Raw genomic sequence first — 55828 nt, 5'->3', positions numbered from 1 at the left:
CCCACGAGCCAGTTGATCTCACGCGGCTTGCGGAACGCACCGGTGAAGAAGATGCGCATCATGTGCGTGACGATCGCCGCCATGAACAGCAGCGCGGCCCAGTGGTGCATCTGCCGCATGAGCAGGCCACCCTTGACCTCGAAGGACATGTAGACCGTCGAGGCGTACGCGACGGACATCTCCATGCCCTGGTGGGACACCGGCAGCGCGTCCTCCGGGTAGGTGGTGTGCGCCATCGACGGCTCGAAGAACATCGTCAGGAAGATCCCCGTGAGGACCAGGACGACGAAGCTCCACAGCGCGATCTCCCCGAGCAGGAACGACCAGTGCTCCGGGAAGATCTTCCGCGAGATGAAGCGGACGGCCTTGGCGGCCCCGACCCGCGAGTCGAGGAGGTCGGCCGTGCCACGCATCGGCTTGGAGGGCTTGTACTCGCCCGACGGCTGCGCCGTCGGGGTGCTGGCGGAGATGCTCACTTCAGGCGCTCCCAGTAGCTCGGGCCGATCGGCTCGTCGAAGTCGTGCCGGGCGACGAGGTAGCCCTCGTCGTCGACGGCGATGGGCAGCTGCGGCAGGGGCCGCTTGGCGGGCCCGAAGACCACCTTGGCCTGGTCGGTGATGTCGAAGGTCGACTGGTGGCAGGGGCACAGAAGGTGGTGCGTCTGCTGCTCGTACAGGGCGACGGGGCATCCGACGTGGGTGCAGATCTTCGAGTACGCGACGATGCCGTCGTAGGACCAGTCCTGGCGGTCCGCCGGCTCCTTGAGGAGTGTCGGGTCCAGCCGCACGAGCAGCACGACCGACTTGGCCTTCTCCTCGTAGAAGTGCTCAGCCTCGTTCATGCCGTGGGGGATGACGTGGAAGACCGAGCCGTTGGTGACGTCGGCCGCCTTGATCGGGGTGTCGCTCGGATCCCGGGCGAGCCGGCGTCCCAGGGTGCCGTCGGGGAGCCTGCCGGAGAACTCCTCCGGGGTCTCGCCCCACAGGGTGTGACGGAACTTGCTCACGTTCCAGTCGCCGCCGAGGTTGCCCACGAGCGGGACGAGGAACGGCAGCGGCGCGAGAGCGGCGGCACCGGCCACCGCCCCCTTGAGGAGGGGACGCCGGGGGATGCCCGAGTCCTCGACGCCGGCCTTCATCATGTCCGCGGCGACCGCACGGGTCTCCGCGTCGGAGCGCTGCGGGTGACGCTCCTCGATGTACTCCACGTCGGACATCAGCGTCTTGGCCCAGTAGATGGCGCCGACGCCGATGCCGAGCATGCCGAGGCCCAGACCGAGCCCGAGGATCAGCGTGCTCAGGCGGACGCTGCCGAGCGTCGAGTCGAGCGGGATCAGGAAGTACGCGACGACGGCGGCGACGGACGCGAGCGCGGAGATGGTGAAGATCAGCGCGACCTGGCGCTCCGCGCGCTTCGCGGCCGCGGGGTCCAGGTCCGCGAGCCGGCCCCGGTGCCCCTCGAGGCCGGGGTTCTCGAAGCTCTCCGGGTACTGCGCCGCGGGAGGTGCTACGTGCTGCTCAGTGCTCACGAGGACTTCGCTCCGATCCAGACGGCGGCCGCAATGAGCCCGCCGATGCCGATGATCCACACCCACAGGCCCTCGGCAACCGGGCCGAGCGAACCGAGCGTGATGCCGCCGACGGAGGTCTCACGCTGCTCCATCAGGAAGGCGATGATGTCCTGCTTGCCCTGCGGGTCGATGTTCGCCTCGTTGAAGACAGGCATGGACTGCGGGCCCGTGAGCATCGCCTCGTAGATCTCGGTGGGTGTCGAGTCGTAGAGCGAGGGGGCGTACTTGCCCTCCGTCAGGGCGCCGCCGGCGCCGACGGCGTTGTGGCACATGGCGCAGTTGGTGCGGAACAGCGCGAGGCCGTTGGCGGCGTCGCCGCCGGCGGGGTCGACCTGCTCGGCCGAGGGGACGGCCGGGCCCGGGCCGAGCGAGGCGACGTAGGCCGCCACCTGGCTGATCTGCTCGGCGTCGAACTGGGCGGGCTTGGCCTCGGCCTGGGGCGAGTTGTTCGCCATGGGCATGCGGCCGGTGGCCATCTGGAAGTCCACGGAGGCCGCACCGACCCCGATCAGCGACGGCGCGACGTCGGTGCCCTCGGCGTCGAGGCCGTGGCAGGTGGAGCAGTTGGCCTCGAACAGCGCCTTGCCGGTCTCCACGTCCTGAGCGTTGCCGCCGGTGGTGGCGGTCGCGGGCTTGGGAGCCAGCACTGCGTAGAGCGCGCCGGTCAGGATCAGGGCTAGCAGCAGGAGGACGGCCGGTGCGTACCGGCTCCTCCTGCTGTTGGCGAGTGCCTTCACGATGAGACGTCCTCGTTCGGGTCGGAGGGAAATGAGCTGGCGGGGGAGAGATGTGGGGACTACTGCACGAGCGCGTAGTCGAGCACGTAGATCACGAAGAACAGGCCGATCCACACGACGTCGACGAAGTGCCAGTAGTAGGAGGTGACGACGGCCCGGCCGGCCTCGAGGTGACCGAACCGGCGGGCTGCGAACGAGCTGGCGAGGACGTAGAGGAACGCGACGAGCCCGCCGATCACGTGCAGCGCGTGGAAGCCGGTCGTGATGTAGAAGACCGAGCCGTAGGTGCTGTTCGAGATCGTCAGGCCGTGGTGGATGAGCTCGGTGTACTCCGTCACCTGGCCGGCGACGAAGACGGAGCCCATCACGAAGGTGAGCGTGTACCACTCCTGCATGCCCCACCGAGCCACGTTCAGGAGCGAGCCGGTCCGGCGCGCCTGGAACCGTTCCGCCGCGAACACGCCCATCTGGCAGGTGACGGAGCTCAGCACCAGGATCGTGGTGTTGCCCAGCGCGAACGGGAAGTTCAGCACGCTGGTGTGCTCGGCCCACGCCTCGGGCCCGGCCACCGACCGGTGCGTGAAGTACATGGCGAAGAGACCGGCGAAGAACATCAGCTCGCTGGACAGCCAGACCATCACGCCGACGGAGAGCGTATTCGGTCTGGTGACCGCCACGGGGGGCCGAGCTCGGGGCAGCAGTAGTTGACGACACGCTGTCATTATGGCTCAGGTCCGGGCAGTTCTGGCCACTCGCGACGTCGCGAGTCTCACCCTCGGAGCCCGTTCCTGCGCAGTTCCGCGGAAAGGTCCAGCTCGGCAGTTGGTGCTCCCGTCCCGGGCGCAAAGGCGATGCGCCCGGTTTGCCCCGGTTGGCGCTTCCGCCCGAGCGTCGTCACGGGTTTCGGGACCGAGAAGTCCGCTGGTCGACGGCCCGGGGCGGACGGCCCGAAGCCGACGTCGAGATCACCGGGCCGAGGTCCCCCCGAGGGTCCCCGGGCGGGCGTCGCGGGGCGCCCCTGCCGCCCCGCGACGTCCTTGGCCGTGCTGCCGTCAGCTCTTCCAACGGTGCCGGTCCGCGGATGGTTCCCGCCGTCCCGGCCGGACGGCTGCCCGGCCGGACGACCCGGGTGATCGAGACCTCCCGGCAGCCTGTCGGTCCGACGTCGCCCTGATCTCCCCGCGGGAGCTCAAGCTGCGCGCCCGAGGTCCTCGCCCTCGCCAACCCGGCTCGGACGCTCCCCTCAGCGAGCGCGAGCCGACGCCTCGCCACCGGCTTCGCCGGCTGGCCCGCCGCCATCCGAGACGTCCTGGTCCGCTCGCGCGGGGACGGAGGGAAGATCAACCTGGCCCTCGCCGACGACTACATCGCCTCCATGGTGCGCGACCTGCGCCACGAGGAGGTGCGGACGTTCCTGCTGCGCACGGCCGTCCCGGAGTCCTTCGACGCCGAGCTCGCGGACCTGGTCGCGGACGTCGCGTGCCTGCGCGAGCCGCCGACCGCGAGGCGCGCTCCACGGCCACGAGCCCGGCGCACCGGTCGCAGGTGACCAGGTGCGCCATCGCCGCCTCGGCCCGCTCGGGAGGCAGCTGACCGTCGACGAGAGCGCTGAGGTCGTCGCGCAGGTGGCTCATCCGGCCCCCTGGACGGCGTGGACGGGGGCGGGCGCGGCGGGACGGCGGTGGGCGAGCTGGTCGCGCAGCAGCGCCCGCGCGCGGTGGATGCGCGACCGCACGGTCCCCCATCTTGATCCCGAGCGTCGCGGCGATCTCCTCGTAGGACAGTCCCTCGATGTCGCAGAGCACCACGGCAGCACGGTACTTCGGCGGGAGGGCGTCCAGCGCGGCCTGGACGTCCAGATCGAGGTGCGCGTGCTCGAAGCCACGCTCCGGCTCGCCGGAGTCGTGCGCGGCGGGCAGCCGTTCGCTCGCCTCGCCGATGGGGTCCATCCGCACGCGCGAACGGCGTCGCGCCTGGTCCAGGAAGAGGTTGGTGGTGATGCGGTGGAGCCAGCCCTCGAAGTTGCCGGGCTGGTAGCTGTGGAGCGAACGGAACACCCGCACGAAGGTCTCCTGGGTGAGGTCCTCGGCGTCCGCCCTGTTGCCGGTGAGGCGGTAGGCGAGCCGGTACACCCGCGGCGAGTGCTCGACCACGATCTGCTCCCACGACGGCGGCGCCCACACGGGCTCCGCCGCCTCCTGCGCCGCGGCGGCGGGCACGCGGTCGTCGGCGTCTGTGGTGCGGGGGCCCTGAGCCATCTGCGTCCTCGTTCCGTCCTCGGTGGCAGACATGCTAGGGAGCCAACCTGGGCGCTGCCTGGGAGCGTGGACCGCACCGGTAGCATCTGCTCCGGAAGGAGCGGCATCCGCCGCCGACCAGCCTGGAGGCTCATCATCACCGCCGACAAGGCCCTGTCCTGGGCCTACACCGAAGAGTTCGTCGCCGAGGACGACGCCGTCACCGACGCCCGCCTGCGCGCCGAGGAGCTCGGCGTCCAGCCGGTCAGCCCGGGCACGGGCGCGGCCCTGCGCTTCCTCGCCGCGGCGTGCCGGGCACGTGCGGTCGCGGAGGTGGGCACGGGCACCGGGGTATCGGGCCTCTGGCTGCTGGGCGGGATGACCTCCGACGGTGTGCTCACCACCATCGACGTCGAGCCCGAGCACCAGCGCGCCGCCCGGGAGAGCTTCGCCTACGCCGGCCTGCGGCCCGCGCGCACGCGGCTCATCGGGGGACGCGCGCTGGACGTCCTGCCGCGTCTCGCCGACGGCGTGTACGACATGGCGGTCGTCGACGGCGACCCGGCCGAGGCGGCCGACGACGTCGACCTGGCCGTCCGCCTGCTGCGCCTGGCGGGGTGCTCGCCGTCAACGCCGCACTCTGGCACGACCGGGTCGCCGACCCCGCGCGCGCGACGAGACGACGGTGGCCGTCCGCGAGCTCGGCAAGCAGGTCCGCGACGACGAGCGCCTGGTCAGCGCCCTGCTGCCGACCGGGGACGGTCTGCTCGTGGCCGTGCGGCGCTGAGGTCCGGGCGCGCCAGGCCGGTCGGGATCGACCTCGCCCGCGCCCGCTCCGCCGTCGGCGATCTCCTCGGGGCGCTCGGCCGCGACACCGCCAGCGAGCACCTCGCCGAGACGCCGCGCCGCGTGGCCGACGCACTGGCCGAGCTGCTCACGCCCCGCCCGTTCGAGATGACCACCTTCCCGAACGACGAGGGCTACGACGAGCTCGTTCTCGTCCGCGACGTCCCGTTCCACTCGCTGTGCGAGCACCACCTCCTGCCGTTCCACGGTGTCGCGCACCTGGCCTACCTGCCCGGAGAGCGGATCGTCGGGCTGTCCAAGCTCGCCCGGGTCCTCGAGCACTTCTCCCGCGACCTGCAGGTCCAGGAACGCCTGACCCAGCAGGTGGCGGACCTCCTCCAGGACCGGCTGGAGCCGCGCGGCGTGGGCGTCGTGCTCGAGGCCGAGCACCTGTGCATGTCCCTGCGCGGCGTCGCCGTCACCGGCTCGCGCACCGTCACGTCAGCGCTGCGCGGGACGCTGCGGGAGGACCCGCGCTCGCGGGCCGAGTTCCTGGCGCTCGTCGGCGCCGGTCCCGTCACCCGGTCGTACCCCAGCTGAGACCGGCCTCCGGCCGGTGAGTCGAGAGGAAGAACGTCATGTCGCACCCAGGCATCGTCATCGTGGGCGCCGGGCTCGCCGCGCCCGCGCGGCGCAGACCCTCCGCGAGGAGGGCTACGACGGCCCCGTCCACCTCGTCGGCGAGGAGGCGGACCGGCCCTACGAACGCCCTCCGCTGTCGAAGGAGTACCTCGCCGGAACCGCCGAGCGGGAGGCCGCCTACGTCCACCCCGAGGCTGGTACGCCGAGCACGACGTCGACCTCGTCCTCGGCCACCGCGCCACCGCGCTGGACCTGGCCGGTCGCACGGTCGGCCTCGACGACGGCACGCGCCTGCCCTTCCGGAAGGCCCTGCTCACCACCGGCGCACGCTCGCGCCGTCTGACCGGGCCCGGCTCCGGCGAGGGGCTCGCGGGCGTGCACTACCTGCGCACACGTGCCGAGTCGGACGCCTGCGCGCCGAGATCGCCGACGGCGGGCGCCGCGTCGTCGTCGTCGGGGCGGGCTGGATCGGGCTCGAGGTGGCCGCCGCCGCCCGCACCTACGGCAACGACGTCACCGTCCTCGGCCAGGAGGAGGTGCCGCTGAGCCGGGCGCTCGGGAACGAGCTGGGCGCCCACTTCGCCGACCTCCACCGCGGCCACGGCGTGGACCTTCGCATGCAGACCGCGGTCGCCGGCATCGGCGGCACCGCCGGACGTGTCACCTCCGTCGGTCTCGCCACCGGGGAGCGGGTCCCGGCCGACGTCGTCGTCGTGGGGATCGGCGCCGTGCCCGACGACGGGCTCGCCCGGGAAGCGGGCCTGCAGGTCGACGGCGGGATAGTCACCGACGAGCGGCTCCGCACGTCACACCCGGACGTCCACGCCGTCGGCGACGTCGCGAGGGCGTTCCACCCGGTGCTCGGCAGGCACCTGCGCGTGGAGCACTGGGCGAACGCGCTCAACGCCGCTCCTATCGCCGCTCGCGCGATGCTCGGCCACGACGTGGTCGACGACCTCGTGCCGTACTTCTACACCGACCAGTACGACCTCGGCATGGAGTACTCCGGGTACTTCGACCTCGCCGGCGACGCCCAGGTGGTCTACCGCGGCGACCCGGCCGGCGGCCAGTTCATCGCGTTCTGGGTGCGGCAGGGCCGGGTCGTCGCCGGCATGAACGTCAACGTCTGGGACGTCAGCCCGGCGATCAAGTCGCTCGTGCGCTCCGAGGCGCCGGTGGATCTCGGGGCGCTCGCCGACGCGTCGGTTCCCCTGGAACAGGTTGCGTCCCGGGTGCGGCCCGACGCGGCCGTCAGGTCCTGACCGTCCTCCGCCGGCGGCGGGTCCACCGCCAGGAGAGCGAGAGAAGAGAGTCGCCATGACCTCCACCCAGCAGCTCGGCTCCGGGACGACGGCGCCGCCGCGCCCGCACCACCCCCGCGACCTTCACCTCGACCACGTGAACGTCATGGCTGTCGTCAACCGCACCCCGGACTCCTTCTACGACCACGGCCGCACGTTCGCCCTCGACGCCGCCGTCGGTGCCGCGCTGCGCGCCGTGGCGGACGGCGCCGACTGGGTGGACGTCGGAGGGGTGCCGTTCTCGCCGGACACCCCGCCGGTGTCCGTGGTGGAGGAGCTCGACCGGGTGCTGCCGGTCGTCGCGGCGGTGCGGGCCGCCTCCGACGTCGTCATCTCGGTCGACACGACACGACCGGAGGTGGCGGCCGCCTGCGTCGCCGCCGGGGCTGACGTCGTCAACGACACCAACGGGCTGCGTGACGGGGCGATGCTGGAGGTCGTCGTGGCGACGGGGACGAACGTCGTCGTCGCGCACTCCCTCGCCGCGCCGCACGTGCACCGTCCCCGTCCGGTGTACGGCGACGTCGTCACCGAGGTCGCCAGGTTCCTGCGCGGCCGGGTCGAGCGGGCGCTGGCGGCCGGCGTCGGCGAGGCCCGCATCGTCGTCGACCCCGGCCACGATCTGAACAAGAACACGGACCACTCGCTCGCGCTGGTCCGGCGCCTCGCGGAGATCACCGCGCTCGGCTGGCCCACCCTCGTGGCGCTCTCCCGCAAGGACTTCGTGGGCGAGACCCTCGGTCGCGCCCGCGAGGACCGGCTCGCCTCCGAGGGCGCCCGCCGTGCCGAGCGCGAGAGCGAGACCGGCCCAGGCGGCCGGGAAGAGCCCCGCCTCCTCCGTCACCTCCACCTGGCCGGTGGGCACGCCGCCGGGGGGCGGAGTGCAGGCCGTCGATCGTCTGGGTGGCGAGGGCGAGGTTGCCGTCCTCGAGGCTGCCCCAGGCGTAGACGAACGTGGCGACGCCGTCGGCCACCTCCACGTCGGCCGGGCCGATGACCGGTTCCGTCGTGCCCGTCGCGGCGACGGCGGCCGGCACCACGCCGGCGGGCAGGTTGAGCGTCTGCTCGTCCGGGTTGGACAGGTTGGTGATGACGGGCTCGTCACCGGCCAGGACGTCGACCGCGGGTGCTGCGGCGATGTGCCGGACGGTCAGGCGGCCCTCACCCGGCGCGGTGGAAGAGGTGTCGTTGGTGAACAGGGTGGCCGTCGGGCTGCCCTCGGCGTCGAGGTGCGCGGCGGCGGTGTAGCTGGTGCCGGCCTCGAGCGGCAGGTCGACCGGGCCGATCGCCGGCTGGCTGTCGTCCGCGGCGTCGGAGGCGGTGATCGCCACCGTATAGGTGCCCGGCTCGAGGTCGAGGGGGCCGGCCAGCTCACCGGGGGCGAAGTCGTCCAGGGTGAGCTCGCCGTCGACGTAGACGTCGACGGTGAGGTCCGGCACCCCGTGGAGCACGGACAGCGAGGCGGTGTGGTTGTCCGCCACGGCCGGTGAGGCCGCCAGAGCGAGCACGGCGAGCCCGAAGCCTCCGCCGAGTGCAGCAGTCTTGCGCATGATGGTCCTCCATGGTCGGGCCCCCGGTCGGGAGCGTTGCTGACATGGAGGTATTCCGGCGGGGGTGCTCGCACGGATGCAGACGCGCCGAAGATATTCGTGCGTGAGGTGCGCGCCCTCTCGGAGCCACCGCGCGAACACGGCACCGAGCGCGCACCGACGTCACCCGCACGGCACCCGAAGCACCGAGCGCGGCTCGACACCGCGAGCGCGCCTGGCGCACCACCCGCGCTCGCGGTGTCGAGCCGCGCTGGCGGACCGCGTGTGCCTGCCGGATCACGTGGCGCCCCACCGAGCACCGTCTGGCCGGTGCCTCAGCAGCGGCTCAGCGGTTCGGCAGCGGCTCAGCGGTTCGGCAGCGGCTCAGCGCGGGGCTGCGCTCCGCCCGCGCGCCAGCCGCAGCCACACCGTCGCCGCGGCGACCACCACCGCCGCCGTGACCGCGGCGACCGCCGTCGGCACCGAGTGCGGCTCACCCGTGGCACGGGCGACGGCGATCCATGCCAGGCCCCACACGATGGTGACCGCCGGCGCGAGCCTTCCGCGACCGAGCACCGCGAGCGCCACGCCGATCGCGGCGACCACCGCGAGGACGACGGCGGACCACACCTCCGGCGCAAGGCCAAGGCCGTCGAAGCCGGCGGCCACCAGGGCCGCGGCGACGTTCGCGCACGTCGCCACGCTCACCCAGCCGAGGTAGAGGCCGAGGGTGCCGTCGACGACGAGCGCCTCGAGCGGGCCGTCGCCCCGCACCCGCACGAGGTGCACGAAGATCCTTGCCAGCACCGCGAGCAGCACGCCGATGACAAGCACGCTCGGCCACAGCCAGCCCGCCTGGACCACCAGGATCCAGGCGGCGTTGAGCAGCATCGAGGCCGCCACCCACCACCCGGTCCGGCGCTGCCGCGCACTGACGGCCTGACCCGGCAGCCACTGGAAGAGCGTGTACGCCGCCAGCCCGGCGTAGATGACGGTCCAGACGCTGAAGGCCCCCGAGCCCGGGGCGAGATGGGTGGCGTCGGCGGAGAGCGCGCCTCCGGCCGCGTCGGCGATCGGGGTGCCGCCGAACGCGCCGACGCCGATCGCCGAGCCGACCAGGCACAGCAGATAGCTCAGGGTGACGCCGACCTGACGCTCGCGGTCCGCCGCCGCCGGACGTGCCGGGGCGTCGGGCTGCGCCGTCGTCCGTCTCTGGCTCACGCGCGCTCCGCCGGTGTCCGTGCCCCGCCGGCTCCCGCAGCCGGCCCGTCCATGCCTCCCGCCGGTGTCCGTCCCCGGGCGGCTCCCGCAACCGGCTCCTTCCTGCCCTCCGCCGCCCGGGCCATGTTGCGCTGCATCCCGCCGAAGACGACCCCGTGGAAGGGGTAGACGGCCCACCAGTACGCCTGCCCGAGCAGACCGTGGGGGTGGTAGATCGCGCGCTGGCGGAAGAGGGTACGGCCGGCGTCGTCCACGTCGGCGATCAGCTCGAGCCAGGCCAGGCCGGGCAGGCGCATCTCCGCGCGAAGGCGCAGCAGACGGCCTTCCTCGATCTTCTCCACACGCCACCAGTCGAGCGCGTCGCCCACCTGCAGCTCGTGCGGGTGCCGGCGCCCGCGGCGCAGCCCCGGGCCACCGAAGACCTTGTCCATGACGCCGCGCGCCACCCAGCCGAGCCTCCACGAGTACCAGCCGTGCGCGCCGCCGATCCCCTCGATCACCGACCACAGGCGGGCCCGGTCGGCGTCGACCACCGTCTCGCGCTCGTCGACGTACAGGCTGCCGCCGGCCCAGTCGGGGTCCTCGGGCAGCGGGTCGCTCGGCGCGTGCGCGGGCGAGGCGGAGGACCACGTGGTGGCGACCTCGAACTCCCGGACCCGCTGCAGGGCGATCTCGACGGCGCGGTCGAAGCCGAGCAGCCCCTCGGGCGGGTCGGGCACGTAGGTGCGGATGTCGTCCTCCTTGGCGACGACCTCGTGGATCAGCGACTCCACGAGCGGCTTCGCCAGCCCGCCGGGGACCGGGGTGACGAGCCCGACCCAGAGGCTGGCGAGCTTGGGGGTCAGAACGGGGACGGTCCGGATCACCCGCGGCGGCAGCCCGGAGACCGCGGCGTAGCGCTGCATCATCTGCCGGTACGTCAGCACGTCCGGCCCGCCGACGTCGAAGGTGCGGCTCACGTCGCGCGGGATGTCGGCGGCCCCGACGAGGTAGCGCAGCACGTCCCGCACCGCGATCGGCTGGATGCGGTTGTCCAGCCACCTCGGCGCCACCATCGCGGGCAGCCGCTCCGTGAGGTAGCGCATCATCTCGAAGGACGCGCTGCCGGAGCCGATGATCACGGCGGCCTGGAGCACCACGGTCGGGACGCCGGAGGTCAGCAGGATCTCCCCCACCTCGCGGCGGGAGTCGAGGTGCGGGGAGAGCTCGTCGGACTCCGGGTGCATCCCGCCGAGGTAGACGATGCGCCCCACCCCGGCCTCGCGGGCGGCGACGGCGAACGTGCGGGCCGTCCGGCGGTCGCGCTGCTCGAAGGTCGGGCCGGTGCCGAGGGAGTGGATGAGGTAGTAGGCGACGTCGACGCCCTCCATCGCGGCCGCGAGCTGCTCGGGGTCCTGGGCGTCGGCCTGGACGACCTGGACCTCGTCGAACCAGTCACGGCCCGCCAGACGGTCGGGGTGGCGGGCCATCGCCCGCACGCGGAACCCCGCTCGGAGCAGCTCCGGCACGAGCCGGCCGCCGATGTACCCGGTGGCGCCGGTGACGAGGGCGAGACGGCCGGAGCCCGCGGACGGGGGCGGGACGACGGCGTCGGCTCCGGTGGGTTCCGTCATGTGCAGAAGTCTGTGATGGGTCCGGACGCCCGGCCACCCGGGAACCGCCGCCCGCGGCTCGGATGGTCCCGGTCCGCGCCCTCGCATACGTTTCCCCGTAGGGCCCGTGCATCCGCACCCCCGTCCGCCCCCTTCGACCGCCGGCAGGTCAGCATGACGACTCCGCCCTACCCCGACCGGGTGCGCACGAGACCTCGCCCGCTGCCCGCCGAACCCTTCGTCGGGCGTCCGCTGCGCGCCGAACCCGTCGGCGAGCGCCCGCTGCGCGAGCGGGCCCGCGAGGTGCTCGAGGTGCCCCACCCGCGCCCCCGACGCGCCGACCCCGGAGCCCGAGGAGGTGCGGGCGGCGCCCCCCGGGCAGCGCTCTCGCCGCCGTCGGGCTGCTCGAGGTCAAGGGAAGGGCGCCGAGGACGGGCTACGACCGGGACCTCTTCGCGTACCGCGAGGTGGACCTGGACCGAAACGGCTGCGACGTGCGCAACGACGTCCTGCGCCGCGACCTCTCCGACCTGGTGATCAAGCCCGGGACCAGCGGGTGCGTCGTCGAGACGGGGGTGCTGGCCGACCCGTACTCCGGCACCGTCATCTCCTTCGTCCGCGGGGCCGACACCTCGGGCGACGTGCAGATCGACCACGTGGTCGCCCTGTCGGACGCCTGGCAGAAGGGCGCGCAGGCCTGGGACGGGGCGCGGATGCGGCAGTTCGGGAACGACCCGCTGAACCTCCTCGCGGTGGACGGGCCGCTGAACGCCCAGAAGGGAGACGGCGACACCGCCACCTGGCTGCCGCCCAACAGGGCGGTCCGGTGCGCGTACGTCGCCCGGCAGGTGGCGGTGAAGGCCGGCTACCAGCTGTGGGTGACCGAGGCCGAGCGTGAGGCGATGGTCCGGGTGCTGTCCACGTGCCCGGACGAGCCGCTGCCGGTGGGGGAGACGGCACCGTTGGCGCCGGAGCTCGAGGCGGCACCTGTACCTGTTCCTGTCCAGGCGCCCGCGCCGGCTGCCGGCGCCGGTGAGGAACCGCGGTTCGGGACCTGCAAGGAGGCGCTGGCGGCGGGGTACGGGCCGTACGTCAGTGGCCGGGACCCGGAGTACGGCTGGTACCGCGACGGCGACTCGGACGGCGTCGTCTGCGAGAGCTGAGCGGCAGGGAACAGCGCGCTGAAGGGTGGGAAGCTACGGGCGGGAACGCTGAAGGGAGCCGAGAACCCGCGGTGCCGGTCGGCGGGGAGAGAGCAAGGAAAGGGCCCCCGGAGGCAGCCGATGCGTCTGGGGGAAAGCCGCACCGTCGCCCCCGGGGGTACCTAGTAGAACACCTCGGGTGCCCGTTTGGTTCCCGTTCGAGCGAAGTTCTGCAGACCTGCCCGTGGAGGGCGGCTCAGGCGGCCCGGCGGCGCCTCCGGTACTCGTGGACGTAGCCCCAGCACACCCCGACGACGCCCATCCCCAGCCCGACGAAGCACACGTCGACCCAGTTCTCCGGTACCCGGCCGAGCATCTCGAGTACCCCGACGACCACAGTGGCGACGATCCACAGCACCGTGCCGGACACCGTCAGAGTGACGGCGTTGACCTTCGCGGGCGGAGGGTCCGCGCGACGCTGGAAAAGGTGAAGGTCGGGCATGGTCGAGATGCTATCGGCGGACACCTACCCGGCGTCGTGGCGTGGCGCCGTCGCGTGGTGGCACGAGCGCCCGCCCCGGCTCTGGCCGCGGGCCCGGCTGCGTGGGCGGCAAAGTGGGCGGCAACCGGGTCAGCCCCACGTCGAGCGGTCCGCGTCGTTCCGCAGGCGCAGCGGCGCCGGCTCGGTGAGGTGCCAGGCGTGCCGCGCCCACCCGAGGACGGCCGCCCAGGAGACGAGCACGGGCACGTCGCCCGTGTTCAGGCCGTGCCCGCGTCCGACGACGAGGACGGCGTGCCCCGCCCACGGCTCATGGCCCGCGAGGATTCCCAGAGCCGCGGCCGTGGCCGCGGCGACGACCATGACCACCCAGGCACGCAGCGGCATGGCCGCGAGCGTACGTGTCCGTGGGACCCTCCGTGGTGGAACGATCGGTGGGCCGACGTAGGTTCCGGATTGTGGCGGACGCGAAGGAGACGGGACGGTGGAGCGATGACCCACGAGTTCGACAAGGCCTACTGGGAGCACCACTGGGAGAAGGGGCACGGTGAATACGCCGACGCCGACGCCGACCGCCCCGGCAAGGGCCCCGGTACGGCGAACCCCTACCTCGCCCGCGAGCTGGGTGACCTCTCGCCCGGCACGGCCCTGGACGCGGGCTGCGGCGAGGGTGCCGAGTCGATGTGGCTGGCCGGCCGGGGCTGGAAGGTCACCGGTGCAGACATCTCCGCCGCAGCCCTCGCCCGGGCCGCCGAACGCGCGAAGGACGCGGGTCTGTCGGACCACGTGCGCTGGGTGGAGGCGGACCTGACCGTCTGGACGCCGAGCGACCAGTTCGACCTCGTGACGACCAGCTACGCACACCCGGCGATGCCGCAGCTGACGTTCTACGACCGCATCGCCGGATGGGTCGCGGCTGGCGGCACGCTGCTGCTCGTCGGGCACCTGCACGACGCAGCGCGGACGCACGAGACTGCTCCCGCACACGAGGCGGCCTCCCCGCACACGGCGCACCATCCCGTCGAGGCGACCGTCACCCTGGCGGACGTCACGGCCGGCCTCGACCCCGCAGCGTGGCAGATCGAGACCGCGGAGGAGGTCACCCGCGTGCCCGCCGGCCACGGCGGTCACGCCGTCCCGCTGCGCGACGTCGTCGTCCGCGCCACCCGTCGGGCCTGACGGAGCCGCGGCGCGCGCGCGGTCAGCGCTCGCGCCGGCTACGGCGCCGGGGGTGACAGCACCCGCAGCACACCGGCGGCCCAGAGCGTCCCGAGCAGCCAGCCCGCCAGCACGTCGCTGGGGTAGTGCACCCCCAGGTACACGCGCGTCGCCCCGACCCCGAGGATCAGGACGACGGCGAGCGCGAGCGCCACCGACCGTGCGGCTCCGCGGCCGGTCAGCACCACGGCGAGGACCACCAGCACCGCCGCCGACTGGGCCGCGTGACCCGACGGGAAGCTCGGCGAGCCGACGTCGAGCACCGGGTCGAGCGAGGGGCGGTGCCGGCCGACCAGCAGCTTCGTGAGGTTCACCAGGGCGGTGACACCCACGGACGCGGCGAGCGCGGCGACCGCCCGCGGCGGACGACGGCGGATCACGGACCACGCGGCCGCCACCGCCAGCAGGGGACCGAGGGTGTGGACGGAGCCGAGCTCGGTGAGCGTGGTCATCACCGTCGTCAGCGCACCGGAACGCTCGCCCGCGGCCCCCAGCACGGCGTCGCGGTCGGTCACCGAGACCTGGGACCCGATGAGCCGCCCGACGGCCGTGGCACAGGCCACCAGCAGGACCGACCAGCCGAGGAGCAGCAGCCCGTGGTGCCAGAACGGCCGGCCGCCGTGGTCGCTGCAGCCGGCGACGGCGCGGCGGCAACATCACGAACCCGGCCGTCTCCTTCACCCGCCCAGCCTGCCCGGGCCCGAGGGCGTCGAGCGCGGCGGCGGCGGTGAGCACCTTGAGGGAGGCGCCGGCGTCCGGGGGGTGCCGCCGTCGTGGTCGACGAGCACCTCGCCGGTGATGCCGTCGGCGACGACGAGACCGAAGGTGCCGGTGCGCCGGTGGTCCTGCTCGAGCGCCGTCGTCAGCTCGGACAGGGCCGCGGCGCCCGGGACGGGCGCCGTCTCGTCCGGGCCGGGCACGGTCGGGGCGACGAGGTCGCCGCCGGGCATCTCGACGTCGGGGAACGGCCGGGCCTCGGCGGGCACCGGGTCGGTGGTCAGGACGCCGGGCACCAGATCCGCGGCGTCGGCGGTGCCGTAGCCGGCCAGGGCGACCGCGAGCACGGCCACCGTCGCGGTCGTGCGGCGCCTCAGTCCCACTGCTCCCCCCGGGTCCTCGTCGGTGGCCCCGTGCGCGACCACACCACTCCGTGCGCCACACTAGTGGCCAGGAGCGGCCGGGCAGCTGAGCGCCGGCCGCATGGACCCGAGCATCGGCGCCGCAGCGGCGCAGGGAGGGAAGCCGTGGAGTTCGACGTCACGATCGAGATCCCGAAGGGGAACCGCAACAAGTACGAGGTGGACCACGAGACCGGCCGGATCCGGCTGGACCGCATGCTCTTCACCTCCACGCGGTACCCCGACGACTACGGCTTCATCGAGGAGACCCTCGGCGAGGACGGCGACCCGTTGGACGCGCTGGTGCTGCTCGAGGAGCCCACGTTCCCCGGCTGCCTGATCCGCTGCCGCGCGCTCGGCATGTTCCGCATGCGCGACGAGGCGGGCGGCGACGACAAGGTGCTGTGCGTGCCGGTCGGCGACCAGCGCGCGTCCTGGCGCACCGAGATCGACGACGTCTCCGAGTTCCACCGCCTGGAGATCCAGCACTTCTTCGAGGTCTACAAGGACCTCGAGCCGGGCAAGTCCGTCGAGGGTGCGCACTGGGTCGGCCGTGAGGAGGCCGAGGAGGAGATCCGCCGCTCCTACCAGCGCGCCAAGGACGCCGGGTACTACGACAACCACGGCGCCGCGCACCGCCCGGACGAGGCGATCTCGGCCGGCGGCGACCGCGGCCACGCCGACCCCACCGGCCCCGGGGACGCCGGCACCGACGTCTGAGCGGCCTGCCGCTCAGCTGCAGAACGCCCCGCCGGCAACGGCGGGGCGTTCTCGTCGGTCGACGCGGCTGGGGCGGATGTCCCGACGTCGTGCCGCCACCCGGGTCCCTGCGCGACGTCCGACGAAGCTCCCGAGGCCGTGCCGCACCCCGGCCCCTGCACGACGTCCGACGCCGGGCGTCAGGCCCGGGGAGACCGTCGGCCGTCGGCGGGAAGGTCAGATCCGACCCCCGTACGGCATGATGTTGACGTGCCACATCGGCACCTCTTCCACCGTCTTGCCGGGCGTCGGTGCGTGCAGACGCATGCCGCTGCCGGTGTAGATGGCCACGTGGTAGATCCCCGAGCGCTGGCCGTTGTTGCTCCAGAACACCAGGTCGCCCGGCTGCAGCTGGCTCAGCGGCACCCGCGTGGTGGCGTCCCACTGTGCGCGGGTGTTGCGCGGCAGGTAGACGCCGGCCTGCTGGAACGCACGCATCGTCAGGCCGGAGCAGTCGTAGCTGTTCGGTCCGGTGGCGCCCCACACGTACGGCTTGCCGAGCTGGGTGCGCGCCCAGGCGATCGCCGTCTGCGCCGCAGAGGTGTTCGGCGCGGGGGCCGGGGCGGGTGCCGGCGCGGGCTTCGGCGCCGACGAGGCCGACCTGCGCGCCCGCGCCCGGGCGTTCGCCACCGCCTTCGGCGCCGCGTTCGCCGAGTCCGAGGGCATGGCCGGCGCGACGTCTACTACGCCGGGAAGGCGTTCCTCTCCCTCGCCGTCGCCCGGTGGGTGCACGAGGAGGGGCTGCGGATCGACACCTCCACGGCCGGCGAGCTCGCCGTCGCCCTGCGTGCCGGCGTCCCCGGCGAGGCGATCGGCCTTCACGGCAACAACAAGTCCGACGACGAGATCCGCACCGCCCTGGCCCACGGCGTCGGGCGCATCGTCGTCGACTCCCTCGCCGAGGTGGACCGGGTGGCGGCGCTCGCCCGGGAGGCCGGCGTGCGCGCCCCCGTCATGGTGCGGGTCACCACCGGCGTGCACGCGGGCGGGCACCACTTCATCGCCACCGCGCACGAGGACCAGAAGTTCGGCCTCTCGCTCGCCTCCGGCACCGCCCGCAAGGCCGTCGACGAGATCCTCGCCCGCGACGAGCTCGAGCTCGTCGGCCTGCACTCCCACATCGGCAGCCAGATCGTCGACCTCGCCGGTTTCGCCGTCGCGGCCCGCGCGATCCTCGGCCTGCGCGCACAGGTCGCCGCGGAGACCGGCCACCTCGCGCCGGAGGTCGACCTCGGCGGCGGCTACGGCATCCGGTACACCGCGGCCGACGACGTCCCGCCGGCCCCGGAGCAGATCGCCCGCACCCTCGCGGACGTCGTGCGCGACGTGTGCGGCGAGCTGGGCACGCCCGTCCCGAGGGTCTCCGTGGAGCCGGGCCGGTCGATCGCCGGCCCCGCCGGGCTCACCCTGTACACGGTCGGCACCGTCAAGGAGGTGGCCCTCGACGACGGCGGAACCCGCACCTATGTCTCGGTCGACGGCGGCATGAGCGACAACATCCGCACCGCCCTGTACGAGGCGCAGTACACGGCGACGCTCGCGGGGCGCCGCTCCGGCGCGCGTGCCGTGGCCGCCCGGGTGGTCGGCAAGCACTGCGAGAGCGGCGACATCGTCGTGCGCGACGTGGCGCTGCCGGCGGACGTGCGCGCCGGCGACCTGCTGGCGGTGCCCGCGACCGGCGCGTACGGGCGGTCGATGGCCAGCAACTACAACCTCGTGCCGCGCCCGCCGGTCCTGGCCGTCGAGAACGGCGAGGTCAACGTCCTCGTCCGCCGCGAGAGCGTGGACGACCTCCTCGCCCTCGACCTCGGCTGAGACGGCCCCCGGGCCCGCGGCGGCGGGCACCTATCCTGGGCGCGGCGCCGAACGGCGTCGCCGAGAGACCGAGAGGATGCCGGTGACTGAGAACCGTCCGACCGACGGCGTGGTGCGAGTGGGGCTGCTGGGCTGCGGCACGGTCGGCAGCCAGGTGGTGCGTCTGCTCCGGGAGCACGGCGACGACTGGGCGGCGCGCAGCGGCGCCCACCTGGAGCTGGTCGGCATCGCGGTGCGTGACGCGTCCGCGGCGCGGGACCCGTGGGTGCCCCGCGACCTCCTCACCGAGGACGCCGAGGGTCTCGTGGGCCGCGCCGACGTGGTCATCGAGCTCGTCGGAGGGATCGAGCCGGCGCGCACGCTGGTCCTGCGGGCGCTGCGCTCCGGGGCCACGGTCGTCACCGGGAACAAGGCCCTTCTCGCGGCGCACGGGCCGGAGCTGCACGCGGCCGCCGAGGCCGGGGACGCCGACCTGTACTACGAGGCCGCCGTCGCCGGTGCGATCCCCGTGGTCTACGGCCTGCGCGAGTCGCTGGCCGGGGACAAGATCACCGCGGTGCTCGGCATCGTCAACGGCACCACGAACTTCATCCTCGACGAGATGGCCACCCGTGGCGTCGGCTTCGACGAGGCGCTGTCCCAGGCCCAGGCGCTCGGCTACGCCGAGGCCGACCCGACCGCCGACGTCGACGGCCACGACGCCGCCGCGAAGGCCGCGATCCTCGCCTCGCTCGCGTTCCACACGCGGGTGGGCATCGACGACGTCCCCGTGACCGGCATCCGGCACGTCACCGCCGAGGACATCGCCGAGGCCCGCGAGACCGGCCACGTCATCAAGCTGCTCGCCGTCGCGCGCCGCACCGTCATCGACGGCACCGAGGGCATCAGCGTGCGCGTCCATCCGGCCCTCGTGCCCGCCACCCACCCGCTCGCCGCGGTGCACGGGGCGTTCAACGCCGTCGTCGTCGAGTCCGAGTCCGCGGGCCGCCTGATGTTCTACGGCCAGGGGGCCGGCGGGGCACCGACCGCCTCCGCGGTGCTCAGCGACGTCGTCGCGGCCGCGAGCCACAAGGTCCACGGCGGCCACGCGCCGCGCGAGTCCACCTACGCCGAGCTGCCGCTGCACGGCCCCGACGCCACCGCCGCCCGCGCCCAGGTCCAGCTCCGGCTGGCGCACGAGCCCGGCACCCTGGCGGCCGTCGCCGGCGTCTACGGCGAGGAGGGCGTGTCCATCGACAGCGTCCGCCAGCAGCGGTCGGCCGACGGCGTCGCCCGGCTCGCGATCATCAGCGACGTCACCACCGAGGCGGCGCTCGCACGCACGGTGGAGCGCCTGGCCCACGAACCCCGAGTCCAGGAGGTCATCTCGGTGACCCGAGTCGAAGGAGCATGATGGCCCACCAGTGGCGAGGCGTGATCGAGGAGTACCGCGACCGGCTGCCGATCGGGGCGGACGACCCGGTCGTCACCCTCGGCGAGGGCGGCACCCCCCTGGTCGAGGCCCCCGTGCTCGGCGAGCGCACCGGCGCCCGCGTGTGGGTCAAGGTCGAGGGCGCCAACCCGACCGGGTCCTTCAAGGACCGCGGCATGACGATGGCGATGTCCAACGTCGCCGCCACCGGCACCCGCATGGTGGTGTGCGCCTCCACCGGCAACACCTCCGCCTCGGCAGCCGCCTACGCCGTGCGGGCGGGCCTGGGCTGCGCCGTCGTCCTGCCCGCCGGCAAGATCGCCGCCGGCAAGCTCGCGCAGGCCATCGTGCACGGAGCCACCCTCGTGGCCGTCGACGGCAACTTCGACGACTGCCTGCGCATCGCCCGCGACCTCGCGGAGCAGTACCCCGTCGCGCTGGTCAACTCCGTCAACCCATACCGCCTGCAGGGGCAGAAGACCGCTGCGTTCGAGGTGGTCGACGCCCTCGGCGACGCCCCGGACGTCCACGTGCTCCCCGTGGGCAACGCCGGCAACATCTCGGCGTACTGGATGGGCTACAACGAGTACGCCGGGCGCACCACGGCCGCCTCCGTCGACGACGCCGCCACCCGCCTGCCCGCGGTGGCCACGAAGGTGCCGCAGATGTGGGGCGTCCAGGCCGAGGGCGCCGCACCGTTCGTCAAGGGCGCGCGCGTGGAGCACCCCGAGACCGTCGCCACCGCGATCCGGATCGGCAACCCGGCCTCCTGGGACTACGCCGAGGCCGCGCGGGACGACTCCGGCGGCTGGATCGACGCCGTCACCGACGCGCAGATCCTCGACGCCCAGGCGCTGCTGGCGGCCGAGGTCGGGGTCTTCGTCGAGCCGGCGTCGGCGGCGTCGGTGGCCGGGCTGCTGCAGGCTGCCGAGCACGGCAAGGTGCCGGCCGGGGCGCGCATCGTGTGCACGGTGACGGGCAACGGCCTGAAGGACACCGCGACCGCGCTCGGGCACACCGTCGTCGAGCCCGAGGTCATCGCCCCCACGCTCGAGGCCGCCGTCGCGGCCCTGGGCCTGTAACCACCGTGCGGCTCGCACGCGACGTCGTCCGGGTCCGGGTGCCGGCGACGTCCGCGAACCTGGGGCCCGGGTTCGACTCGCTCGGCCTGGCCCTCGGTGTGTGGGACGAGGTGTCCGTCCGCGCCGTCGCCGGGCCGACGACGGTGCGCGTCGTGGGGGAGGGCGACGGCGCCCTGCCCGACGGCGAGGAGCACCTCGTGGTGCGCGCCGTGCGCCTGGGCCTGGACCGGGCGGGCGCCCCCCAGGCCGGCCTGGAGCTGATCTGGGCCACCGCCGAGACCGTCCTGTGGGCGCTGTGGGACGCCGCCGGGCTCGCCGGGCCGTGGCGGGACCGCGCGCTGGCCGGGGGGCCCGGCGCGGACCGGGCGGACGCCGACCTCGACGCCGTGATGGCCCTGTTCCGCGCGGCCGAGCAGTACACCGACCGCACGGTCGGGGGAGGGCCGGCCGGGTTCCTCCAGCACCTGACCGCGCAGGACCTGCCCGCCGACTCCCTTGCCGCGCAGGGCGTGCGGGCCGAGGCGGTGCAGCTGCTCACACCGGCCGCGGCCGCCGGGGAGGAGTGGCAGGTCGTGGTCGTCGCCGGTCTGCAGGAGGACGTCTGGCCCGACCTGCGGCTGCGTGACTCGCTGCTCGGCTCCGGGGCGCTGGCCGACATCGAGGCCGGCCGCTCCCGCGACGGCCGGCGCGCCTACGGCCCGGCCCGCCGGGGCGTCCTCGACGACGAGCTGCGCATGCTCGCCGTGGCAGTCTCCCGCGCCACCCGTCGGCTTCTGGTCACCGCCGTCCTCGACGAGGAGGAACGGCCCTCGACGTTCCTCGACCTCATCGCCCCGGACCTCGACCCGACGGTGGTGCGGAGCGTGCCCCCCGCGTTCGACCTGCGCGGGCTCGTCGCCGAGCTGCGGTCCGCGCTGGAGGAGCCGGTGCTGGACGATGCGGGCGCTGCGCGCCGGGACGCCGCGGCCGGGCTGCTCGCGTACCTCGCGGACCAGGGCGTGCCCGGCGCCGACCCGGCCACGTGGAGCGGGCTGGCGCCGATGAGCACCGACACGCCGCTCCGCCCGTCCGACGCCCCCGTGCCGGTCAGCCCCTCCGGGGTCGAGCAGGCCACCACCTGCGGCCTGCGCTGGGCACTGGAGCAGGCCGGCGGCCGTGGTGAGGCGAGCACGGACCAGTCCGTCGGCTCGCTCCTCCACGAGATCGCCGCGGAGCACCCGCACGGCACCCACGAGGAGCTGTCCCGGGCGCTCGAGGAGCGCTGGGCGGAGCTCGGCATGGGTGACGGCTGGGTCGGGCGCCGCCAGCGGGCCCTGGCGGAGCGGATGATCGAACGGCTGGCCGGTTACCTCGGGTCCGTTCCGGGTGACGTCGACGTCGAGCGGGACTTCGCCGTCGACGTCGGCCGGGCCCGGCTGGCCGGACGGATGGACCGCGTGGAGCACCTCGACGACGGCAGTGTCCGCGTGGTCGACCTCAAGACCTCCGCGAACCCGGTAAGCAGGGAGAAGGCCGAGCAGCACGCGCAGCTCGGCACCTACCAGCTCGCCGTGGACGCCGGCGCCTGGGGTGAGCAGGAGGCCGCCGGAGCGCGGCTCGTCTTCCTCGGCGCGGGGCAGCGTGGAGCCACGCTCCGGGAGCAGAGCGATCTGGAGCAGGCGGCGGACCCCTCGTGGGCGGCGGAACTGGTCGCCCTCGCCGCCGACACCATGGCGGGCGCCGAGTTCGACGCCACGATCAACGACCAGTGCCACCACTGCCCGGTGCGCACCTCCTGCCCCCTGCAGGACGACGGAGGACGGGTGACGCAGTGAACCAGGAGGAGCTGACCCTCGTGCCGACGGCACCCGAGGAGCACGGGAGCGTGGGCCCGCGCTGGTCGGCGGCCGAGATCGCCGACGCCCTCGGTCGTCCGCGGCCCACGCCGGAGCAGACGGAGGTGATCGAGGCGCCGCTGGCACCCCTTCTCGTGGTCGCCGGCGCAGGCTCGGGGAAGACCGAGACCATGTCCTCCCGGGTGGTCTACCTGGTCGCCAACGGTCTCGTCCGGGGCGAGCAGGTGCTCGGGCTGACCTTCACGCGCAAGGCCGCCGCCGAGCTCGCCCACCGCGTTCGCGCCCGCCTCCGGGCGCTGCGCGCGGCCGGACTGACCCCGCCCGCCGAGGACGACGCCGCCCGGTGCCGAGCCCGCGCCGCGTCACGTTGAGGGCACCGGCGGCCGCACCGAGGCGGACGGCCTCGTCCAGACCGGCGCCCCGGGCCAGGGCGACGGCGATCCCGGCGGTCATCGAGTCGCCGGCGCCCTTGTGCTCGCGGATGCTGACGGTCGGAGCCGAGTACAGGCGCGCCTCGTCGTCGGTCACCACGAGCGTCGGGTCGTCCGCGCGGGAGATGACGAGGGCGCGCAGGCCTTCCTCCAGCATCCGCAGCCCGGCGTCGCGGAGGGTGGCGACGTCGGCGTCGTCGGCGAAACCGCCGTCGAGCATCTCCTCGTGGCTGATCTTCAGGACCACCCCCTCCGCCTGGAGGATCTGCCTCACATGGCTGCCGGAGAGGTCGGCGACCACCGGCCTGCCCGCGGCCCGCAGATCCTTGGCGAGCCGGCCGAAGAAGTCGTCGGGGATACCGACGTCGGGGTCGGCGCCGGTGAGGACGGCCAGGTCCACGTCCATCGAGTGGACCAGCATGGTGCCGTACAGGTCGTCCTGCCCGTGCCGGTCCAGGGCCGGGCTGCGCATGACGACGAGCTCCTCCCGCTCGCCGGTGCGGTAGTCGAGGAGGTGCGCCGAGATGTCGGGCGTGCTCGTGGTCCGCAGGTCCAGGCCCTCGGCCCTCGCGAGCGCGGCGGCCGCGACGCCGGCCTCCCCGCCGAAGGGTCCGCAGACGACAGGGTGCGCCCCGAGCGTCTTGGCCATCCGGGCTACCCACAGACCCTGCCCGCCGGCGTGGACGTGCACACGCGGCTCGTCGTTACCGCGCAGGGTCTCGACCGTCACCTCGAGCATGGGCCCGACGGCGAGGACGCTCAGCGTGGGGGTGCCCGGGGTCGCTGTGGTGCGCTCGGTCGGGTCCTCGGACCGCGGCGCGGGCTGGCTCATGGGGGGCGTACTCCTCGCTTCTCGGTGCCGACGTGCTGCTCACCGCAGGCGTGCCGACTGCTGCCGTCGCGCTGCGGTTCCGGCGAGTATCACCGCCCACCGGGGCCGCCGCACCACGGGCCGACCGGGCGCCGCACCACGGTCAGGTCACCCAGCGAACGGGCGGCCGGCCAGCCCAGGCCGTGGCGGGCGGCGAGCGCGAACCCCCTGGCGAGCCGGGCGACGACGACGGCGCCGACCATCCCCGACGTCGAGCTCAGGCTCAGCGCCGCGGCGTAGCCCTCCTCGATGTCGCCGTCGCGCACGGCCCGGTGCAGGCGAGCGATACGGGCGGGGAGCTCGTCGAGGTACCGGCCGGCGAAGTCCCGGGCCGCGGTGCTGCCGAGGTCGTCCTCCAGGATGCGGAGAGCCCCGGGATCGAGCACTGCGCTCATGGGTCCACCTCCTGCTCGACCCTGTCCCCGTCCCGGCGCCCGTCCTTCTCCGGCCCGGACCCGGCCGCGGGCCCTGCCTCCTCGGCCGGGTCCGGCGTCGGGTGCTCTGCCCGGAGCTCCTCGCCGCCCCGGTCCTCGCTCTGGTGCGGCCGGCTCGTCGAGTCATCGACCTCGACGTCCTGCTTCGGACGACGAGCGTCCCGTGCCGCGCCGACCAACTGTAGTGCGGCGTAGCCGAAGAGCAGGACGGCGACGGCGACGATGCCGGTGCTCTTCTGGGTGCCGTCGAGGGCGTTGGCCAGGTAGCCGGCGTAGGGGACGTGGTACCGGACCTCGCCGCGCAGCTGGGTGGCCGTGATCTGCCACGGGTCCGCGGCGTCGTTCGCGTCGCCCTGCGTGGTGAACGAGACGGACCCGTCCGTGCCGATCGAGCGGCTGACGATGCGGTGGGTGACGAGCGTCGGGTCGTCCGGGTACGGCATGAACGTCACGACGTCGCCGATCCGGAGCTGCGCCGCGTCCCGCTCACCCTCCAGCGGCTCGACGACCACCTGGCTGCCGGTGGGGATGGTGGGCTCCATCGAACCGGTGAGGACCGTGAGCGGCACCCAGCCCATGGCGCGCGGAATGACGATGATCGCGAGCGCAAGGGCGGCGAGCACGGCGAGCACGAGCCAGAGAGCGGCGTTGCCGACACGCCGGACGACCGTGCTCATCGGGCAGCACCTCCCTCGACCGGCACGAGCTCGACGAACTCCATGTGCCCCGCCCCGGAGCTGTACCGCATGCGGTAGGCGTTGGTGGCATCGAAGAAGTCACCCTGGAGGCCCGTCGGGTAGACGCGGACCAGGAAGTCCGTCGTGGCGTCGTTCGTCGCGAAGGCTTTGACCTCGTCGGACGTGACGGTGAAGCTCGTCGCGCTTCCTGGCACGGACTTGAGCACCTCCCACACGCCGTTCCGCAGCTGGAGCAGCTGCCAGACCGTGGCGTCGGTGGCGGCCTCGTCCCACGACCACGAGAACTTGAAGGTCTTGACGTTCCCGATGACGCCCAGGTCGTCGGGCGCGAGCGTCACCTGCGGCCGCCACGAGTCGGCGTCGTCCGCGACCGCAGGAAGGTCGACCGGGAGGGAGACCGCGGACGACCATCCGCCCGCGGGCGCCGCTGCGCCGGTCTGAACGAGCGACCACGTCGTCAGTCCGTCGCCCACGGTGCGGTTCTCCCCGGAGATGGGCAGGGTGATCGTCGCGTGGACGGTCGTGCCGCTGTGACCGGGCCCGACCTGCCACCCCGTGAGGGGACTTCCGACAAGACCGGAGCCGGCCGGATCTGCGGAGACGCTGACGGTGACGTCCCGCGCCGGCGTCCCGTCGGCGAGCAGGAACGCGTCGTCGAGGGCGAGGGCCGCGACGAGCGCGTCACCTTCGAGGACCAGGGCGGTGGAGGTCCGGACGACCACGATGTCACCGACGTGCAGCTCGGGTACGTCGGCGAGCGGGCTCTCGGTGCCGTCCCGGTCGACCGTGACGCTGAGCCGGGCGGCGCTCAGCTCGAGTCGTCCGCTGCTCAGCGACGTCCCTGGCACCGTGGCTTCGTCGGACCAGCTGGCATAGGAGGAACCGCCCGGGCTGAGCAGCGCGACGCCGGCCGCGACGGCGGCGGTAGCGCTGATCACGCGGGCGGTCTTCATCTACGGAGCTTTCGTGAGTCGAAGAAGGGGCTGCCCTCCTCGGAACCGCAGGGGGGAGGCTCCGAGGAGGGCGTCTTGAGCCCGGAGGGTGCTCGAGGAGGGTTCTCCTCGGGGCTGGGGGTCGCCCCGAGGAGCCCGTGCTCCTCACTGCTCCAGAGGCGGTGAGGAGTGTCTGTGGTGATCAGACGGCGTTGGGTCCGACCTGGCTCGCGCGCAGCACGACGTTCTTGAGGTTGACCGTCTGAAGCTGGGTCTCGTTCCCGCTCTCGTACGGGAAGACGATCTTCGCCGTCACGACGACGGTCCTCGTACCGACTGCTGCGGTCAGCGGGTCGGTGACGTCGTCCCCGTTCACGGTGAACTCGGCGCTCTGCTCCAGAGCAGCTGCGAGCTCCTCGGAGCCGACGACGCTCGGGTCAGCGAGGTTGGTGCCGAGCGTGTACTCCAGCGCCTCACCCTCCGCCGTCACGTCGACGGTCTGGGTGAAGGTCAGCGTCTCGCCGGGGACGATCCGGTACGTGCCGATCTGGTCGATGGGTCCGGTCGACTCGCTGAACCACGCGCCGCCGGCGGGCGCACCCAGCGTCAGCTGCCCGGATGAGATCTTGCCGGGGTTCACGGTGGCCTCGTCGTACCAGTTCGCGAAGGTCCCACCCCCGCCGGCCAGGAGCGCGACGCCCACGCCGGTGGCGACGAGCGCCTTGGTGAGCTTCGAGCGGGAGCGGGGCTTCTCAGCGGTGGTCGAGGCCATGAGGGAGGGTCCTTGTCGGTGAGGTTCGGTCTCGGCACGGGGTCTTCCGTGCTGCTGGGAGCAGCCTGGCGGCCCGACCTCAACCGGCAGTTCAGAGCACCTTCGTGTCACCTCAAGAAAGGCGCAAGATCCGGACCGGACCCTCAGGTCCGGACACTTCGCTCCGCGACGGCGGGGTCCGGCACGCCCGCAGCAGGCGACGCCGCGGCGACCGCCACCCGGTTCCCGCCGTCGGCCACCGCGTCGCGGGAGAGCTGCCGCGAGACGTCGCAGAGGCGGTCCAGCCCGTACCCGTGGGTGCCCGCACCGGTGATCCCGGCGCTCACGGACAGCCGCAGGCGGCTGCCGGGAACCTCGAGCGGGGAGTCGATCAGCTCCTTGCGCACCTCGTGGGCCCACTCCGCGGCCTGCCCGGCGGTGAAGCCCGGCAGCAGCACCTGGAAGGCCCGGCCGTCCATCGCGTCGCGGCCCATGAGCGCGCGCTTCGGCAGGAGCGTCTGCGCCAGCTCCCCGCACACCACCAGCGCACGGTCGGCGTGCTCCTGCCCGAACGCCACGGCGATCTCGTCGAGGCCCTCCGGGGTCAGCGCCACCAGCGCCACCGGCGCCCCCGCCTCCTCGTGCGCGCGCAGCACGGCCGAGGCCCGGGGGATGAAGGACACGCCCGTCCGCGCACCGGTCATCGGGTCGAAGTTCCTGGCCTCGTCCTGCCGCTCGCGCGCCTGCGTCCCGCGCAGGACGACCATCGAGAACGCCCCGCCGGTCACCAGCAGCACCACGAACAGCGTCGCGACCTCCGTCCCGGCGTACGTGCGGAAGACCGCCGACTCGGGCCCCGCGAGGACGAACAGCACGAGCCGGAACGCGTAGAAGAGTCCGGCGGCGGAGACGAGGGCGCCCAGGAACACCCCCGCCCGGATGCGCCGTGCCGGGCTGCGGACGACCGCGGCGCCGCCGAGCAGAGCCCCGAGCGCGCTGCCCGCCAGCATGACCGACCCGCCTCCCCACGGTCCGCCGTCGGGCCCCGCCACGAGGACGGCGAGCGCCGCGAGGACGGCCGCGGCCGCGGAGATCTCGAAGAGGGACCGGCGGCCGGCGAGTGCGCGGATGCCGTTCCAGATGGCGAAGGTCGTCATGACGCTGCCGGCGTTGCCGATCGCGTTCGCCCACCACAGCTCCGGCACGAGCGCGGTGGCGAGGTAGGTGAGCTCGGTGGTGAGGCCCGCGGCGAAGGCCAGGGACCACAGCCTGTCGACCTCGTCGGCGTCACGGGACCACGCCTCGGTGATGAACAGCACCGACGTGATCGTGATGACCAGCGAGGACAGGACCAGCAGGGTCGTCAGGTCGAGCGTCATCGCCGGCCCCTCGGCAGGTGCACGTCCACGGTGGTGCCCTCCCCCAGCTCGCTGGTCAGCTCGATCCGGCCGCCGTGCGCCTCGACGAGCTGCCGGGAGATGTGGAGCCCGAGCCCCGTTCCCGGCACCGCCCCGCGCCGCACCGTCCGCGCCCGGTAGAACCGCTCGAAGAGGTGCTCCTGGTCCGTCTCGGAGATTCCGATGCCGGTGTCCCGCACGCGCAGGCGCGCCTCGTCGGCACCGACGTCGAGGGAGACGGTCACGGTGCCGCCGGGCTCGGAGTACTTGATGGCGTTGGAGACGATGTTGTCGACCACCTGGGTCAGCCGCATGCGGTCGCCCTCGACGACGCACGGCAGGGTTGCCCGGTTCTCCACGCTCACCGCGTGCTGCGCCGCGCGCGGCCGCTGGCTGTGCACCGCCTCGGCGACGACGTCGCGCAGGTCGACGGGCGTGGCCGTCATGGCGATCTCCCCGGCCTTGGTCTGGGCGGCCGTGAGCAGGTCGCCGATCAGGCGCTGGAGCCGGTCGGTGTTGCGCACGACGACCTCGAGGTGCGCCCGCGCGTCCGCCGGGAGCTCCGGGTCCTCCATCGCCAGCTCGAGATAACCCAGCACGGACGTCAGCGGCGTGCGCAGCTCGTGGGAGACGGAGGAGACGAAGTCCTCCCGCTGGGCGAGCGCGCTCGTCTCGGCCGTGAGGTCCTGGTAGACGACGACGGCTCCCGCCCAGGCGCCGTCCTCGTCCAGGAGCGGGGCGGCCGAGACCCGCAACGCGCGGCGGGTGCCGTCGGCCTCCTGCCAGAAGGTGAGCTCGCGGTCGATGCTCTCCCCGCGGCTCGCCCGCACGAGCGGCGAGCCGTCCCGCCCGAGCGGGGTCACGCCGTCGGCACGGAAGCCGTTGATGCCGGCGTGGGTGACGACCGGGTCGCCGACCTTGTACTTGCCGGCGATGACCTTGGCGTGCGCGCGGTTGATGTGCGTCACCCGCCCGCGGGCGTCCAGGGCCACGACGCCGACGTCGATGGTGTTGAGGATCGCGGTCAGCAGGCGCTGCTGGGCGCGCGCGTCCTGGAGGGTCTCCTCGACGAGCGCGCTCTGGCGGCCGAGGAGGTTCCGGTGCGCGGCCGCGCGCCGCTCCGCGAGGTGCAGGTAGATTCCGGCCGCCACCAGGACGGCCGGGCCGAGCACCTGACGGTTGAGGTCCTTGACCGTGACCTCGACCGGCGTGAGGATCTCCGGCCCCCAGGCCGCCGCGGTACCGAGGACGACCGCGGTGACGACGCCGGGGGCGCCGTACGAGGTGGCCATCCACAGCGCCGGCAGGAGGATGAGGGCGAAGGAGCTGACACCGGCGGCCCCCGCGAAGGCGACGGCGCCGATGTCCATGAGGGGGACGACGCCGGCCGCCCAGCGGGGCAGCCGCTGCCACGGCACGAGCAGGGACAGCGCCGTGGCCCCGACCGTGAGGACCACGGTGACGAAGAAGTAGCCGTCGCCCAGCAGGTCGCCCCGGAAGATCGCGACGCCGAGGATCAGCGCCAGCGTCACCGCGGCGAAGGGCAGCTGGCGGAGGAAGACGGCTGAGGTGGTCTCCGGATGCGCCGCGGCGGCTGGGGCGCTCCGCGACTTACACCATTCTCTATGGCCGACAGGGCCAAAGCTGCAACCTTCAGATTCCGGGTCCGTGGCAGCAATCGGAGTTCGCCAGCAGCGGCGGCGGCTGTCCATCGTTTCACGTGAACGCGGCGTAGAGCCAGAGCGCATCAAAAGCGGCAAGCGCGGAATAGAGTTCGAAACAGGTGTTGTTAGCAACTTCAGTTGAACCTCGTCGGTTCGCGGTCAGCGCTTCGAAGAGTGGCAGCAAGCCTCTTGATTAGGGGATCAGGGACGAACTATGAGGCCAGCAATACGCAGGCGCTGAGAGTCGTGCGCCGGGTTCTTACACTCGGGCGGTTTCACGTGAAACGAACGGCCCTAAGTTTAAAGCGGCAACACGCGCGGCGATGGTGCGACCACTCGTTCCCACAGGAAGGTCCTCGATACTGCGACGTCCGTGAGCCGCAGCGCAGTGTCCCAGCCGTAAGAATGGCACTCTTCCACAACGCTCAGGTGTTCACCTGCCTACTGCCCATACTCGAGTGTCGCCCACTGAACTTCACCCGTTTCAAGCGAAAGGATGGTGAGCTCTGATCGATTGGTGCCGGTAAGCGCCAGCAGAATTTTCAGGCACAATCGCGGGCGCCCCCCAGGCGTCGCTGTTAATGAGCCGGCGCCCTGCGAGCTGGCTACAGCGCTATGGCAAGGTTCAGGGCTATGGAAAGGTTCAGGCACCCTATACACCACGTTTCACGTGAAACGGAATCACGTTGCCTGCTTGAGGGGGGGGGCGTGCCAGCTAGAAGCGGCGCCAGATGGAAGCGAGGGCAATAGGCGACCGCGAGACGAGGCTGGGCGTCTATTCCTCGCATCATCTCTCGGCCGATCGAGCGGCACCGGCACAACTGTCCGGCTGCAGGGGCCTTGCGTGCGCTCGCGGCTCCGTCGGCCTCGGACGTCACGGGCGGGGCCGCGGTCTCGTGGAACCGCCGCGGCCTGGTGCTGCCGCCAGTGCCGGGCACTGTTGACGCAGGATCGGAGGTAGTCGGACCTGTGCGGCACGAGCCGCTCAGGGCGGGGATGGATCACCGCATCGTTCCACGTGGAACGCCCGCCTGTTGCCGATCCGCATACCGGTCTCCGCCCTACTCCCTATCCAATGCCACCGACAACGGAAACGGCCTCTGCACCTGGGATTGACCAAGGCCCGCCGCATCCGTGGCTGCCTCCCGGCAGTCTCTTCCCGAATCGGCATTGTGGGATCCGAACGTAACCCTGGCCGGAGCCGACGTTCCTGATGGAGGAGCATGTTGCTCGACCGCTCCTCTTGGATCCAGCGCTCTCGTCGCCGTTGCTGATCGGCGACCCCTCCCATGAGGGAAGTGCGCTACGAAGGCAAAGTCTGAGCGTCGACGGATCATCGGTTCGTTTCACGTGTAACACCGACTCGCTGTGGACAATGCGGGGGTACAGCGTGGCGTCCATTTACGATGCAGTACAGGCATCACACCGACTGGAGGGGACGCTGTGCCTCACGACGAACGACGCGGCCTGGACAGCATTACCGCAGGTCAGAGCGTTGCTGGCCCAGACGAACGGCGACGAGCCGCCCTCCTGAGGAGCGTCCCCGAGGCCGACGAAACGACCCCACTAGCCGCGCAGCTCGCCGAGGACGTTCGGCGACGGATCAAGTTGCAGGGCGCTACGTTCCCTCGCCCGACAGAGACGCGAGTGTTCACCATCGCCAACCAGAAGGGCGGCGTCGGGAAGACGACGACGACGGTAAACGTCGCGGCTGCTCTGGCGACGGGCGGGCTCAACGTCCTCGTCATTGACAACGATCCCCAGGGCAACGCCTCCACCGCCCTCGGTATCGACCACCATTCCGGAGTGCCCTCGATCTATGACGTCATCATCGATGACGTACCGCTCGGCGACGTGATCCGCCCCTGTGAGTCCGTGCCGGGGCTCTACTGCGCCCCCCGCGACCATTGATCTGTCCGGCGCGGAGATCGAGCTCGTGTCGATGGTGGCCCGCGAGAACCGGCTCCGGAACGCGATCCGTGAGCACTTCGAGTGGCGCGAGCGGGAAGGGCTCGAGCGGTTCGACTATGTCCTTATCGACTGCCCGCCGAGCCTTGGCCTGCTGACGATCAACGCGTTCGTAGCGGCACGTGAAGTGCTCATCCCCATCCAGTGCGAGTACTACGCGCTCGAGGGACTGACGCAGCTCCTGAAGAACATCGAACTGATTCGTGGGCACCTGAACCCAGATCTACACGTGTCGACGATCCTGCTGACGATGTTCGACGGGCGGACGAACCTCGCGCGTGAGGTTGCCGAGGAAGTCCGCTCACACTTCCCGGACGAGACGCTCGAAGCCACGATCCCACGGTCGGTCCGGATCTCCGAGGCACCGAGCTACGGGCAGACGGTCATCACCTACGACGCAGGGTCCAGCGGTTCGCTCGCGTACCGAGAGGCCGCCCAGGAGGTAGCGGAGCGGGGCGCCCTGCCCACCGCGGACCACCTACCGCGTGGTCAGAACACGGCTGCGGCCGAGAAGGAGAACCGATGAGCGAGAAGCGACGGGGCCTCGGACGCGGGATCGGGGCACTGATCCCCAGCGCTCCTACGCAACCCGCTGCGGAGGCCGCGCCCGACGCCAACCAGGCAACCACGGCGACCATGCCGCGCCCGATGGATGTCTTCTTCCCGTCCTCGACCACCTCGGCGCCGTCGGCCGAAGAGGTGCCGACGAACGACGCCCGTCCCGTGGAACCGCGGTCGTCGTCGCAGCGGCGGACGAGCCGATCGTCGGCGGCGCGTTCCCTCATGGAGCCGGACAAGTCTCGTTCCCGGTCCAAGAGCGGCACCTCCCGGAAGCGAACCACGGCACAGAGGCCCGTGCGCACCGATGAGGCGACCGGGCCGGTCGGAGGTTCGCCGGAAGAGCCCGTCGCGCGTACGCCAGAGGAGTCCGTCGAGACCGGGCGGCCCGGGGCTGTCCCGCCCGACGCGGGCCAGGACACGACGGAGACGCTGGTGCCGCCGGCGATGCCGGAGCGGACAGTCCCCGGATCGACGGAGAGGGCTGAGGCGACGCCGATCCGTGAGACGGCTGAGGCGACGCTGATTCGTGAGACGGCGGAGAGTGCTGGGACGACACCGGTCCGCGAGACGGCGGAGAGCGAGGCCGGCGAGACCCGCGGCGGTGAGGCGACTGAGGGCGAGCCGTCTCTCCCGCCCGCCGCGACGACGGAGGCGGCGACTCCGAGCGGCGCGGCCGCGGGTGAGACGCCGACCCGGGTGGAGCAGCCGGCGCAGGTGGAGCAGCCGGACGACGACGGCCTCCTGCCGGTCCCGGGCGCGTCGTTCGCCGAGCTTCCCGTCGAGCTCATCGTTCCGAACACCCGGCAACCCCGGCAGGTCTTCGACGAGGAGGACCTGGACGAGCTCGCGGCCTCCATCCGTGAGGTCGGCGTGCTCCAGCCGGTCGTTGTGCGGCCGCTGCAGGGCGCTTCAGCGGACGGCCCGCAGTACGAGCTGATCATGGGCGAACGGCGGTGGCGCGCTTCCAAGCGGGCAGGGAACGACACCGTGCCGGCCGTCATCCGGGAGACGGAGGACGGTCAGCTCCTCCGTGACGCGCTGCTCGAGAACCTTCATCGTGCGGACCTGAACCCGCTCGAGGAGGCGGCCGCCTACCAGCAGCTCCTCGAGGACTTCGGCTGCACCCACGACGAGCTCGCCTCCCGTATCGCGCGGTCACGACCGCAGATCTCGAACACGTTGCGCCTGATGAAGCTCCCCCCCGCTCGTGCAGCGGCGGGTCGCTGCAGGTGTGCTGTCGGCCGGGCACGCGCGTGCACTGCTCGGCCTGTCCGACGGCGCCGCGATGGAGCGCCTGGCGCAGAAGATCGTGGCCGAAGGCCTCAGCGTGCGTGCGACGGAGGAGATCGTCGCCCTCGGCGACGAGCCGGTGGCCCCCGAGATGCGGCGCCGTCCGCGTCCGAGCGCGCACGCCGAGGACCTGAACCGCCTGGCGACGCGCCTGGCGGACCGCCTCGACACCCGCGTGAAGGTCAATCTCGGCCAGCGGAAGGGACGGATCGCGATCGAGTTCGCGAGCGTCGAGGACCTGAACCGGATCCTCGACGTCCTCGCACCGGGCGAGGACCACGTTCCGGCGAACTGAGGCGATGCCCTGAGACGAGCCGGTAACCCCCGTCCGAGGCCGGACGGGGGCTCCTCTCGTCGGTCCGAGGCCGCGGGCATGCCCTGACCACGTCGAGGCGGGGTCCGGTGCGTCCTCGGGCGCCGCCCGGGTCAGCTGCGCCGGGCCGCCCGCACCAACGCCACGTACAGCTCCCCGACACCTGCCTCGTCGGCCTGGGCCGCCTGCGGGAACAACGACGTCTCGGTCATGCCTGGCGCGACGTTGATGTCCAGGAACCAGGCCACGCCGTCGTCGTCCAGGATCATGTCGGTTCGCGACAGGTGTCGAAGACCGAGCTCTCGGTGAACCGCCACCGCCAGTTCCTGGACCGTGCGTGCGCGTGCCTCGTCGAGGCGGGCCGGGACGAAGTACTCGCTACGTCCGGGGTTGTAACGCGCGTCGTAGTCGTACGGGCCGTCGGTGACGATCTCGACGGCGGGCAGGGCACGGGGCCCGTCTCCGAGGTCGACGACGGACACGGCCACCTCGGTTCCCAGGACTGCTCGCTCGAGGAGCGCCTCGTCGCCGTACGCGAAGCACGCGACCATCGCCTCGGGCAGGTCCTCGGACCGCTCGACGACGGTCACCCCCAGCGCGGAGCCGCCGCCGGCGGGCTTGACCACGAGCGGAAGCCCGAGCCGGCGCTCGACGGCGGCGAGCAGGGTCCGGGCACCTACCTCCCGGAACAGCGACTGCGGCAGCGCGGCGTGGTCCGGCGTCGGGAGACCGGCCTGGCGCAGGAGCGCCTTGGCGACCGGCTTCTGCGACGCGAGCCGGCACGCGGCCGCCTCGCTCCCCACGAAGGGCAGGCCCAGCAGACCCAGCAGGTCCTGGAGCGACCCGTCCTCGCCGGTCGACCCGTGCACCAGCGGCCACACGACGTCGGGCCGGAGCTGCTCCAGGCGGGGCACCAGATTCGCGTCCACGTCCAGCACGTGCACCCTGACCCCCTCGTCGCGCAGGACACCCGCGACGCGGCGCCCCGAGCGCAGGGACACGTCACGCTCGTGGGACAGGCCTCCCGCGAGGATGGCGACGGTGAGCTCGGGGCTGGGCTGGTCGGACATCGATACCTCTTCCTCAGACCTGGTCCGGTGACGGGAACTCGACGGAGTCGCCGACGCGGCCGTGCGGCGCGGTGCCGAACATCCTCACCAGCTCGCTCTCGGCGTGGACGACCGTCGCGAGACGACGCACGCCCTCCCGGATGCGCTCCGGCGTCGGGTAGCAGAAGGACAGGCGCACGTGGTCGCGGCCCTGCCCGTCGGCGTAGAAGGCGGTGCCGGAGACGTAGGCGACGAGGTTGGTCACGGCGCGAGGCAGCATGGCCTGGGCGTCGAGCCCCTCGGGGAGGGTCACCCAGGTGTAGAAGCCGCCGTCCGGGACGGTCCAGGAGCACTCAGGCATGAACTCGGCGAGCGCGCCGAGCATGGCGTCGCGCCGCTCGCGGTACATCTGCCGGTACTGCTTGACCTGCCCGTACCAGTCGTAGGTGGACAGGTAGGTGGCGATGGAGAGCTGGCCCATCATCGTGGGCGAGAGGATCGCGGACTCGCTGGCGAGCACGAGCTTCTCGCGGACGGCGTGCGGCGCGAGCGCCCACCCCACCCGGTACCCGGGCGCGAACGTCTTCGAGAACGACCCCAGGTACACCACGCCGTCGGCGTCGAGGCTCTTCAGCGCGGGCAGCGGGTCGGCGTCGAAGCCGAGGAGGCCGTACGGGTTGTCCTCCAGGACGAGGACGTGGTGGCGACGGCAGATCTCCACGATCTGCGGGCGGCGCTCGAGCGAGAGCGTGACCCCGGCGGGGTTGTGGAAGTTCGGCACCGTGTACAGGAACTTGACGGTCCGCCCCGCCCGCTCGAGCTCCGTGAGCGTGCGGTCGAGCTCCGCGGGCACCAGTCCGTCGTCGTCCATCGGGACGTGGACGACGTCGGCCTGGTAGGCGCGGAAGACGCCGAGCGCACCCACGTAGCTGGGCGCCTCCGCCACGACGACGTCGCCCGGGTTGATGAAGATCTCGGTCACCAGGTCGAGGGCCTGCTGCGAGCCGGTGGTCACGACGACGTCGTCGGGGTGCGCGTGGACGTGGTCGTAGCGCATGACCTCGACGATCTGCTCGCGCAGCTCCTCCTCGCCCTGGCCGCCGCCGTACTGCAGCGCCCGCGCCCCGCGTTCCCGGAGCAGCTTGGCGGTCATCTCGGCGAGGAAGTCGAGCGGGAGCCCGTCGATGTTCGGCATGCCGCCGGCGAGCGAGACCACCTCGGGGCGGTTGGCGACGGCGAACAGGGACCGCACCTCCGAGGCGCGCATCCCGTGGGCCCGGTCGGCGTAGCTGGAGAACCAGGGGTCGAGCCGGGTGCCGGCGCGGGCGGCGGCAGCGGCGGCGACGTCGTGCCCGCTGTGCTCGCCCTGCCCTGCTTGCGCACCCTGTGCGTTCATTCCCAGTCTCCCTGACGTCGTCCCGACGGTGGCGCGGCTCGTCACCGTCCCGTGCAGTCTGCCACCGCCGCGGGCGGCGCCGTCGCGCGCGACGCCGGTTGGGCGCGTCGGCGTCGCGTCGGAGCGGGCCGCCCCGGGCCCGAGCCGCCGTACGGCAACGTCGACGCCCCCGTCTCCGCGGCGTGGCGGTGACGGGGGCGTCGACGAGCTGGACGCGGACGTCGCTCAGGACTCCTCGCGGGCGACGCTCAGGAGAGGAACTCCGAGAGCTGCTCGGTGAACGCCTTCTTCGGCTTACCGCCGACGATCGACTTCACGAGCTCGCCGTTCTGGTAGACGTGAACGTCGGGATCGAGACGATGCCGTAACGCTGCGCGGTCGCGGGGGTTGGCGTCGGTGTCGAGCTTGACGAACTTCATCCTGTCGCCGTGCGCGGCCGCGATCTCGTCGATGATCGGCGCCATCTGGCGGCACGGGGCGCACCAGGTGGCCCAGAAGTCGACGAGGACGGGACGGTCGGAGCTGAGGACCTCCGCGTCGAACGTCGCGTCGGTGACGTCGCTGACGGTGCTCATGGGTTCCTTTCGGTCGGGTGCCTGAGGGTGGAGGGGCGAGCGGGCCGGCACCAGACGTGGGCCGCGCGTGCGCACGCCTCAGACGAGGACGGCGCCCTGCGGGGTCTGGGAGGCGTCGGTACCGGGCTCGCCCGCCTCGTCGAGCCTGGCGAGGTAGCGCTCGGCGTCCAGGGCGGCGGAGCAGCCCGTGCCGGCGGCCGTGATCGCCTGGCGGTAGATGTGGTCCACCGCGTCGCCGCAGGCGAAGACGCCGGGGACGTTGGTGGCCGTGGTCGGGTGGTCGACGACGATGTAACCCTCGTCGTCGAGCTTGACGTGCCCCTCGAGGATCTGCGTGCGCGGGTCGTGGCCGATGGCCACGAAGATGCCCGTGGCGTCGATCTGCCGCGTCTCGCCGGTGACGGTGTCGCGGAGGGTCGCGCCGGTGACCTTCTCGTCGCCGTGGATCTCCGCGACCTCGCTGTTCCAGGCGAACTCGATCTTCTCGTTGGCCAGGGCGCGCTCGGCCATGATCTTGCTGGCGCGCAGCTCGTCGCGGCGGTGCACGACGGTGACCTTCTCGACGAACCGGGTCAGGAAGGTGGCCTCCTCCATCGCGGAGTCGCCACCGCCGACCACGAGGACGTGCTGGTTGCGGAAGAAGAACCCGTCGCAGGTGGCGCACCACGACACCCCGCGCCCGGAGTACTTCTTCTCGCCCTCCAGGCCGAGCTCGCGGTAGGCCGACCCGTTCGCGAGGATCACCGCGCGGGCGGCGAAGGTCTCGTCGTCGTCCGTGGTGACGGTCTTGACGTCCCCGGACAGGTCGACGGCGACGACGTCCTCGTAGCGGACCTCGGCGCCGAAGCGCTCGGCCTGCTTCTGCATGTTCTCCATCAGCTCCGGGCCGAGGATGCCCTCGGGGAAGCCGGGGAAGTTCTCCACCTCGGTGGTGTTCATCAGCGCGCCGCCGGCGGTCACGGAGCCGGCGAACACGACGGGCCGCAGGTTCGCCCGCGCGGCGTACACGGCCGCGGTGTACCCGGCAGGGCCGGACCCCACGATGATGACGTCGCGGACCTCGGGCGTGTTCTGCTGTGCAGCCATGATCTTCCTCACGTGATTGGGACTTCTACGTCCTTCAACCGATGGTAGGCGGCCGATGTTCCCGACGCCCTGCGACCTCGGTCTCAGGCTCGTCAGCCGACGCGCACCTCGGCGAGCTCGATGCGGTTCTTGCCGTCGGACTCGGCCACCGGGAGGCGCGGGAACCACAGCACGATGCTGTCCGTCTCCACCGGATCGAACCTGAACACGGTGCCCGGCCCCATCTCGCCCTCGGCGAGTACGTCGCCGCCGGTGGGGGCGTCCGCCGAGGTGGCGCGCACCTGGACCAGTCCGCCCGTGCCCCGCAGGTCCACCTCGACGGCGCTGACCTCGGCGCGCTGCTGGAGCGTGATCGCGAGCCCGATGCCGGTCTTCATGCCGTACTCGGGATTGACGTAGGAGCGCGAGCGCCAGTACGTCGCCGGGTCACCGTCCATGGCTCGCGCGGCGAGGTCCGGGTTCTCGCCGCCGTCGCCCTCGGGGTCGAGCGGGGCGAGCGAGGCGATGGCCGGCGGGCCCGCGGCAGGCTCCTGGGTGGTGGCCGTCTCCTCGGGCGTCGGCTCCGCCGTCGGGCTGGGCTCGGCGCTCGCCGTCGGAGCGGGGTTGTTGCGCGGCAGGGCGACGGGCTCGGGCGGGGCGAGCAGCGTCCGGGTGGCGACGAGGAAGAGCACGAGCACCAGCGCCGCGACGGCCACGAGGACGACCGGTGTGGGGTTGATCCGGCGCTCGGCGAAGGGCACCTCGGGGCCGTCGACGGCGGAGAGGAGGTCCTCGTCGTACGCGGGCCGCGTGGGGATCGGAGCGGTGTCCGGGCGCGTCCGGCCGGTCTCGCCCGCGGCCGCCACCTTCTCCCTGCCGGCGACGACGGCGGAGCCGACGGTCCCGCGCGTCGCCGCGGCCGCGGTGCGGGTGCTCTCGGCCGCCCTGCGGGCACCCTCCTTCGTGCCCTCCGCAGCCTTGCGCGCGCCGTGCTTCACCGACTCGACGGTGGAGCCGGCGATGGCCGCGAGAGCGGCGAACGGGCCAGGGTTCTTCGTGTGGCGGACCGATGAGGTCCCGAGGGCGTCGTCGGGGACGTCAAGGAATCTGCGGGAAGCCGGGCGGCTGCGCCGGGTGCGCGGGCGGTTGCGGTGTCCACGTGAGCTTTCGCGGGGCCGGCGGTGTTGCGGGGCGGTCGGCCGCCGTCCGCCGCGGCACAACCGGCGCCCGGCCGGGGCTGTCTGAGGGGCGGCTCCTTCTGAGGCCGCGATCAGCCCGGCGGCGGGACCTCGCCGGGCGCGGAACGGCACTCTCCGGATAATGGGCCGGACGCGCGCGACGGTCGCGCCGGGATCGGAGTAGCTGTGCCAAGCCTGACCCTGCTCGCCACGGGCGGCACCATCGCCACGCGCTCCGGCGCCGCCGGCCGGGTCTCGCGGCCACCGGCGCCGAGCTGCTCGACCGCGCCCGCGACGTGTGGGGCCTGGACGCCGACGTGGAGGTCGTGGACGTGGAGGGGCTCGTGTCGTCGGCGCTGACCCTCCCCAGGGCGCTGGGCCTCGTCGCGTCCGTCCGTGACGCGCTGGTCCGCTCCGACGGCGTCGTGGTCACGCACGGCACCGACACCATGGAAGAGACCGCCTTCCTCCTCGCGCTGGCCCTCGGCCCGTCCGCCCCGGTCACCCTCACCGGCGCACAACGTCCCTTCGACGACGCCGCACCGGACGGTCCCCGCAACCTCGCCGCCGCTCTCGCCTGGGCCGGGAACCCCGCTGCGGCCCGGACCGGGGTCACCATCACCTTCGCCGACGCCGTGCTGCCCGCGATCGGCGTCCGCAAGGCCAGGAGCCTCGGCCTCGAGGCGTTCGCGGCGCCGACCCGCGGGCCGATCGGCCACGTCGACGAGACAGGCGTGCGCCGCCACGCCCTGCCCGCGATCCCGGAGGCGCTCCTGCCGCCGGACGTGACGGACCTGCCGCGGGTCGCCGTCGTGCCGCAGTACCTCGGCGCCGACGCCGCCGACGTCGAGGCAGCGGTGCACGCCGGTGCCCGGGGCCTGGTCGTCGCCGGGTTCGGCGCCGGGAACACCACCCCACCGGTGACGGCGGCCCTCGTGGAGCTGCTGGGGAGAGGCGTGCCGGTCGTCGTCACCTCACGGACCGGCTCCGGTGCCGTGGCGGGTCTGTACGCGGGAGGCGGCGCGGACCTCGCCGCCGCCGGTGCTGTGATGGCCGGCGACCTCTCCCACTGGCAGGCGCGGCTGCTGCTCGCGGCGGTGCTCGGCACGGAGGACGACGCGGCGGAGGACTGGGCGACCCGCACCCGCCGCTGGCTCGCCGACGCGGGCGCGACGCCGCCGCCACCTCCGCGAGACGGCTCCACGGGGCGCAAGTAGCCTCGGCCCCGTGGACCCGGTGGCGGCGCTCAAGCGCGTGGCGTTCCTGCTCGAGCGCGAGCTCGCCGAGAACCACCGCGTCCGCGCGTTCCGCAAGGCGGCCTGGCGCCTGGAGTCCCTGCCGGCCGGCGAGCTCGACGACCGGCTGCGCACCGGCACGCTGACCAGGCTGCCGGACGTCGGCCCGAAGACCGCCGCCGTCGCCACCCAGGCAGCCGAGGGGCGGGTCCCCGACTACCTGGCCGACCTGGAGGCTCGGGCCTCGTTCCCGCTGGTCGCCGGGGGCGAGACCGTCCGGAGCTGGCTGCGGGGCGACCTGCACGCCCACTCCGACTGGTCCGACGGTGGCAGCCCGATCGCGGAGATGGCCGAGGCCGCCGTCACGGTCGGCCACTCCTACCTCGCGCTCACCGACCACTCGCCACGCCTGACCGTCGCGCGGGGCCTGAGCGCGGAGCGGCTGCGCGAGCAGCTCGACGTCGTCGCCCGGCTCAACACCGAGCTCGCCCCCTTCCGGATCCTCACCGGCATCGAGGTCGACATCCTCGAGGACGGCACGCTCGACCAGGAGGAGGAGCTCCTCGCCGCGCTCGACGTCGTCGTCGCCAGCGTGCACTCCAAGCTCCGGACGGACTCGCGCGCGATGACCCGGCGGATGGTGGCCGCGGTGGAGAACCGGCACGTGGACGTGCTCGGGCATTGCACCGGGCGGCTCATCACCGGCGGCCGCGGCACCCGGCCCGAGTCCACGTTCGACGCCGAGGCGGTGTTCGAGGCGTGCCGCCGTTCGGGGGTCAGCGTCGAGATCAACTCCCGGCCCGAGCGCCGGGACCCGCCGACGCGGCTGCTGGAACTCGCCGACGACGTCGGGTGCCTGTTCTCCATCGACACCGACGCCCACGCCCCCCGGCCAGCTCGACTTCCTCGACCTCGGCTGCGAACGGGCGGAGAAGCGTGGGATTGCCCGCGAACGCATCGTCAACGCGATGGCGGTGGACGAGCTCCTCGCCTGGACCGGTCGGCACGTCGCCTGACCGGACGAAGGCGGTGGACGAGCTCATCTCCTGGACCGGTAGGCGCGCCGCCTGACCTGACGGCGGCGGTGGACGTGCTGCTCGCGTAGACCGGTCGGCATGCCGCTGATCGCGCGACGCGGGCGGTTGCGCCCCGTCGCCTGGTGCGGGCGTCAGGGCGGACGGGCGTCCCGGCCGCGCGCCTGGCGCGTCGTGCCGCCTTGACGGCTCGCGCGCCTGGCGCGTCGTGCCGCCTTGACGACTCCGAGGGGCAGGCCTAGTTTCGGGCGTATCAGTGACAGGTAATCAATCACTCATCGGGCTGCTGCGGTGACGCCGCAACCGCTGAGTCACCCGCGTCAGGAGATTCCATGGCCACCAGCACCACCGACCGTCGCGACGAGCCCATGGCGCGGGCGAGCGTCCCCGAGGACCTTGCCGCCCTGGTGGACGACGCGGTGGGCCTGGCCGACCGCTGGCTGGCGGCGACCGAGGCGGGACAGTCGGACAAGGAGAGGGCCACCTCCCAGCAGCTCGCGGGACTCGTGGGTGACCCCGAGGGCCTCGACCTCGCTGTGCGATTCGTCGACCGGGTGGCCCGCCCGGAGGACTCCCGGGTCGCGGCGCACGAGCTCGCGGGGATCTCGGCGGGCGCGGCGGGCTTCCTCTCGCCGTCGGACCGGGCGCTGCTCGCCGTCGGCGCCAAGGTCGCCCCGCTGGCCCCCGGCGTGGTCGTGCCGCTGGCGCGCAAGCGCCTGCGCCAGCTGGTCGGCCACCTGGTCGTCGACGCGCACGACCCGGCCCTCGCGCACCACCTCGCCAAGGCGCGCGAGGACGGGTTCCGGCTGAACATCAACCTGCTGGGCGAGGCGGTGCTCGGCGAGGCGGAGGCGATGTCACGGGCGGAGCGGACCACGGCGCTCCTCGCCCGCGACGACGTGGACTACGTCTCCATCAAGGTCTCCTCCCTCGTCTCGCAGATCTCCACCTGGGACACCGCGGGCACGGTCGCGCGGGTCATCGAACGTCTCCGGCCGATCTACCGCGCCGCGAGGGCGCGGTCCCCCCCACGCGTTCGTGAACATGGACATGGAGGAGTACCGCGACCTCGACCTCACCATCGAGGTCTTCACCGCGCTGCTGTCCGAGCCGGAGTTCACGGACCTCGAGGCGGGCATCGTGCTCCAGGCGTACCTGCCCGACTCCGCCCGCGGGATGGAGCAGCTGGTGGAGTTCGCGCAGCAGCGCGTCGCCGACGGCGGCGCGCCGGTGAAGATCCGCCTGGTCAAGGGCGCCAACCTCTCCATGGAGAAGGTCGAGGCCGAGCTCCACGCCTGGGAGCAGGCTCCCTACACCACCAAGGCGGAGGTGGACGCGAACTACATCCGTCTCGTCGAGCGCGCGCTGCGCCCGGAGCTGGCCGGGGTCGTGCGCCTCGGCGTCGCCTCGCACAACCTCTACGACGTCGCCCTGGCGCACCTGCTCGCCGAGCGCCGCGGCGTCGGGGAGTCGCTGGACGTCGAGATGCTCCAGGGCATGGCGCCGTCCCAGGCCCGCGCCGTGCGGGACACGGTCGGCACCGTCATCCTCTACACCCCGGTCGTGGCGCCGGAGGACTTCGACGTGGCGGTCTCCTACCTCATCCGCCGCCTGGAGGAGAACGCCCAGTCCCAGAACTTCCTCCACGGTCTGTTCGCCGGCGGCGCCGACGCGATGCGGGACCAGGAGAGCCGCTTCCGGGCCTCCGTGGCCGACATCCCGCAGACCCCGACGGCGCCGCGGCGCTCCGCCGAGCGGCAGCCGGCGGGCGAGACCTTCACCAACGCGGTCGACTCCGACCCGGCGCTGCCGCAGGTGCGGGACTGGAGCGGGTGCTCGACCACGCCGCCCGGATCGCCGCGATCACGGTCTCGCGGGCGGGCGCAACCGCCCACCCGGGCGGAGCTCACCGCCGGCTGACGCGTCGCGGGCGAGCTCACCGCCGGCCACGCGTGGCGAACCCCCGCCGGGCTGCCCGGCGGGGGTCCTCGCGTCGTCAGGCCTTGGCGGGGGCTCCCTCTCGCTCCGCCCGCCTCTTCGCCCGTTCGAGGGCGCGCCGCCGCTGCTGCTTGGCGTCCTCCTCGAGCTTCGCGGCCCGTTCCTCGTCACGGGTGAGGTTGTCGCCGCTCTCGGGGTCGAACACGTGGATCTTCGCCGGGTCGATCCACAGCTGCGCGGTGTCGCCGTCGCGGATCGGGCTCATGGCGTCGAGCGCCACGACCAGCTGCGAGCGCATGCCCTCGCCCTCGAGCTCGCGGTCGAGCTCGTCAAGCTGCCTCCGGACGCTCTCGTCGAGCCGGTAGGGCACGTACGCGTACAGCACCTCGCCGAGCCACTCGGTCACGTCGACGTTGGCGTCGAAGACGACGCCGGAACCACGGCGGTCGTCGGCAAGGATGTCCGCGTCCTCGAAGTCGTCGGGGCGGATGCCGACGATCACCGTCTTCCGGCTCCCGACGGCCCTGCGCAGCCGGTCGTCCAGCGGCACGTCCGCGATCGGCAGGCGCAGCACGTCACCGCTGACCGCGCCGGCCAGGAAGTTCATCGGCGGCGAGCCGATGAAGCCGGCGACGAACAGGTTGACCGGCTGGTCGTACAGCCCGCGCGGACTCGCCACCTGCTGCAGGATCCCGCGGCGCAGCACCGCCACCCGATCGCCCAGCGTCATGGCTTCCGTCTGGTCGTGCGTGACGTAGACCGTGGTGATGCCGAGGTTGCGCTGCAGCCGGGCGATCTCGGTGCGCATCTGCCCGCGGAGCTTGGCGTCGAGGTTGGACAGCGGCTCGTCGAAGAGGAACGCCCGCGCCTCGCGCACGATCGCCCGCCCCATCGCCACGCGCTGACGCTGACCGCCGGAGAGGTTCGCCGGCTTGCGGTCGAGGTGCTCGTCGAGCTCGAGGAGGCTCGAGGCGTGACGGACCCGCCTGTCGACCTCCTCCGAGGAGAACTGCCCCTTCTGCAGGCGCAGCGGGAAGGCGATGTTCTCGTACACCGTCAGGTGCGGGTACAGGGCGTAGTTCTGGAACACCATCGCCAGGTCCCGGTCCCGCGGCGCCTTGTCGTTCACGAGCTCGTCCCCGATGCGCAGCTCGCCGGAGGTGATGTCCTCCAGGCCGACGATCATCCGCAGCAGCGTGGACTTCCCGCAGCCGGAGGGACCGACCAGGATGACGAACTCGCCGTCCTCGATGTCGAGGGAGACGTCGTTGACGGCCGGGAACCCGTCGCCGTACTGCTTGACGATGTGGTCCATCGTGATGGATGCCATTGAGGTTCTCCTCCTTGCGGCGGGGCCGGGTCAGCCCTTCACCGCTCCCTGGGTGAGTCCGGAAACGATCTGGCGTTGGAACAGCACGACGAGGACGACCACCGGGATCGTCACGATGATCGACGCCGCCGAGATGGCCCCCACGGGGAGCTCGAAGTACGAGGCCCCGGTGAAGAACGCCAGCGCCGCCGGCACCGGCCGGGCCGCGCTCGTCGAGGTCAGCGAGATGCCGTAGACGAAGTCGTTCCACGCGATGAAGAACGCGATCAGCGCGGTGGTGAACACCCCGGGCGCGGCGAGCGGCACGATCGCCTTGCGGAACGCCTGCCACGGGGTCGCCCCGTCCACCTGGGCGGCCTGCTCGAGCTCCCACGGGATCTGCCGGAAGAACGCGGCGAGCGTCCAGATGGAGATCGGCAGGGTCAGCGACAGGTACGGGATGATCAGCCCCGGCCAGGTGTCGTACAGGCCGATGTTGCGCCAGAGGTTGAACAGGGGCGTCACGATCGAGATCACCGGGAAGATCGACACCCCGAGCGCCGTCGTCAGGATGAGCTTCTTCCCCCGGAAGTCCAGGCGGGCGATGGCGTAGGCGGCCAGCGTCGCCAGCACCACCGCGATGGCCGTCGCGATGAGCGAGATGCCGATCGAGTTGCGCAGGGCCGGGAGGAACAGGTCTCGCGCCCCGCCCTCGGCGGTGAGAATCTGCTGGTAGTTCTCCCAGGACACCCTCGGGGGCAGGAACGTCCCGGAGCGGATGTCGCTCGTGGACTTCAGCGACGTCATGAAGATGGAGAGCACCGGGAACAGCGCGTACACGAAGACGAGCACCGCGATGATCGTCCACCCGAGCTTCTGGCGTCCGGTCAGCCGGCCCATGTCACTCCCCCCCTCGCGCTCGTGAGATCGACCTTGAACAGCTTGATCGCCGCGAAGCAGATGAGGATCACGCACAGGAACAGCAGCACCGAGACCGCCGACCCGAGCCCGATCTCCAGCCGCCCGATCGAGGTGCGGTAGGCCAGCAGGGACAGCACCTCGGTGTTGTTGGCCCCGTTGGTCATGATGAAGACGTTGTCGAAGATGCGGAACGCGTCCAGCGCCCGGAAGAGGACCGCCACCATGATCGCGGCCTTCATGTTGGGGATGATCACCCGCCACAGCACCTGCCAGGGCGTGGCGCCGTCGACCTTCGCGGCCTCCTCCATGTCGCCGGGCACCTGCGCCAGGCCCGCGAGGAGCAGCAGCGAGATGAACGGCGTCGTCTTCCAGACCTCCGACGCGATGATGACGAACAGCGACGTCCCCTGGCTCGCGAACCAGTTCAGGTCCTCGCTGACGCCCGGCACCCAGTCGAACCAGTGGTTCACGTAGCCGGAGGTGATGTCGAACGCGTAGAACCACGCGAACGCCGAGACGACGGTGATGATGCCGTACGGCACGAGGATCGCGGTTCGCAGCGCCCCGCGCAGCCCCCCGGATCGCGCGGTGCATCACCATCGCCAGGGCGAAGCCGAGGACGAGCTCGATGACCACGGTGATGACCGTGATGAGGACGGTGACCCACAGGTCCCGCCAGAAGACCGGGTCGGTGAGCACCACGCCGTAGTTGGACAGGCCGATGAACTCCCGCTCGTCCGGCGCCGTGAGGCGGTAGCGGAAGAGCGAGTCGTACATCGCCTGGAGGATCGGGTAGAGCGTGACGGCGAGCATGACGACGAACGCGGGGCCCGCGAGCCACCAGCCGAGCCGGCCCTCCGCCCGGGCGCGGTCGCTCTTCCGCGCGGTGCGGGCGGACGCGGGGGCCGCACGTTCCTCGGTCACCGGCGGCGTTACCGAGCTGGTCATAGCAGGCTCTCCCCTCGCAGCACGGAGGTGATGAACGAGGTCGACTCTTCCGGCGTGGCGTCGGGGTCGACCGAGGCCGGCGGGTGCCACGTCTCCTGGAGCCCGGTGGAGACCTCGTTGTAGAACGGCGTCTGCGGCCGCGGGACGGCCTGCTCGAGCGAGTCGCGGATGGCGGCGTACATCGGGTACGCCTCCTGCACCGCCGGGTCCTCGTAGGCCTGGGACGCCGCGGCCGGGTTGCCGTCGGAGGCGAAGTACTCCGCCTGGTGCTCGGGCGTGACGATGCACTCGACAGCCTGGAAGGCGAGGTCGGGGTGCTCGCTGAACGCCCCGACGCCAAGGTTGATGCCGCCGTAGGGCGGGGTCACCTCGCCACCCTCGGCGGTCAGCGGATAGGTCGTCCAGCCGATGTCCTCGAGCAGGGCCTGGTCGAGGGAACCGTCCTCCACCGCGGTGACCGTGGATGACCACACGAACGGCCAGTTGACCATGAACGAGCCGTCGTCCCCCTGGAACAGGGTGAGCGAGGCCGGCTCGTCCTCGGTCGGCAGCCCCGGCCCCCCGACGCCGGAGCTGCCGATCTGCCCGATGACCTCGGCGGCCTGACGGCCGGCCTCCGTCTCGAGACCGAGCTCGATGTCCTGCCCCGCCGCCTCAGGGTTGGTGATGATCTCCCCGCCGGCGGAGGCGACCAGCGCGTTGATCCACACCGTCAGCGACTCGTTCTTCTGGCCCTGGACGGCCAGCAGCTTGTCCTGGCTCTCCGCTGCGTCGATGAGCTGCTGCCAGGTGACGGGCTTGCTCATGTCCAGCCCGGCCGCCTCCGCCACCGACTTGCGGTACCAGAGGAGCTGGGTGTTGGCCCAGAACGGGACGGTCACGAGCTCGCCGTCCCAGGAGGCGCCGTCGATGGCCCCCTGGACCACCCCCTCGGTGGTCGTCTCGGCGACGTCGCCGGGCACGGGCGCGAGGAAGCCGGGCTCGGCCAGCTCGGGGATGAACGGCGGGTCGAGGCTCATGATGTCGATCGAGGAGTCCTTGGCGGCGAGCCGCCGCGCGAGCTGCTCGCGCTGCGCCGCCGCCTGCCTCGGCAGCAGCACCGTCTCGATCGTGTAAGCCCCGTCGGCCTGCTCGGTGCAGGTCTGCGCGAGCCGGGCCTGGCCACCCGCGTCGGGGTTGATGTACCAGGTCAACGTCGGCGGACCGGCCTCTGCCGCGCAGGCCGACAGCCCCGCGGCCAGCGCCACGGCCGTCAGTACCGCCACCCGTCTGCGTCGTCGCACGGTGCCTCCCTCGGCGGTCGTTCCTGCTCACAGATAACCGCCAACGGGCGGAACGCGCCACCGGAGAAGGCGCCCACGCTGGGATGATGGGGGGATGACCACAGCTCTCACCCCCGCCCAGGCCTGGCAGCGCCTCCAGGAGGGCAACGCCCGATTCGTCGCCGACGCCGTGCAGCACCCCTCCCAGGGGGCTGCCCACCGGGCGGCCGTGGCGCAGGAGCAGCACCCGTTCGCCGTGCTGCTCGGGTGCTCCGACTCGCGGGTGGCCGCCGAGATCGTCTTCGACCAGGGACTGGGTGACCTGTTCGTGGTCCGGACGGCCGGCCACGTCCTCGACGCCACGGTGATCGGGTCGGTCGAGTACGGCGTCGACGTCCTGGGCGCTCCCCTCGTCGTCGTCCTCGGCCACGACCGCTGCGGCGCCGTGGGCGCCGCCACCGAGGCGCTCCTCACCAGCCGCATGCCCACGGGGTTCGTGCGGTCCGTGGTCGAACGCGTCATCCCGTCCCTGGTCACCCACGCCGAGCTCGGAACCGGCCAGGCCGCGGCCGGCTCCGGGCCCGCGCCTGAGACCGGCTCCGACGACGCCGCCGCCGGCGGCTCCGCCGTCGAGGAGGATGCGGGCCCCGCCACGCGCAGCGTCTCGCTGCCCGGCGACGACGAGCTGCGCCGCGCCCACGTGCGGGCGACCGTCCAGATGCTGCGCGACTACTCCCCGTCGCTCGCGACCGCGGTCGAGGAGGGGCGCTGCGCGATCGTCGGCGCGGAGTACATCCTGACCGACGGCACCGCACACCTGGTCGACCACCTGGGCCGGCTCGAGGACTGAGGGTCACCGAACGCCTGCCGTCACCACACCAGCAGGTAGACGGCGGAGACGACCGTCAGGCTCATCACCAGGCGCTCGAAGAGCTGCTGGTCGAACCGACGTGCCAGCAGCCGGCCGGCGAGCGCCCCGAGGACGACCGCCGGCGCGAGCACGAGGTCGAGCCGCAGCGAGTCGGCGGTGATCAGGCCGAGGGACACCGAGAACGGTGTCTTGGCGAGGTTCACGGCGAGGAAGAACCACGCCGCCGTGCCCAGGAAGCGGTTGATCGAGAAGTTCGAGGCCAGGAAGTACAGCGCCATCACCGGCCCGCCGGCGTTCGCCACCATGGTGGTGAACCCGCCCAGGACGCCGTACGCGCCGGTGACGAGCCGTCGGCGCGGCGCGCCGCCGTCGTCCGGCGCCGGCCGCCCCTCCGCCACGGTGAGCCGACGGCGGACGCCGCCGAGGCGTTCGGCCGGGCGCTGGCCCGCACGCACGGAGCGGGCGCACCGCACCACGGCTGCCCGCCGCCGGGGTTCGACGGGGACGGCTTCATGGGCCGGGCCACGCTGCCGCTGCGGGCCGAACCGCCCGAGGGCGGCAGCTCCTGGGGCCAGTTCTACGCGATCGACCGGATCCTGCCCTATCTCGCGGACGCCGTCGCCAACGGCTCCGTCGACGACGACGCGCCCGCACCGTCCGGCGGTGCGCCGAGCGGGTGGCGGCGGGCGGCTACGACGCCCCGCAGCCGGCGCTGGTGGCCGGGGTCGCACGGCTGCACGGGGACCTCTGGTCCGGCAACGTGCTGTGGGCACCCGGCACGGGAGCCACCCTCATCGACCCGGCGGCGCACGGCGGTCACGCCGAGTGCGACCTCGCTCAGCTGGCCGTCTTCGGCGCCCCCCACCTCGACCGGATCCTGGCTGCTTACGACGAGGTGTCGCCGCTGGCGGACGGCTGGCGCGACCGCGTCGAGCTGCACCAGCTCCACATCCTGATCGTGCACGCCGCACTGTTCGGCGGCACCTACGGGCGACGGACGGTGTCCGTCGCGGCCCGGTACGCGTAGCCCGGGCCGCGGGACCGCGCCTACGCGCGGGGCTGGCGCTCCGCCCAGTCGGCCAGCGGCACGCGCGGACCGGTGAAGAAGGGGATCTCCTCGCGCACGTGGCGGCGCGCCCCGACGGCACGGAGCTCCCGCATGACGTCGACGATGCGGTGCAGCTCGGGGGCCTCGAACGCGAGGATCCACTCGTAGTCGCCGAGCGCGAAGGCGGAGACGGTGTTGGCCCGCACGTCCGGGTAGTCCTTCGCGGCCATACCGTGCTCGCGCAGCATCGCGCTGCGCTCCTCCGCGGGCAGGACGTACCACTCGTAGGAGCGCACGAAGGGGTACACGCACAGGTAGCCGCCCGGCTCCTCGCCGGCCAGGTAGGCAGGCACGTGCCGCTTGTTGAACTCCGCCTGGCGGTGCAGGCCGACGACGGACCAGACGGGCTCGAGGAAGGCACCGAGGTCGGAGGCGAGGAGCCGGTGGTAGGCGTCCTGGACCTCCTCGATCGTGGCGGCGTGCCACCACACCATGAGGTCGGCGTCCGCGCGCAGCCCGGCGACGTCGTACCAGCCCCGCACGACGACGCCGGAACCTGCCACGGCCTCCTGCGCCGCGGCCGCGAGGGCGGCGCGCGCGTCGGCGTCCCCGGGCAGCGGGGCGGCCGTGGCGAAGACGGACCACATCGTGTAGTTGATCGAGGCGTTGATGCTCTCGGCGTCGGCACCCTCGCCGATGCGGGGGACGGGCTGGCTCATGGGCACTCCTTCATCGTTCCGCGGGGCGCGGAGGTGGGTCGCGGTGGGACGGCGGCTGCTCGCCGAGACGTCGCACCGGTGACTTCTCACGGAGAAGTTGAACACCTGGGGGCCGGCCGGGCACGTCGAGCCGCACGCCGTCCTCCAGCGACGACGTCGTGCTCACACCCTTGACCGTCAGTGCGCCCGCCCTGGCCATCGCCCCCAGGATCATGGCCGCGCGCGGATGGCGCAGCGGGTAGATCCCGCGCATGTTCTCGTGCGCGTAGCGGTACGGGTGCGCCGCCAGGTACTTCTCCTTCTCGTGCGCCCACACCGGCACGCCGAGGCGCTCCTGGAGCCGGCGTGCCACCCCGACATGGTCGAAGTGCGCGTGGGTGAGCACCAGCGCCGCGATGTCCCTCGGTCGGCGGCCCAGCTCTCGCAGCGCCGCGCCGAGAAGCGGCCAGAACGCCGGCAGGCCGGCGTCCACGACCGTGAGCCGGCCGTCGTCGTCCTCGATGAGGTAGCAGTTGACGTACGCGTGCTCCAGCCGGTGCACACCCTTGCCCACGTCCCGCTCGAGCATCCGTCCTCCTTCTGCCGTGGTGCTTGGCCTGGGCCAGGTGCGCCCGGTAGGGATGGGGGTGCCGGGCGGCCCGGTTACGGGCCAGCTCCCGGCTGACCGTGCTGGGGGCACGTCCCAGCGCGCGGGCGATCTGCCGCACCCCCTCGCCCGCGGCGCGCCGTACCGCGATCTCGTCCCGCTCCTGCACGCACAGACGGCGTCCCGTGGGCTCGCCGAGGATTAACGGACACACCCCGCCAGCCTCGGCCAGCCACGTGCGTGCCCCCTCGCGTGACACGCCCGCGGCCGCCGCCGCCGACTCGAACGTCCAGTCCCCGGCCCGGATCGCCCGCCAGAACGCCCTGCGCCCCGGGACCCACACCATCGGACGCGGCACCCGCACCACCTCTTCTCATCGAGGTGTTGCGTGGACCCCTTGAGACCGCCCGTCATTTCGTCAGCGAGACCTCACCGCTCGATGTCCGACACCGCCCCCACCAGGCGCGGCAGCTTCAAAACGTCTCAAGGAGAAGTTGACGTCTCGCGGAGAAGTTGACATCTCGCGGGGGAGGGGTTGGGGTGCTGGGCGGACGCCGGAGGGCCCGCGGCGCAGGGAGTAATCTTGATGCCGAGATATCTCCAACCCCACGAAGGAGTGCGTCGATGACCACGACACCGGTGAACGTCACCGTGACCGGAGCTGCCGGCCAGATCGGGTACGCCCTGCTGTTCCGCATCGCCTCCGGCCAGCTGCTCGGACCGGACACCCCGGTGAAGCTGCGGCTGCTGGAGATCCCGCAGGGCGTCAAGGCGGCCGAGGGCACCGCGATGGAGCTGGACGACTGCGCCTTCCCGCTGCTCGCCGGCATCGACATCTTCGACGACCCGAAGCAGGGCTTCGAGGGTGCCAACGTCGCGCTGCTCGTGGGCGCCCGCCCCCGCACCAAGGGCATGGAGCGCGGCGACCTCCTCGAGGCCAACGGCGGCATCTTCAAGCCCCAGGGCGAGGCGATCAACGCAGGTGCCGCCGACGACGTCCGCGTCCTCGTGGTCGGCAACCCGGCGAACACCAACGCGCTCATCGCCCAGCAGCACGCACCCGACGTCCCGGCCGAGCGGTTCACGGCGATGACGCGCCTGGACCACAACCGCGCGCTGAGCCAGCTCGCGGCCAGGACCGGCGCGCCCGTCTCGGCGATCAAGAACCTGACCATCTGGGGCAACCACTCCGCCACCCAGTACCCGGACATCTTCCACGCGACGGTCGACGGCAAGCCCGCCTCCGAGCTCGTGGACCAGTCCTGGCTCGAGAACGACTTCATCCCCACCGTCGCCAAGCGCGGCGCCGCAATCATCGAGGCCCGCGGCGCGTCGTCGGCCGCCTCGGCCGCGAACGCCGCGATCGACCACGTCCACGACTGGGTCAACGGCACGGGCGAGGACTCCTGGACCTCTGCCGCAATCGTCTCCGACGGCTCCTACGGCGTGCCCGAGGGACTCATCTCCTCCTTCCCGGTGCGGTCGAAGGACGGCCGGTGGGAGATCGTCCAGGACCTCGAGGTCTCGGACTTCTCGCGCGCGAAGATCGACGCCTCCGTCGCCGAGCTGACCGAGGAGCGCGACGCCGTCAAGGAGCTCGGCCTCGTCTGACGGCCCAACCGGCCGCCCGGACGCCCCGCGGCCGGCCGCACGCCCCGCCCGATCGCCTCCTACCTGGCCAACCTGCTGCCATGGTGGCGCGCCGCCAGCCCCGGTGCCGTGGTGCTGACGGCCACCGCGCTCATCGCGGCCGCGATCTCCGCCGTCGCCGTGCTCGGGCCGTGGCGGCGGAGCATGCTGGGCCCGGTCGCGGTGGTCTCCGGGCTGACGGCGGTCGTGCTCGCCGCCGACGTGCTCACCGGCGCCACGCTCCAGCTCTCCTCGCTCATGGGGGTCGAGCCGCAGGTCGGCGGACGCTTCTACGGCTTCAACAACTCCTCGTTCTCGCTCTTCGCCGCGGCGACCATCCTGGCCGCCACCTGCGTCGCCGACCCGCTGGTCCGCGCGGGCCGCGGCCCCCTCGCCGCCGCAGCGGTGGGGGCGATCGGCCTGGTCGCCGTCGTCCTGGACGGCGCGCCCACGATCGGCGCGGACTTCGGCGGCCCCCCCCGCGCTCATCCCGGGGTTCCTCGTGCTGGCCCTGCTCGCCGCCGGTGTCCGGCTGACGTGGCGGCGGATCGTGCTCGTGCTCGGCGCGACCGGCGTGCTGGCCGTGAGCTTCTCGGTGGTCGACTGGCTGCGCCCGCCCGCCGACCGCTCGCACCTGGGCCGGTTCGTCGAGACCGTGCTCGACGGCGGGCTGTGGTCGGTGGTGGGCCGGAAGATCGCGCAGAACCTGGCGAACCTGTTCGGCTCCACCCTGACGTTCCTCGCGATCGGCGGGATCGTCGTCGTGGTGGTCCTGCTGACCCGGCCGCTGCGCGACGCGACCCGCCGCGGCCGGAACGACTCCTACGGCTGGCTGGTGGGCGGCGGGTCCGTGGGCCGCATCGACGCCGACATCCCGATGCTGCGGCCCGCGGTGCTGTCGCTGGCCGTGACGTTCACGATCGCCTTCCTGGCCAACGACTCCGGCATCGTCCTGCCGGCCATCGGGATCTCGCTCGCGGTGCCGCTGCTCGTCTCTGTCCTCGCCGGGTGGCTGCTCGCCCGCGGCGAGCCGGTTCAGGCCTCGGCGCCGCCGTCGTCCGTGCGGGGGCCGGACGCCTCCGACGTCTCGGAGGTCACGGAGGCCTCGGACCACGCCCGGTAGGGCCGGCCGGGCCGCTGCCTGACGGAGTTGTCGCCGCGGCGGGTGGGCGGCACGCGGACCCCGCGCACCTTGCGCGCACTGACGGCTAGCGCGACGTCGCGGTACTGCTTGCCGCGGTGGATCTGGCCGGCCAGGTCGTTGGCGGACGCGCGGTGCCGCAGGTCGCAGGGAACCTCCTGGACGGTGAACCCGGCGACCAGGAGGTCGATGGTCATGCCGGTCTCCACGCCCCAGCCGCGCGAGAGCGGGGTGGCGGTGTCGAACGCCTCGCGGGTGAGGCAGCGCTGGCCGGAGAGCGGCTGCGTCGGGGACCAGCCGGTGGCCCGGGCGATCGCGCGCCGGGCCAGGCCCGTGACGATCCCCCGCCCGCCGGCACCTGGCTGCGGGGGCAGCACCGCGATGGTGCAGTCGGCGAGCCCCTCCAGCACGGGAGGCACGAGCGGGGCGGTGGCGACGGCGGTCTCGCCAAGATCTGCGTCGAGGAAGAGCAGCAGCCGCCGCGGCGCGCCCTCGACGTCCCGCATGGCGGCGACCGACGCCCCGGTCTCCATCGCGGACGCCTTGCCGCGGTTGACCGAGTGGCGCACGACGACGGCGCCCGCGCGGCGGGCGACGTGCTGGGTGTCGTCCTCGGAGCCGTCGTCGACGACGAGCACGAGGTCCACGTGGGGGATGGCACGTGCGGCGCGGACGGTGGCGGCGATGCGGTCGGCCTCGTCCTTGGCGGGGATGACGACGGCGACCCGCTGACTCCTCGCTCCGTGCCTCACGTGGTAAAGCCTATCCACGTTCTCGACCAAAGGCGTACCGCAACGGCGGTAACCCTTGACCACCGGATGGCAAAGCCCTCACCGCCCGACGCCGCGGCGGGTCAGCGCAGGCTGACCTGGCGCGAGACGATCCCCGCGCGGGCACGACGCTCGTCCGCGGTGAGCGGCTCCGTGCTCGCCAGTGCCTGGTCGAGCTTCTTCTCGAAGTCGGCGAGCGGACCCGTGAGCTCCTCGGCCTCGGTGCCGGGCGCGAGCTCCCAGACCGGGATGAGGATGCCGCAGGAGCGGAACGCGCCGACGAATCTGGCGCCGTCGTCGACGGCGGACTCGCGGGCGGCGTGCAGCCGGGCGACGGCGTCGAGCACCTTCTCCTGGTCCTCGGGACGGGCCCAGCGCAGGAACTCCCGCCCCATGCGGCACCAGTAGGCGGACTCCACGCCTGCGACCTTCACGGTGGGCACGATGTTGCCGTTGGCCTGCTCGAGGGCGTCGGCGACCTCGGCCCGGCTCTTGGCGTCCTCGGTGAGCCAGAAGTCGAAGGTGTCGTGGACGGTGAGCTCGAAGGGCCCCTCGGGGTCGAGGACGTCCTGCAGGCGCGGCCCGGGCTCGGGCAGCCCCGTGCCGGTCAGGGCGGTGCCGGGCTCCAGCTCGAGGGCCGCGAGGAGGGCGGCGGCGACGTCGCGGGAGGCGTCGCCGGAGTGCGCGGCGGTCTGCAGCGCGACGAGCACGGCACCGTCCTCACGGTGCAGGGCGGGAAGCATGTCGGGCAGCAGCGTGACCAGCTGGACGTCGCGGGCCCCGTACTCCGTGGTGGTGCGCACCGTCATGGAGGCGGCGGGGACGACCTCCCGCATGGCGACCAGGTCCGGCTCGCCGGGCAGCCCCTCGAAGGGACGCTCGACGAAGGGAACCTCCTGGCGCCTCGGCTTCGGGGTGCCCTCCGGGCGGGACTGACGCTTGCGGCTCTTCTTACCCATGGCGCCCAAGACTACGGGCACCGGGGCGGCGGTCCGGGCGGCGGCGTGCCGCGCGGAGGTCAGAGCACGGTGGCCGCTGCGCCGTCGTCCCGGACGACCGGGAAGCCGGCGGCCTGCCACCCCTTCATGCCGCTGACGAGGTTGTAGGCGTCGTAGCCCGCCTGGTTGAGCCACTGGACGGAGCGGGCCGACCGGCCGCCGGAGCGGCACACGACGAGGAGCTCGCCCTCGGGCAGGTCGTCCATCCGCGCAGGCAGCTCGCCCATGGGGATGTGGACGGCGCCGGGCGCGTGGCCGGCCTGCCACTCGTCGTGCTCGCGCACGTCGAGGAGGACGTAGCCGTCCGGGATCGGGTCCGCGGCGTCGAGCTCGTCGACGCTCACGCTGCTGC

The 55828-nt window shown here is 72.8% G+C and carries 53 protein-coding genes and 10 pseudogenes (2 of these 63 cut by a window edge); 23 read left to right on the top strand and 40 right to left on the bottom strand.

The features are described 5' to 3' along the window. From DA06_RS15510 to sigE, 6 genes and pseudogenes are all read right to left on the bottom strand, one after another. Nucleotides 1–413, bottom strand: partial view of a cytochrome b gene (locus DA06_RS15510; RefSeq protein ID WP_418608043.1) — the beginning only. The gene continues 1315 nt to the left of window position 1, outside the view; the window shows 413 of its 1728 coding nt (coding positions 1–413); it begins with the start codon at nucleotides 411–413; its stop codon lies off the left edge, out of view. Nucleotides 414–472: 59 nt separating this feature from the next. After that, nucleotides 473–1528, bottom strand: a complete 1056-nt coding sequence (locus DA06_RS15505; RefSeq protein WP_043501714.1) for a ubiquinol-cytochrome c reductase iron-sulfur subunit — start codon at nucleotides 1526–1528, stop codon at nucleotides 473–475. Further along, on the bottom strand, nucleotides 1525–2307 hold the full coding sequence (locus DA06_RS15500) for a c-type cytochrome (protein ID WP_043501712.1): 783 nt from the start codon (nucleotides 2305–2307) through the stop codon (nucleotides 1525–1527). Before DA06_RS15500 ends, DA06_RS15505 begins: the two co-directional genes overlap by 4 nt. Before the next feature lie 59 nt (nucleotides 2308–2366). Next, entirely contained in the window at nucleotides 2367–2945 is a 579-nt protein-coding gene (locus DA06_RS15495) for a cytochrome c oxidase subunit 3 (protein ID WP_043501719.1), read from the bottom strand. A 702-nt stretch (nucleotides 2946–3647) separates the two neighbouring features. Then, nucleotides 3648–3941 (bottom strand): anti-sigma factor family protein, encoded by a 294-nt coding sequence (locus DA06_RS15490; RefSeq protein WP_418605408.1) that lies wholly within the window; start codon nucleotides 3939–3941, stop codon nucleotides 3648–3650. Further along, nucleotides 3938–4565: pseudogene (gene sigE / locus DA06_RS15485) on the bottom strand (RNA polymerase sigma factor SigE). Before sigE ends, DA06_RS15490 begins: the two are co-directional and overlap by 4 nt. 135 nt (nucleotides 4566–4700) lie before the next feature. Here sigE and DA06_RS15480 point away from each other — a divergent pair. The 5 genes and pseudogenes from DA06_RS15480 to folP all read left to right on the top strand — a co-directional run. After that, a pseudogene (locus tag DA06_RS15480) lies at nucleotides 4701–5331 on the top strand (O-methyltransferase). Continuing rightward, nucleotides 5328–5930, top strand: coding sequence for a GTP cyclohydrolase I FolE (gene folE / locus DA06_RS15475; RefSeq protein ID WP_418608042.1), 603 nt, complete (start codon nucleotides 5328–5330; stop codon nucleotides 5928–5930). The pseudogene DA06_RS15480 and the gene folE overlap by 4 nt, the downstream one beginning before the upstream one ends. 16 nt (nucleotides 5931–5946) lie before the next feature. Further along, complete coding sequence (locus tag DA06_RS15470) at nucleotides 5947–6315, top strand: hypothetical protein (protein WP_418608334.1); 369 nt, start codon at nucleotides 5947–5949, stop codon at nucleotides 6313–6315. 67 nt (nucleotides 6316–6382) lie between these two features. After that, complete coding sequence (locus DA06_RS15465) at nucleotides 6383–7234, top strand: NAD(P)/FAD-dependent oxidoreductase (protein WP_418608040.1); 852 nt, start codon at nucleotides 6383–6385, stop codon at nucleotides 7232–7234. Between the two features lie 55 nt (nucleotides 7235–7289). Beyond that, nucleotides 7290–7985, top strand: a pseudogene (gene folP / locus DA06_RS15460) (dihydropteroate synthase); the annotation flags it as partial. Here folP and DA06_RS15455 read toward each other — a convergent pair. The 3 genes from DA06_RS15455 to DA06_RS15445 form a co-directional block, all read right to left on the bottom strand. Next, the gene (locus DA06_RS15455; RefSeq protein ID WP_418605407.1) at nucleotides 7948–8823 is read right to left on the bottom strand and encodes a DUF4397 domain-containing protein; all 876 of its coding nucleotides are present in this window, start codon (nucleotides 8821–8823) and stop codon (nucleotides 7948–7950) included. The pseudogene folP and the gene DA06_RS15455 overlap by 38 nt on opposite strands. Nucleotides 8824–9186: 363 nt before the next feature. Further along, complete coding sequence (locus tag DA06_RS15450) at nucleotides 9187–10023, bottom strand: TspO/MBR family protein (RefSeq protein WP_043501698.1); 837 nt, start codon at nucleotides 10021–10023, stop codon at nucleotides 9187–9189. Beyond that, nucleotides 10020–11636 carry an SDR family oxidoreductase gene (locus DA06_RS15445; RefSeq protein WP_052436824.1) on the bottom strand — a complete coding sequence of 539 codons (1617 nt, stop codon included), beginning with the start codon at nucleotides 11634–11636 and terminating at the stop codon, nucleotides 10020–10022. Before DA06_RS15445 ends, DA06_RS15450 begins: the two co-directional genes overlap by 4 nt. Nucleotides 11637–12082: 446 nt before the next feature. Between DA06_RS15445 and DA06_RS15440 the strand changes: the two genes are divergently transcribed. Continuing rightward, the gene (locus tag DA06_RS15440; protein WP_418605406.1) at nucleotides 12083–12778 is read left to right on the top strand and encodes a GmrSD restriction endonuclease domain-containing protein; all 696 of its coding nucleotides are present in this window, start codon (nucleotides 12083–12085) and stop codon (nucleotides 12776–12778) included. A 235-nt stretch (nucleotides 12779–13013) separates the two neighbouring features. Here the strand turns inward: DA06_RS15440 and DA06_RS15435 are convergent, their stop codons facing one another. Next, nucleotides 13014–13259: a DUF2530 domain-containing protein gene (locus DA06_RS15435; RefSeq protein ID WP_043501689.1), complete on the bottom strand. Its 246-nt coding sequence runs from the start codon at nucleotides 13257–13259 to the stop codon at nucleotides 13014–13016. 129 nt (nucleotides 13260–13388) lie between these two features. Next, complete coding sequence (locus DA06_RS15430; protein ID WP_043501687.1) at nucleotides 13389–13643, bottom strand: hypothetical protein; 255 nt, start codon at nucleotides 13641–13643, stop codon at nucleotides 13389–13391. A gap of 105 nt (nucleotides 13644–13748) precedes the next feature. Here DA06_RS15430 and DA06_RS15425 point away from each other — a divergent pair, with 105 nt between their 5' ends. Beyond that, the gene (locus DA06_RS15425; protein ID WP_043501683.1) at nucleotides 13749–14435 is read left to right on the top strand and encodes an SAM-dependent methyltransferase; all 687 of its coding nucleotides are present in this window, start codon (nucleotides 13749–13751) and stop codon (nucleotides 14433–14435) included. 38 nt (nucleotides 14436–14473) lie between these two features. Here the strand turns inward: DA06_RS15425 and DA06_RS15420 are convergent, their stop codons facing one another. Both DA06_RS15420 and DA06_RS15415 read right to left on the bottom strand, forming a co-directional pair. Next, nucleotides 14474–15037, bottom strand: a complete 564-nt coding sequence (locus DA06_RS15420) for a phosphatase PAP2 family protein (protein ID WP_052436823.1) — start codon at nucleotides 15035–15037, stop codon at nucleotides 14474–14476. Nucleotides 15038–15151: 114 nt separating this feature from the next. Beyond that, nucleotides 15152–15616, bottom strand: coding sequence for a hypothetical protein (locus tag DA06_RS15415; protein ID WP_418605405.1), 465 nt, complete (start codon nucleotides 15614–15616; stop codon nucleotides 15152–15154). Nucleotides 15617–15718: 102 nt separating this feature from the next. Here DA06_RS15415 and DA06_RS15410 point away from each other — a divergent pair, with 102 nt between their 5' ends. Then, nucleotides 15719–16312, top strand: a complete 594-nt coding sequence (locus DA06_RS15410) for an inorganic diphosphatase (RefSeq protein WP_418605403.1) — start codon at nucleotides 15719–15721, stop codon at nucleotides 16310–16312. A gap of 216 nt (nucleotides 16313–16528) precedes the next feature. On the opposite strand, the gene DA06_RS15405 is transcribed toward DA06_RS15410, so the two are convergent. Next, entirely contained in the window at nucleotides 16529–16789 is a 261-nt protein-coding gene (locus tag DA06_RS15405; protein ID WP_418608038.1) for a C40 family peptidase, read from the bottom strand. 22 nt (nucleotides 16790–16811) lie between these two features. On the opposite strand from DA06_RS15405, the pseudogene lysA reads away from it, so the two are divergent. The 5 genes and pseudogenes from lysA to DA06_RS15380 all read left to right on the top strand — a co-directional run. Next, nucleotides 16812–18166, top strand: a pseudogene (gene lysA, locus DA06_RS15400) (diaminopimelate decarboxylase). A gap of 76 nt (nucleotides 18167–18242) precedes the next feature. Next, entirely contained in the window at nucleotides 18243–19559 is a 1317-nt protein-coding gene (locus DA06_RS15395) for a homoserine dehydrogenase (RefSeq protein ID WP_052436821.1), read from the top strand. After that, a complete protein-coding gene (gene thrC / locus DA06_RS15390) occupies nucleotides 19559–20659 on the top strand; it encodes a threonine synthase (protein WP_043501673.1) in 1101 nt (366 codons plus the stop codon). The genes DA06_RS15395 and thrC overlap by 1 nt, the downstream gene beginning before the upstream one ends. Nucleotides 20660–20664: 5 nt before the next feature. Further along, nucleotides 20665–22473 (top strand): PD-(D/E)XK nuclease family protein, encoded by a 1809-nt coding sequence (locus tag DA06_RS15385; protein WP_418605402.1) that lies wholly within the window; start codon nucleotides 20665–20667, stop codon nucleotides 22471–22473. Nucleotides 22474–22493: 20 nt separating this feature from the next. After that, nucleotides 22494–22826 (top strand): annotated as a pseudogene (locus tag DA06_RS15380) (UvrD-helicase domain-containing protein); the annotation flags it as partial. Here DA06_RS15380 and DA06_RS15375 read toward each other — a convergent pair. The 8 genes from DA06_RS15375 to DA06_RS15340 all read right to left on the bottom strand — a co-directional run bounded on the left by DA06_RS15375 (nucleotide 22735) and on the right by DA06_RS15340 (nucleotide 29856). Further along, nucleotides 22735–23757: a PfkB family carbohydrate kinase gene (locus DA06_RS15375; RefSeq protein WP_418605400.1), complete on the bottom strand. Its 1023-nt coding sequence runs from the start codon at nucleotides 23755–23757 to the stop codon at nucleotides 22735–22737. The pseudogene DA06_RS15380 and the gene DA06_RS15375 overlap by 92 nt on opposite strands. 89 nt (nucleotides 23758–23846) lie before the next feature. Continuing rightward, a complete protein-coding gene (locus tag DA06_RS15370; protein WP_418605399.1) occupies nucleotides 23847–24191 on the bottom strand; it encodes an Hpt domain-containing protein in 345 nt (114 codons plus the stop codon). Then, complete coding sequence (locus DA06_RS15365; RefSeq protein ID WP_052436818.1) at nucleotides 24188–24907, bottom strand: signal peptidase I; 720 nt, start codon at nucleotides 24905–24907, stop codon at nucleotides 24188–24190. Before DA06_RS15365 ends, DA06_RS15370 begins: the two co-directional genes overlap by 4 nt. Continuing rightward, on the bottom strand, nucleotides 24904–25881 hold the full coding sequence (locus DA06_RS15360) for a hypothetical protein (protein ID WP_043501652.1): 978 nt from the start codon (nucleotides 25879–25881) through the stop codon (nucleotides 24904–24906). Before DA06_RS15360 ends, DA06_RS15365 begins: the two co-directional genes overlap by 4 nt. A gap of 181 nt (nucleotides 25882–26062) precedes the next feature. Next, entirely contained in the window at nucleotides 26063–26632 is a 570-nt protein-coding gene (locus DA06_RS15355; RefSeq protein WP_052436817.1) for an alternate-type signal peptide domain-containing protein, read from the bottom strand. A 143-nt stretch (nucleotides 26633–26775) separates the two neighbouring features. Next, nucleotides 26776–27990, bottom strand: coding sequence for a GGDEF domain-containing protein (locus DA06_RS15350; protein ID WP_043501649.1), 1215 nt, complete (start codon nucleotides 27988–27990; stop codon nucleotides 26776–26778). After that, on the bottom strand, nucleotides 27987–29540 hold the full coding sequence (locus DA06_RS15345; RefSeq protein WP_418605397.1) for a sensor histidine kinase: 1554 nt from the start codon (nucleotides 29538–29540) through the stop codon (nucleotides 27987–27989). The genes DA06_RS15350 and DA06_RS15345 overlap by 4 nt, the downstream gene beginning before the upstream one ends. Before the next feature lie 184 nt (nucleotides 29541–29724). Beyond that, entirely contained in the window at nucleotides 29725–29856 is a 132-nt protein-coding gene (locus tag DA06_RS15340; RefSeq protein ID WP_418605396.1) for a hypothetical protein, read from the bottom strand. Nucleotides 29857–31274: 1418 nt separating this feature from the next. Between DA06_RS15340 and DA06_RS15335 the strand changes: the two are divergent. After that, nucleotides 31275–32166 (top strand): annotated as a pseudogene (locus DA06_RS15335) (ParA family protein). Between the two features lie 479 nt (nucleotides 32167–32645). Beyond that, nucleotides 32646–33786 (top strand): annotated as a pseudogene (locus DA06_RS15330) (ParB/RepB/Spo0J family partition protein). Between the two features lie 131 nt (nucleotides 33787–33917). Here the strand turns inward: DA06_RS15330 and DA06_RS15325 are convergent. From DA06_RS15325 to DA06_RS15305, 5 genes are all read right to left on the bottom strand, one after another. Continuing rightward, complete coding sequence (locus tag DA06_RS15325) at nucleotides 33918–34874, bottom strand: D-alanine--D-alanine ligase family protein (protein WP_043501639.1); 957 nt, start codon at nucleotides 34872–34874, stop codon at nucleotides 33918–33920. A gap of 13 nt (nucleotides 34875–34887) precedes the next feature. After that, nucleotides 34888–36249, bottom strand: coding sequence for a PLP-dependent aminotransferase family protein (locus DA06_RS15320; protein ID WP_043501636.1), 1362 nt, complete (start codon nucleotides 36247–36249; stop codon nucleotides 34888–34890). Between the two features lie 248 nt (nucleotides 36250–36497). Beyond that, nucleotides 36498–36824, bottom strand: a complete 327-nt coding sequence (locus DA06_RS15315; protein WP_043501634.1) for a thioredoxin family protein — start codon at nucleotides 36822–36824, stop codon at nucleotides 36498–36500. Nucleotides 36825–36902: 78 nt separating this feature from the next. After that, nucleotides 36903–37910, bottom strand: a complete 1008-nt coding sequence (trxB, locus tag DA06_RS15310; protein WP_043501644.1) for a thioredoxin-disulfide reductase — start codon at nucleotides 37908–37910, stop codon at nucleotides 36903–36905. 92 nt (nucleotides 37911–38002) lie between these two features. After that, nucleotides 38003–38887, bottom strand: coding sequence for a hypothetical protein (locus tag DA06_RS15305; RefSeq protein WP_052436814.1), 885 nt, complete (start codon nucleotides 38885–38887; stop codon nucleotides 38003–38005). Nucleotides 38888–39342: 455 nt separating this feature from the next. Between DA06_RS15305 and DA06_RS15300 the strand changes: the two genes are divergently transcribed. Both DA06_RS15300 and DA06_RS15295 read left to right on the top strand, forming a co-directional pair. Beyond that, nucleotides 39343–40284, top strand: coding sequence for an asparaginase (locus DA06_RS15300; RefSeq protein WP_418608036.1), 942 nt, complete (start codon nucleotides 39343–39345; stop codon nucleotides 40282–40284). A 10-nt stretch (nucleotides 40285–40294) separates the two neighbouring features. Continuing rightward, nucleotides 40295–41318 (top strand): annotated as a pseudogene (locus tag DA06_RS15295) (PHP domain-containing protein). Between the two features lie 338 nt (nucleotides 41319–41656). On the opposite strand, the gene DA06_RS15290 reads toward DA06_RS15295, so the two are convergent. Beyond that, complete coding sequence (locus DA06_RS15290) at nucleotides 41657–42109, bottom strand: hypothetical protein (RefSeq protein ID WP_052436813.1); 453 nt, start codon at nucleotides 42107–42109, stop codon at nucleotides 41657–41659. Between the two features lie 271 nt (nucleotides 42110–42380). Here DA06_RS15290 and DA06_RS15285 point away from each other — a divergent pair, with 271 nt between their 5' ends. Further along, nucleotides 42381–43256, top strand: coding sequence for a proline dehydrogenase family protein (locus DA06_RS15285; protein WP_418605395.1), 876 nt, complete (start codon nucleotides 42381–42383; stop codon nucleotides 43254–43256). A 76-nt stretch (nucleotides 43257–43332) separates the two neighbouring features. Here the strand turns inward: DA06_RS15285 and DA06_RS15280 are convergent, their stop codons facing one another. The 4 genes and pseudogenes from DA06_RS15280 to DA06_RS15265 form a co-directional block, all read right to left on the bottom strand. Beyond that, nucleotides 43333–44604, bottom strand: a complete 1272-nt coding sequence (locus tag DA06_RS15280) for an ABC transporter ATP-binding protein (protein WP_043501629.1) — start codon at nucleotides 44602–44604, stop codon at nucleotides 43333–43335. Nucleotides 44605–44634: 30 nt separating this feature from the next. Continuing rightward, on the bottom strand, nucleotides 44635–45483 hold the full coding sequence (locus tag DA06_RS15275; RefSeq protein WP_043501627.1) for a carbohydrate ABC transporter permease: 849 nt from the start codon (nucleotides 45481–45483) through the stop codon (nucleotides 44635–44637). Then, nucleotides 45471–46452: pseudogene (locus DA06_RS15270) on the bottom strand (carbohydrate ABC transporter permease). The gene DA06_RS15275 and the pseudogene DA06_RS15270 overlap by 13 nt, the downstream one beginning before the upstream one ends. Continuing rightward, nucleotides 46449–47735, bottom strand: a complete 1287-nt coding sequence (locus tag DA06_RS15265) for an extracellular solute-binding protein (RefSeq protein ID WP_043501625.1) — start codon at nucleotides 47733–47735, stop codon at nucleotides 46449–46451. Before DA06_RS15265 ends, DA06_RS15270 begins: the two are co-directional and overlap by 4 nt. A 94-nt stretch (nucleotides 47736–47829) precedes the next feature. On the opposite strand from DA06_RS15265, the gene DA06_RS15260 reads away from it, so the two are divergent. Next, on the top strand, nucleotides 47830–48564 hold the full coding sequence (locus tag DA06_RS15260) for a carbonic anhydrase (protein WP_043501622.1): 735 nt from the start codon (nucleotides 47830–47832) through the stop codon (nucleotides 48562–48564). 20 nt (nucleotides 48565–48584) lie between these two features. On the opposite strand, the gene DA06_RS15255 is transcribed toward DA06_RS15260, so the two are convergent. Then, complete coding sequence (locus tag DA06_RS15255) at nucleotides 48585–49040, bottom strand: TSUP family transporter (protein WP_418605393.1); 456 nt, start codon at nucleotides 49038–49040, stop codon at nucleotides 48585–48587. A 23-nt stretch (nucleotides 49041–49063) separates the two neighbouring features. Between DA06_RS15255 and DA06_RS15250 the strand changes: the two genes are divergently transcribed. Beyond that, on the top strand, nucleotides 49064–49612 hold the full coding sequence (locus DA06_RS15250; protein WP_418608034.1) for a fructosamine kinase family protein: 549 nt from the start codon (nucleotides 49064–49066) through the stop codon (nucleotides 49610–49612). Between the two features lie 20 nt (nucleotides 49613–49632). On the opposite strand, the gene hemQ is transcribed toward DA06_RS15250, so the two are convergent. From hemQ to DA06_RS15235, 3 genes and pseudogenes are all read right to left on the bottom strand, one after another. Next, nucleotides 49633–50352 (bottom strand): hydrogen peroxide-dependent heme synthase, encoded by a 720-nt coding sequence (hemQ, locus tag DA06_RS15245; RefSeq protein ID WP_043501615.1) that lies wholly within the window; start codon nucleotides 50350–50352, stop codon nucleotides 49633–49635. Nucleotides 50353–50362: 10 nt separating this feature from the next. Beyond that, complete coding sequence (locus DA06_RS15240) at nucleotides 50363–50920, bottom strand: MBL fold metallo-hydrolase (RefSeq protein WP_418605392.1); 558 nt, start codon at nucleotides 50918–50920, stop codon at nucleotides 50363–50365. Between the two features lie 85 nt (nucleotides 50921–51005). Further along, nucleotides 51006–51152, bottom strand: a pseudogene (locus tag DA06_RS15235) (helix-turn-helix domain-containing protein); the annotation flags it as partial. Between the two features lie 22 nt (nucleotides 51153–51174). Between DA06_RS15235 and DA06_RS15230 the strand changes: the two are divergent. Further along, nucleotides 51175–51339 carry a hypothetical protein gene (locus DA06_RS15230; RefSeq protein ID WP_418605391.1) on the top strand — a complete coding sequence of 55 codons (165 nt, stop codon included), beginning with the start codon at nucleotides 51175–51177 and terminating at the stop codon, nucleotides 51337–51339. Nucleotides 51340–51562: 223 nt separating this feature from the next. Then, nucleotides 51563–52549, top strand: coding sequence for a malate dehydrogenase (locus tag DA06_RS15225; protein ID WP_043501603.1), 987 nt, complete (start codon nucleotides 51563–51565; stop codon nucleotides 52547–52549). Between the two features lie 59 nt (nucleotides 52550–52608). Here DA06_RS15225 and DA06_RS15220 read toward each other — a convergent pair whose 3' ends face one another. Beyond that, nucleotides 52609–52827, bottom strand: coding sequence for a hypothetical protein (locus DA06_RS15220; protein WP_052436811.1), 219 nt, complete (start codon nucleotides 52825–52827; stop codon nucleotides 52609–52611). 242 nt (nucleotides 52828–53069) lie between these two features. Between DA06_RS15220 and DA06_RS15215 the strand changes: the two genes are divergently transcribed. Beyond that, nucleotides 53070–53690 carry a hypothetical protein gene (locus tag DA06_RS15215; protein WP_052436810.1) on the top strand — a complete coding sequence of 207 codons (621 nt, stop codon included), beginning with the start codon at nucleotides 53070–53072 and terminating at the stop codon, nucleotides 53688–53690. Here DA06_RS15215 and DA06_RS15210 read toward each other — a convergent pair. From DA06_RS15210 to DA06_RS15200, 3 genes are all read right to left on the bottom strand, one after another. Continuing rightward, the gene (locus DA06_RS15210) at nucleotides 53603–54460 is read right to left on the bottom strand and encodes a glycosyltransferase family 2 protein (protein WP_418605390.1); all 858 of its coding nucleotides are present in this window, start codon (nucleotides 54458–54460) and stop codon (nucleotides 53603–53605) included. The genes DA06_RS15215 and DA06_RS15210 overlap by 88 nt on opposite strands. A gap of 101 nt (nucleotides 54461–54561) precedes the next feature. After that, nucleotides 54562–55437 carry a DUF5926 family protein gene (locus DA06_RS15205; RefSeq protein WP_043501596.1) on the bottom strand — a complete coding sequence of 292 codons (876 nt, stop codon included), beginning with the start codon at nucleotides 55435–55437 and terminating at the stop codon, nucleotides 54562–54564. 59 nt (nucleotides 55438–55496) lie between these two features. Beyond that, nucleotides 55497–55828: the 3' portion of a rhodanese-like domain-containing protein gene (locus DA06_RS15200; protein WP_043501594.1), read on the bottom strand. 22 nt of this gene lie beyond the right edge of the window; 332 of the gene's 354 nt are visible here — the last part of the coding sequence; its start codon lies beyond the right edge, outside the window — the gene reads right to left on this strand; the stop codon is at nucleotides 55497–55499.

Origin of the sequence: Georgenia sp. SUBG003 (assembly GCF_000715355.2) — a bacterium.
In the GTDB taxonomy this organism is placed as follows: Bacteria; Actinomycetota; Actinomycetes; order Actinomycetales; family Actinomycetaceae; genus Georgenia.
Note: the sequence above shows the minus strand (reverse complement) of the source record. Positions and strands in the feature narration are given on the sequence as shown.

What these genes read in the sequence shown, in the direction of transcription:
- DA06_RS15205 (WP_043501596.1), bottom strand. Translation starts at nt 55,437, where the DNA reads ATGGGTAAGAAGAGCCGCAAGCGTCAGTCCCGCCCGGAGGGCACCCCG.
- DA06_RS15325 (WP_043501639.1), bottom strand. Translation starts at nt 34,874, where the DNA reads ATGTCCGACCAGCCCAGCCCCGAGCTCACCGTCGCCATCCTCGCGGGA.
- hemQ (WP_043501615.1), bottom strand. Translation starts at nt 50,352, where the DNA reads ATGAGCCAGCCCGTCCCCCGCATCGGCGAGGGTGCCGACGCCGAGAGC.
- DA06_RS15490 (WP_418605408.1), bottom strand. Translation starts at nt 3,941, where the DNA reads ATGAGCCACCTGCGCGACGACCTCAGCGCTCTCGTCGACGGTCAGCTG.
- DA06_RS15435 (WP_043501689.1), bottom strand. Translation starts at nt 13,259, where the DNA reads ATGCCCGACCTTCACCTTTTCCAGCGTCGCGCGGACCCTCCGCCCGCG.
- DA06_RS15455 (WP_418605407.1), bottom strand. Translation starts at nt 8,823, where the DNA reads ATGCGCAAGACTGCTGCACTCGGCGGAGGCTTCGGGCTCGCCGTGCTC.
- DA06_RS15495 (WP_043501719.1), bottom strand. Translation starts at nt 2,945, where the DNA reads ATGGTCTGGCTGTCCAGCGAGCTGATGTTCTTCGCCGGTCTCTTCGCC.
- DA06_RS15315 (WP_043501634.1), bottom strand. Translation starts at nt 36,824, where the DNA reads ATGAGCACCGTCAGCGACGTCACCGACGCGACGTTCGACGCGGAGGTC.
- thrC (WP_043501673.1), top strand. Translation starts at nt 19,559, where the DNA reads ATGGCCCACCAGTGGCGAGGCGTGATCGAGGAGTACCGCGACCGGCTG.
- DA06_RS15320 (WP_043501636.1), bottom strand. Translation starts at nt 36,249, where the DNA reads ATGAACGCACAGGGTGCGCAAGCAGGGCAGGGCGAGCACAGCGGGCAC.
- DA06_RS15360 (WP_043501652.1), bottom strand. Translation starts at nt 25,881, where the DNA reads ATGAAGACCGCCCGCGTGATCAGCGCTACCGCCGCCGTCGCGGCCGGC.
- DA06_RS15395 (WP_052436821.1), top strand. Translation starts at nt 18,243, where the DNA reads ATGCCGGTGACTGAGAACCGTCCGACCGACGGCGTGGTGCGAGTGGGG.
- DA06_RS15275 (WP_043501627.1), bottom strand. Translation starts at nt 45,483, where the DNA reads ATGGGCCGGCTGACCGGACGCCAGAAGCTCGGGTGGACGATCATCGCG.
- DA06_RS15260 (WP_043501622.1), top strand. Translation starts at nt 47,830, where the DNA reads ATGACCACAGCTCTCACCCCCGCCCAGGCCTGGCAGCGCCTCCAGGAG.
- trxB (WP_043501644.1), bottom strand. Translation starts at nt 37,910, where the DNA reads ATGGCTGCACAGCAGAACACGCCCGAGGTCCGCGACGTCATCATCGTG.
- DA06_RS15425 (WP_043501683.1), top strand. Translation starts at nt 13,749, where the DNA reads ATGACCCACGAGTTCGACAAGGCCTACTGGGAGCACCACTGGGAGAAG.
- DA06_RS15225 (WP_043501603.1), top strand. Translation starts at nt 51,563, where the DNA reads ATGACCACGACACCGGTGAACGTCACCGTGACCGGAGCTGCCGGCCAG.
- DA06_RS15405 (WP_418608038.1), bottom strand. Translation starts at nt 16,789, where the DNA reads ATGCGTGCGTTCCAGCAGGCCGGCGTCTACCTGCCGCGCAACACCCGC.
- DA06_RS15375 (WP_418605400.1), bottom strand. Translation starts at nt 23,757, where the DNA reads ATGAGCCAGCCCGCGCCGCGGTCCGAGGACCCGACCGAGCGCACCACA.
- DA06_RS15445 (WP_052436824.1), bottom strand. Translation starts at nt 11,636, where the DNA reads ATGACGGAACCCACCGGAGCCGACGCCGTCGTCCCGCCCCCGTCCGCG.
- DA06_RS15370 (WP_418605399.1), bottom strand. Translation starts at nt 24,191, where the DNA reads ATGAGCGCAGTGCTCGATCCCGGGGCTCTCCGCATCCTGGAGGACGAC.
- DA06_RS15355 (WP_052436817.1), bottom strand. Translation starts at nt 26,632, where the DNA reads ATGGCCTCGACCACCGCTGAGAAGCCCCGCTCCCGCTCGAAGCTCACC.
- DA06_RS15240 (WP_418605392.1), bottom strand. Translation starts at nt 50,920, where the DNA reads ATGCTCGAGCGGGACGTGGGCAAGGGTGTGCACCGGCTGGAGCACGCG.
- DA06_RS15430 (WP_043501687.1), bottom strand. Translation starts at nt 13,643, where the DNA reads ATGCCGCTGCGTGCCTGGGTGGTCATGGTCGTCGCCGCGGCCACGGCC.
- DA06_RS15220 (WP_052436811.1), bottom strand. Translation starts at nt 52,827, where the DNA reads ATGAGCGAGGAGAGCTGGAGCGTGGCGCCGGTGAGCACGTCGGCGGCG.
- DA06_RS15365 (WP_052436818.1), bottom strand. Translation starts at nt 24,907, where the DNA reads ATGAGCACGGTCGTCCGGCGTGTCGGCAACGCCGCTCTCTGGCTCGTG.
- DA06_RS15285 (WP_418605395.1), top strand. Translation starts at nt 42,381, where the DNA reads ATGGACATGGAGGAGTACCGCGACCTCGACCTCACCATCGAGGTCTTC.
- DA06_RS15280 (WP_043501629.1), bottom strand. Translation starts at nt 44,604, where the DNA reads ATGGCATCCATCACGATGGACCACATCGTCAAGCAGTACGGCGACGGG.
- DA06_RS15350 (WP_043501649.1), bottom strand. Translation starts at nt 27,990, where the DNA reads ATGACGCTCGACCTGACGACCCTGCTGGTCCTGTCCTCGCTGGTCATC.